The sequence below is a fragment of the Mesorhizobium helmanticense genome (assembly GCF_003034915.1).
Taxonomy (GTDB): Bacteria; Pseudomonadota; Alphaproteobacteria; order Rhizobiales; family Rhizobiaceae; genus Mesorhizobium; species Mesorhizobium helmanticense.
This window is the reverse complement of sequence record NZ_PZJX01000043.1, coordinates 113400-166291: the sequence shown is the minus strand read 5'-3', so window position 1 is coordinate 166291 and position 52892 is coordinate 113400. Positions and strand designations below refer to the sequence as shown.

Genomic DNA, 52892 nt, shown 5'->3' with positions numbered 1-52892 from the left:
CCCCTCGAGGGGGGAGATTTGGCGGCGCGCATCACAAGGGCGTCATCGCCCGGAAACAGCCTTCAGATTTTCACGATCATTGTGTAAAGCTTCCCAAGTCGGCTTACAAACTTTGACGTTTACGTAATTCCCATTGTTTCTAACCGATTGAAATAATTCACTCGAAAATAATCGATTGAATATTTTCCGAGCCGGAGCTATTGGGTGCGGCTAATTCTCGCGGGTTCTCCGCTGCATACCGGCCTCTTCCTCACGCCGTCATCAAGTCGTTAAGATTTGGGCGCAGTCACAGACAAAGGGAAAACATCCTGACATGGCACGCAACAAGATAGCCCTCATCGGCTCGGGCATGATCGGCGGCACGCTCGCTCACATGATCGGCCTCAAGGATCTCGGCGACGTGGTGCTGTTCGATATCGCCGAGGGCATTCCGCAGGGCAAGGGCCTCGATATAGCACAGTCGTCGCCGGTCGACGGGTTCGACTCCAGGCTGACCGGCGTCAACGACTATGCCGGCATCGAGGGCGCAGACGTGTGCATCGTCACCGCCGGCGTGCCGCGCAAGCCCGGCATGAGCCGCGACGATCTCCTGGGCATCAATCTGAAGGTGATGGAACAGGTCGGCGCCGGTCTCAAGAAATACGCGCCGAAGGCCTTCGTCATCTGCATCACCAATCCGCTCGACGCCATGGTCTGGGCGCTGCAGAAATTCTCAGGCCTGCCGAAGACCCATGTGGTCGGCATGGCCGGCGTGCTCGACAGTTCGCGTTTCCGCTACTTCCTGGCCGAGGAATTCAAGGTCTCGGTCGAGGACGTCACCGCCTTTGTGCTCGGCGGCCATGGCGATTCCATGGTGCCGATGATCCGCTATTCGACCGTTGCCGGCATTCCGCTGCCCGATCTCGTCAAGATGGGCTGGACCTCGAAGGAAAAGCTCGACCAGATCGTGCAGCGCACACGTGACGGCGGCGCCGAGATCGTCGGCCTGCTCAAGACGGGCTCGGCCTATTACGCGCCGGCCGCCTCGGCGATCTCGATGGCCGAAGCCTATCTCAAGGACAAGAAGCGTGTGCTGCCGTGCGCGGCGCATCTCTCCGGCCAGTATGGCGTGAAAAACACCTATGTCGGCGTTCCCGTGGTGATCGGCGCCGGCGGTGTCGAGCGCATCATCGAAATCGAGCTCTCGAAGAGCGAGCAGAAGATGTTCGACAGTTCGGTAGCGGCGGTGCAGGGCCTGACCGAGGCCTGCGTCAACATCGCCCCACATCTTTCCACCAAGTGACATCTCGCCTCGAAGTAACCCGGAGATAGTAAGCCATGAACATCCATGAGTATCAGGGCAAGGCGCTGCTGAAGGGTTTTGGCGCACCGGTGGCCGAGGGCGTGCCGGTGTTCGAGGCGAGCGAGGCGGAAGCCGCCGCCAAGGCGCTGCCCGGCCCGCTCTATGTGGTGAAGAGCCAGATCCATGCCGGCGGCCGCGGCAAGGGCAAGTTCAAGGAGCTGCCCGCCGACGCCAAGGGCGGGGTGCGGCTGGCGAAGTCGGTGGCCGAAGTCGTCGCCAACGCCAAGGAGATGCTTGGGCATACGCTCGTCACCAAGCAGACCGGCCCGGCCGGCAAGCAGGTCAACCGCCTCTATATCGAGGACGGCGCCGACATCGAGCGCGAGCTTTATCTGTCGCTGCTGGTCGACCGTTCGGTCGGCCGCATCGCTTTCGTCGTCTCGACCGAGGGCGGCATGGACATCGAAGGCGTCGCCCATGACACGCCGGAAAAGATCATCACGCTGGCAATAGATCCCGAAAAAGGCGTCACCGCCGGCGACGTCAAAAAAATCAACGCAGCCTATCATCTGGATGGCGACGCGGCCAAGGACGGCGAGACGCTGTTTCCGCTGCTCTACAAGGCCTTCGTCGAGAAGGACATGAGCCTGCTCGAGGTCAATCCGCTGATCGTCATGAAGAACGGGCACCTGCGCGTGCTCGACGCGAAGGTGTCGTTCGACAACAACGCACTCTTCCGCCACCCCGACGTGCTGGAATTGCGCGACACCACCGAAGAGGACGAGAAGGAGATCGAGGCGTCGAAATACGACCTCGCCTATGTCGCGCTCGACGGCAATATCGGCTGCATGGTCAACGGCGCCGGCCTTGCCATGGCGACGATGGACATCATCAAGCTCTATGGCGCCGAGCCCGCTAACTTCCTCGATGTCGGCGGCGGCGCGTCGAAGGAGAAGGTGACGGCGGCGTTCAAGATCATCACCAGGGATCCGGCGGTCGAAGGCATATTGATCAACATCTTCGGCGGCATCATGAAGTGCGACGTCATCGCCGAAGGCGTGATCGCAGCGGTCAGGGAAGTCGGGCTGAAAGTGCCGCTGGTGGTGCGGCTCGAAGGCACCAATGCCGAGCTCGGCAAGAAGATCATCAACGACAGCGGGCTGAACGTTGTTTCGGCCGACGATCTCGACGACGCGGCCAAGAAGATCGTGGCGGCGGTGAAGGGCTGAGCCTGTGCCTCCGCGCAAGATAAACCTCGTCGAAGCGGCGGATCAGAAGATCAAGCGAGTCTTCGATCCGCATGTTGCCGGCGACGTGAATGACAGTCAGGCGAAGGTTGCCAAGTTCGGCGATGTCTTCGACTGGCATGCGCATGACAATGAGGACGAAGCCTTCCTCGTGCTGCGTGGCCGCATCGCCATCGATTTCCGCGACGGTCCGGTCGAGCTGGGCGAGGGCGATTTCATCGTCGTGCCACGCGGCGTCGAGCATCGGCCGCGCTCGCTCACCGCGGAGCCGGTGGTGCTGATGTTCGAGCCGGCGACGACGCTCAATACCGGCAACGCCAAGAGTGATCTCACCGTCGCCGACCTGAAGCGGCTCTGACCCATGAACGCTGCAACCTTCTCTTCGCTCTCGGCCGATCACCAGCGCCTGCAGGCGCTGGTCGGCGCGTGGCGGGGCGAGGAAGATGTGGCGGAAACACAGTGGGCCGATGGTGGCCCGGCGACGTCGGAAGTGACGGCAGAGGCACAGTTCGGCGGCCTGTTCGTGGTGCAGCGCTATCGCCAGCGCCGCGACGGCACGGTCTCGTTCGGTGCGCATAGCGTCTTCGGCTTCGACCAGCAAAACAGCGTCGTCACCATGCACCAGTTCGATTCGATGGGTTTTGTGCCGGCCTCGCCGGCAACCGGCGCGTGGGAAGGCAACACCCTGACGCTGCTGCGCTCATCGCCGCGAGGAGCCGCACGTGTCACCTACGACTTCGACGGCAGGGACAGCTATCGCATGCGGTTGCAATTCCAGCCCGTGGGCAGCGACGCTTGGCAAGAGATGGTGAGCGGGCTTTATCGGCGCGTTCCGCCTTCCGAGTCGGGGGAAGGCTGAGCGATGGAGATCGCGCACAGGACAGTTGATGGTTTACACATAATCACACATATTAAGACTGTGGATTTATGTGGAGACGAGCGATGAAGAATGTCACCCTAGCCATGGACGAGACCCTGCTTGAACAGGCGCGAGGCCTTGCCGAACGTCGCAAGACGACGCTTAACGCCCTCATTCGTTCCCTGCTTGCGCATGAAGTGGAGCAGGAAGACCGGATTGCCTGGGCGCGGGAAGGTATGCGCAAGCTCATGGCCGAAACTCCGCTCGACCTGGGCCCCGCATACAAATGGAGTCGGGACGAGATCTATGCTGAACGAGAAGATAGAATGCTTTCTCGACTCGAACGTCCTCCTGTACGCGGCTTCGGAGAGGACAAGTGATCCCCGCCGACACGATATCGCAGAAAGGCTTGTGCTCGAGACCGCTTTTGGCGTCTCTGGGCAGACGCTGGTTGAGTTCGCGAATGTCGCACGGCGAAAATCCGTCACTGCCGATGCCGTTGTCGACCAGTGGCTGGTGTTTCTCGGCACGTTCCCGTTTGTCCCGGTCGATCAGGACTATGTCATCGCCGGCTTGCGCGTCGCGCGACGCTATCAACTCAAATATTACGACGCAGCGCTCCTCGCTGCCGCTGAGCGCCTCGGCGCACCGATTTTCTACACCGAAGATCTCAACCACAACCAGGTTTATGGCTCGGTGCGGGCCGTCAATCCTTTCTTGTAATCGCTGAATTCAGAGGCGTAATCACCCATGTCCATTCTCGTCGACAAGAACACCAAGGTGCTCGTGCAGGGCCTGACCGGCAAGACCGGCACGTTCCACACGGAACAGGCGCTGGCCTATCACGGCACGAAAATGGTCGGCGGCATCCACCCCAAGAAGGGCGGCGAGACCTGGACCGGCGCCAAGGGCGAGAACCTGCCGATCTTCGCAACCGTCGCCGAAGGCAAGGCCAGGACCGGCGCCAACGCTTCGGTCGTGTATGTGCCGCCGGCGGGTGCGGCCGAGGCGATCCTGGAAGCGATCGAAGCCGAGATCCCGCTGATCGTGTGCATCACCGAAGGCATTCCGGTTATGGACATGGTCAAGGTCAAGGCAAGGCTCGACCGCTCCAAGTCGCGGCTGATCGGGCCCAACTGTCCGGGCGTGCTGACGCCCGACGAATGCAAGATCGGCATCATGCCGGGCAACATCTTCCGCAAGGGCTCGGTGGGCGTTGTTTCGCGCTCGGGAACGCTTACCTATGAAGCTGTGTTCCAGACCACCAATGTCGGCCTCGGCCAGACCACCGCCGTCGGCATCGGCGGCGATCCGGTCAAAGGCACGGAGTTCATCGACGTGCTGGAGATGTTCCTCGCCGACGACGAGACCAAGTCGATCATCATGATCGGTGAGATCGGCGGGTCGGCAGAGGAAGACGCCGCGCAGTTCCTCAAGGACGAGGCTAAACGTGGCCGAAGCAAGCCGATGGCCGGCTTCATCGCCGGCCGCACGGCGCCGGCCGGCCGAACCATGGGCCATGCGGGCGCGGTCATCTCCGGCGGCAAGGGCGGCGCCGAGGACAAGATCGCGGCGATGGAATCGGCCGGGATCAAGGTTTCGCCGTCGCCGGCAAGGCTTGGCACGACGTTGGTCGAGGCGATCAAAGGTTAAGGCAGTAAGGGAGTAGGGCAGTATGGCAGTAGGGGAATAGGAAGAACGGGACCGAGCGCGGCAACCGCCAGCTTTCCCTACTGCCTTGCTCCCCTACTGCCCTACTCCCCTCCAAAAAAAGGAGACGGAGCCAGGCTCCGCAGACAAAATGGCAAGACAAGATCAGGCCAACGACCAGTTTTCGCTTACCTCTTTCCTCTATGGCGGCAACGCCGACTATATCGAGGCGCTGCATGCGGCCTATGAGGACGATCCCGAATCGGTAAACCCCGAATGGCAGGATTTCTTCGCGGCGCTGAAGGACGATGCCGGCGATGTCCGCAAGAACGCCGAGGGCGCATCGTGGGCCAGGCCGTCCTGGCCGATGCAGGCCAATGGCGAGCTGGTGTCGGCGCTCGACGGCAATTGGGGCCTCGTCGAAAAGCATCTGGAGAAGAAGGTCAAGGAGAAGGCGGTCGTCAACGGCGCCGTGCTTTCCGATGCCGATGTGCACCAGGCGACGCGCGATTCGGTGCGCGCCATCATGATGATCCGCGCCTATCGCATGCGCGGCCATCTGCACGCCAATCTCGACCCGCTCGGCATCGCCAAGCCGCTCGAGGACTATAACGAGCTGTCGCCGGAGAATTACGGCTTCACCGCAGCCGACTACGACCGGCCGATCTTCCTCGACAATGTGCTCGGGCTCGAATTCGGCACCATCCGGCAGATGCTGGACATCCTGACCCGCACCTATTGCTCGACGCTCGGCGTCGAGTTCATGCATATTTCCGATCCCGAGGAGAAGGCCTGGATCCAGGCGCGCATCGAGGGCGCCGACAAGGAGATCACCTTCACCGCCACCGGCAAGAAGGCGATCCTGCAGAAGCTGGTCGAGGCCGAAGGGTTCGAACAGTTCGCCGACGTCAAGTTCAAGGGCACAAAGCGCTTCGGCCTCGATGGCAGCGAAGGGCTGATCCCGGCGCTGGAACAGATCATCAAGCGCGGCGGCCAGCTCGGCATGAAGGAGATCGTGCTCGGCATGGCGCATCGTGGCCGGCTGAACGTGCTCTCCCAGGTGATGGCCAAGCCGCACCGCGCCATCTTCCACGAATTCAAGGGCGGCTCGGCCGCCCCCGACGAGGTCGAGGGCTCGGGCGACGTGAAGTACCATCTCGGCGCTTCGTCGGACCGCGAGTTCGACGGCAACAAGGTGCATTTGTCGCTGACCGCCAATCCCTCGCATCTGGAAATCGTCGATCCGGTGGTGATGGGCAAGGCGCGGGCCAAGCAGGACTATCTGTTCGGCCGCAGCCGCGAGGAGATCGTGCCGCTGGAAGAGCGCGCCAAGGTGCTGCCGCTGCTGCTGCATGGCGACGCCGCCTTTGCCGGCCAGGGCGTGATCGCCGAAATCCTCGGCCTGTCGGGCCTGCGCGGCCACCGGGTCGCCGGCACCCTGCATTTCATCATCAACAACCAGATCGGCTTCACCACCAATCCGCGCTTCTCGCGCTCCTCGCCCTATCCGTCGGATGTGGCCAAGATGATCGAGGCGCCGATTTTCCACGTCAATGGCGACGACCCGGAAGCCACGGTCCACGCCGCCAAGGTGGCGATCGAGTTCCGCATGAAGTTCCACAAGCCTGTCGTGGTGGACATGTTCTGCTATCGCCGCTTCGGTCACAATGAGGGCGACGAGCCGGCCTTCACCCAGCCGATCATGTACGCCAACATCCGCAAGCATAAGACGACGGTGCAGATCTATGCCGACCGGCTGATCGCCGAAGGCCATATCACCCCGGCCGAGTTCGACAAGATGAAGGCCGACTGGCGGGCGCATCTAGAGTCCGAATGGGAGGTCGGCCAGCACTACAAGCCCAACAAGGCCGACTGGCTGGACGGCGCCTGGTCGGGGCTGCGCTCGGCCGACAACCAGGACGAACAGCGGCGCGGCAAGACCGCCGTGCCGGTCAAGACCTTGAAGGAGATCGGCAAGAAGCTGACCGAGGTGCCCAAGGATTTCGAGGCACACAAGACCATCATCCGCTTCCTCGAGAACCGCCGCCAGGCGATCGAGTCAGGCGAAGGCATCGACTGGTCGACGGCCGAGGCGCTGGCCTTCGGCGCCATTCTGCTCGACGGCAACCCGATCCGGCTGTCCGGGCAGGATTCGGAACGCGGCACCTTCTCGCAACGCCATTCCGTGCTCTACGACCAGCGCGACGAGACCCGCTACATCCCGCTCAACAATCTGTCGGCCGCGCAGGCCGGCTTCGAGGTCATCAACTCGATGCTGTCGGAAGAAGCCGTGCTTGGCTTCGAATATGGCTACAGCCTGGCCGAGCCGAAGGCGCTGACACTGTGGGAGGCGCAGTTCGGCGACTTCGCCAATGGCGCCCAGGTGGTGTTCGACCAGTTCATCTCCAGCGGCGAGCGCAAGTGGCTGAGAATGTCGGGCCTCGTCTGTCTGCTGCCGCATGGCTATGAAGGCCAGGGCCCCGAACATTCCTCGGCCAGGCTCGAGCGGTTCCTGCAGCTTTGCGCCGAAGACAACATGCAAGTGGCCAATTGCACGACGCCGGCCAACTATTTCCATATCCTGCGCCGGCAACTGAAGCGGGATTTCCGCAAGCCGCTGATCCTGATGACGCCGAAGTCGCTGCTGCGCCACAAGCGGGCGGTGTCGACGCTGCCGGAAATATCGGGCGAAAGCGCGTTCCACCGGCTGTTGTGGGACGATGCCCAGCTGCTGTCCGGCCAGGCGATCAAGCTCGTCAAGGATTCGAAGATCCGCCGTGTCGTGCTGTGCTCGGGCAAGGTCTATTACGACCTCTACGAGGAGCGCGAGAAACGCGGCATCAACGACATCTACCTGCTGCGCGTCGAACAGCTCTATCCGTTCCCGGCCAAGGCGCTGATCACCGAACTGTCGCGCTTCCGCAATGCCGAGATGGTGTGGTGCCAGGAGGAGCCCAAGAACATGGGCGCCTGGTCGTTCATCGATCCGTATCTCGAATGGGTGCTGGCGCATATCGACGCCAAGCATCAGCGGGTGCGCTATACCGGCCGGCCGGCCGCGGCGTCGCCGGCGACCGGACTGATGTCGAAGCATCTTGCCCAGCTTGCCGCCTTGCTCGAAGACGCGCTCGGTGAATAGAACAGAATTGGGCGAATAGAACCTCAAACGAGACAGAACGGACAGGCACAATGGCTACCGAAATCCGCGTTCCCACTCTCGGCGAATCCGTCACCGAGGCGACCATCGGCAAATGGTTCAAGAAGGTGGGCGACGCGATCGCCGCCGACGAGCCGCTGGTCGAGCTCGAAACCGACAAGGTGACGGTGGAAGTGCCGGCGTCCGGCGCAGGAACGCTGAGCGAGATCGCCGCCAAGGAAGGCGAAACGGTCGAGGTCGGTGCGCTGCTCGGCATGATTTCGGCGGGCAACGGCGCCAAGGCGGCAGCTCCCGAAGCCAAAGCCGCTCCGGAGAAGCAGCAGGCTGTGTCGCAGGCCTCGTCGCCGAATGCCGCGTCCACCGTCAAGCAGGCAGCGGCCGAGACCGCCAGGATCGCCGGTGACGCCGGCCCGATCGAGGCGCGCACCATGCCGCCGGCGCCGTCGGCCGCCAAGCTGTTGGCCGAGAACAATCTCGCGGTCGATCAGGTCCCGGGTTCCGGCAAGCGCGGCCAGGTGCTGAAAGGCGACGTGCTCGACGCGATCGCCAGGGGCGCGCCGTCGCAACCGGCCGAGATGCCAAAGGCGGCCCCTGTCGCTGCGCGCGCGCCGACCTCGGGTGACGATGCTGCCCGCGAGGAGCGCGTGCGCATGACCAAGCTGCGCCAGACCATCGCGCGGCGGCTCAAGGAAGCGCAATCGACCGCCGCCATGTTGACCACCTTCAACGAGGTCGACATGTCAGCGGTGATGGCGCTGCGGACCAAGTACAAGGATGTGTTCGAGAAGAAGCACGGGGTGAAGCTCGGCTTCATGGGCTTCTTCACCAAGGCCGTCACCCATGCGCTGAAGGAAATCCCCTCCGTCAACGCCGAGATCGACGGCACCGACATCATCTTCAAGAACTATGCCCATATCGGCGTTGCCGTCGGCACTGACAAAGGCCTCGTCGTGCCTGTCGTGCGCGACGCCGACCAGATGTCGATCGCCGAGATCGAGAAGGACATCGGCCGGCTGGGCCTCGCCGCTCGTGACGGCAAGCTCTCGGTTGCGGATATGCAGGGCGGTACGTTTACGATTTCCAACGGTGGCGTTTACGGGTCGCTGATGTCGACGCCGATCCTGAATGCGCCGCAGTCGGGCATTTTGGGCATGCACAAGATCCAGGACCGGCCGGTGGTGGTCGGCGGCCAGATCGTGATCCGGCCGATGATGTATCTGGCGCTCAGCTACGACCACCGCATCGTCGACGGCAAGGAAGCGGTGACCTTCCTCGTGCGCGTCAAGGAAAGCCTGGAGGATCCCGAGCGGCTGGTGCTCGATCTCTAGGGTTTGCTCGGTGACCGACCCCGTCGAACCAATTGATCTGTTCGAACTTCTGGCGACAGGCCGCGCGGGGCCGATAGAACTCGGCAAAAGCAACCGGGAAACGATTCGCGGCTTGATAGATCCCGATGATCTGCGAGCGGACGATCCTTATCGTCACGGAGATACTACGTCAGCGTGGTGTATCTACGGTGCGAATTGCGAATTCTTTTTCGGCCCCGATTTTCGCCTGAGGTCAATCATGGTCGAGCCTGTCTTTGGAAGATTACAGGTCGGCGGGATGATGACGACCTGGCAAGGCGATCTGGACATCGATCTGGGGCGACATCCCGCAATTTTTGCAGGCAGCAAACCGATAGCGATCCACAGCCTGCCCAAGGCATTGCAGTTACTGAATAAGCCCGAATTCAAGTGGACAATCGGTGGGGGCGATGAGCGTGACGTTTATATCGAGCTGGCGGAAGGCTCTCGCAGCCTGACCCTCAAATACGAGGTAAACGCCATACCGGTCGGCGCGCGCGCAAACGTTGCCTTCGAGATAGACTATTTTTTGGCCACGATCTTCATGGTCGATCGGAACGTTCAAGGCGGATAGAACCGACAGATGACGATCCGTTCCTTCCACCAGTATGCGATTGTGTCGGCCGCATCGCTCGCGGCCGGGCCAGTCATGTTCGCATCGGCGGCTTTCGCCGCCTGCCCGCTGGAACTTGCCGTCTATGGCGATGCCGAAAGCGAAGCCGGCATCGATTTCAGGCCGACCGGGGAATCGCCCGTCGTCACCAATACGTTCAAGATGGTACTCGACAATAGCGTCGTGCTCGACGGCATCGTCATGTGGACGGAAGGCGTGGCGCGGCCGCATGGCTCGCTGATGTACAAATGCCCGACCGGCGACGTGACCGGCGACGAGCTCGCCGCCTGCACGGTGTGGGAGGGCGTCATCTACGGTGCCGATGAGCAGGGCAAGATCGCCTTGCTGCCGGCTGAAGGCGTCAACGCGCCGAAGACGCTGATCTTTCCCGACCTCGGGCCGTCGCTGCAAATGTCGGCGGCCTATGGTGAGAACGGGTTTTCGAAAGTGCCGTGGGATGTGTTTGAGCTGAAGGGTTGCCAGGAATGAGCGCTGCGCAAAAGGTGCTACTGGTCACCGGCGGCAGCCGCGGCATTGGCGCCGCCATCTCCCGGCTGGCGGCTGCGGCCGGCTACCGTGTGGCGGTCAATTACGCGTCGAACGAGGCTGCCGCCAAGGCGCTGGTCGCTGAGATCAAGGCTGCTGGCGGCGAGGCGATCGCGGTCAAGGGCGATGTCGGCGTTGAAGCCGATGTCATTGCCATGTTCGACACGGTGGACGGCGCTTGGGGGCGGCTCGACGCCATTGTCAACAATGCCGGCATCGTCGACGTCAAGGCGCGTGTCGACGAGATGAGTGCGGCGCGGCTGGAGCGCATGATGCGCATCAATGTCGTCGGGCCGTTTCTCTGTGCGCGCGAAGCGGTCAGGCGCATGTCGACCCGCCATGGCGGCAAGGGTGGCGCGATCGTCAACATCTCGTCGGCCGCATCGGTACACGGCTCGGCGGGCGAATATGTCGACTATGCCGCGTCGAAGGGCGCGATCGACACGTTCACCGTCGGGCTGGCCCGCGAGGTGGCGACCGAGGGCGTGCGCGTCAATGCGGTGCGACCGGGCATCATCGACACCGAGATCCATGCGTCGGGCGGCCAGCCGGACCGGATCGCGCGGATGAAGGACATGCTGCCGATGAAAAGGGCGGGCACGGCGGATGAAGTGGCGCATGCGGTTCTCTATCTATTGTCGGACGAAGCGTCCTATACGACGGGCGCGATCCTGAATGTGAGCGGCGGCCGCTAGAGCGCTAGCGCGAATCCGAAAGGCGAGAAGGACACCATCATGGCTTATGACGTCGTTATCATCGGCTCCGGACCCGGCGGCTATGTCTGCGCCATCAAAGCGGCGCAGCTCGGCCTGAAGACGGCGGTGGTCGAGAAGGACGCGACCTTCGGCGGCACCTGCCTCAACATTGGCTGCATTCCGTCCAAGGCATTACTTTACGCCTCGGAGATGTTCGCCGAGGCCGGCCATTCCTTCGATACGCTGGGCGTCGAGATATCGGCGCCGAAGCTAAACCTGAAGAAGATGATGGCGCACAAGGACGCGACCGTGACGGCCAACGTCAACGGCGTCGCCTTCCTGTTCAAGAAGAACAAGATCGACAGCTTTCGCGGCACCGGCAAGGTGCTGTCCGCCGGCAAGGTCTCCGTGACCGGCGAGGACGGCAAGGTCGAAGAGATCGAGACCAAGAACATCGTCATCGCCACCGGCTCGGACGTCGCCGGCATTCCGGGCGTCAAGGTCGACATAGACGAGAAGGTGATCATGTCCTCGACCGGCGCCTTGGCGCTGGACAAGGTGCCTGGCCATCTGGTGGTGGTCGGTGGCGGCGTCATCGGGCTCGAGCTCGGCTCGGTGTGGGCGCGGCTCGGCGCCAAGGTAACCGTCGTCGAATTCCTCGACACCATTTTGGGCGGCATGGATGGCGAGGTCTCCAAGCAGTTCCAGCGCATGCTGGCCAAGCAAGGCTTCGAGTTCAAGCTGGGCGCCAAGGTCACCGGTGTGGCCAAGGCCAAGAAGGGCGCGACCGTCACTTTCGAGCCGGTCAAGGGCGGTGCTGCCGAGACGATAGAGACGGATGCGGTGCTGATCGCGACGGGACGCCGGGCCTATGCCGACAGCCTCGGGCTGAAGGAGGCGGGCGTCGACGTCGACGAGCGTGGCCGGGTCAAGACGGACGGCCATCTCCGGACCAACGTCCCCGGCATCTACGCCATCGGCGACGTCATCGCCGGGCCGATGCTTGCCCACAAGGCCGAGGACGAAGGCGTGGCGGTGGCCGAGACCATTGCCGGCCAGGCCGGCCATGTGAATTACGACGTCATCCCGAGCGTCGTCTACACCAGCCCGGAAATCGCTTCCGTCGGCAAGACCGAGGAGGAGCTGAAGAAGGCCGGCGTCGACTACAAGATTGGCAAATTCCCATTCACCGCCAATGGCCGGGCGCGCGCCATGCTGCACACCGACGGTTTCGTCAAGATCCTGGCCGACAAGGCCAGCGATCGCGTGCTCGGTGTCCATATCGTCGGCTTCGGCGCCGGCGAGATGATCCACGAGGCGGCGGTGCTGATGGAGTTCGGCGGCTCGTCGGAAGATCTCGCCCGCACCTGCCATGCACACCCGACGATGTCGGAAGCGGTGAAGGAAGCGGCGCTGGCCACCTTCTTCAAGGCTATTCATATTTAAAGCCGACGGGTTGAACACCCCGATTTCGTCATCCCAGGGCGGAGCAGGAGCGAAGCGACGTCGCGGAGACCCTGGGATCCATGCCATGACATCGGAGCGTCGCTGCGATGCAGGTTTCTGCACCGCTCGAACTCTGTGACGGCAGTCGCGGCATGGATCCTCGGGTCAAGCCCGAGGATGACGAATGCGCGTGGGCGGCATCCCGCTCAAAACGAAACGGCCCGCTTTTCAGCGGGCCGTTCGTCGTTGAAATCAGGAGCCTGATCAGTTGGCCGGTGCGGCAGGAGCCGGTGCGGGCGCCGGGGCTGGCGCGGGTTCGGCCGGTGCAGGCGCCGGGGCCGGCGCGGGTTCGGCCGGTGCAGGCGCTGCGGGAGCCGGTTCGGCGGGCTTCATCGGTTCAGCTGGAGCAGGCGCCGGTGTGCTAGCGGCCGGTGGTTCGGCAGGCGCGGGCGCCTCGGCCTTTCTTCCAAAAACATAGTAGGCGACAATGGCCAGGATAAGAACGACAAGGGCAATCAGCCAGCCACTGCCGCCGCCGCCCGCTTTGGGCGTGGGGCTCGGGGTGGTGAACGGGTCGTTGGGATTCGCCATAAAAGTGTCCTCCGTGGATGAAAGGTATCAATCAACACACATCAACGCGCAATCGTTGAACGGGTTTCACATAGCGCCCGAAAACGCCGAAAGCAGGGCAATTTGCGCCTGAAAGCGTTTATCTGCAAGCATTTAACCGGCAAATCCCCCAGAGATCGTGCAAAAACGAGCCCTTTCGACCTTCCTTGAGCGTTACGGGTCGACCCCTGTGCGCTGGCGATTCGCGCAAGGCTTGCGGAAGGCATCGGTGATTCGGCCTGCAACCCAGCCGTGCAGGTCAGCCGGCGATGGTGATGACAGAGCCCGCCGGAGCGTGCGTCTGCGGGACAGACAGCGTGTTGGCGCCGGTCCGAACCGGGATTTCGGTCTGCATTCTGCCGGCGGCAAGCAGTGCGATGACGAGGAAGGACAGGAAAAACAGGACGTTGAGTGCGACAAGCAGCTTCAGCGACCCGAGAGCCGCGCGATCAGCGATGGCGATGGCATACTTCATGCCTCGTTTTTAGGCGCAAAAGGCAGCGAAACAGTTAACCGGCATTGCAAAATTGAATGCGTTTTCCACCGCGGGCGATGTCGCGGCCTCGCTTACGCCCGTGGATGGGATGCTTCGTAGATTTCGAGCAGCCTTGCGGTGTCGACGCCGGTGTAGACCTGAGTGGTCGACAGGCTGGCATGGCCAAGCAGTTCCTGGATGGTGCGCAGGTCGCCGCCACGGCCAAGCAGATGCGTGGCGAAGGAATGGCGCAAGGCATGCGGTGTCGCGGTGTCTGGCAGGTTGAGGGCCGAGCGCAGTTTCGCCATGTCCCGCTGGACGATGGCCGGGTTGAGCGGGCCGCCTCGGGCGCCGCGAAACAAAAGACCCTTGGGATCGATGTCGAAGGGGCAGAGCCGGCGGTATTCGGCGATGGCGCGCAACGCCACCGGCAGCACCGGCACCAGCCGCGTCTTGCCGCCCTTGCCGGTGATGCGCAGCACCGTGTCGCTGGGCAAGGCCAGCTCGGCACCCGACAGGCCGAGCGCTTCGGAAATGCGCAGGCCCGAACCATAGAGCAGCGTCAGCACGGCGGCGTTGCGGGCGGCGATCCAGGGTTCCTCGGCCAGTTGGCCTTCCACCGAAACGACATTGATGGCATCGCTTGCAGTCAGCGGCTTGGGCAGCGACTTCGGCTGCCGTGGCGCGCGCAATGCCGCCGCGCCGGCCGCATTGACGAGGCCGCGCCGCTCGAGAAAGCGCAGCAGCGAACGGATGCCGGCCAGGCCGCGCCCGAGCGTGCGGGCGCCGGCCCCAGCGTTGCGGCGAGCGGCGAGGAAGCCACGCAGGTCGGCCGGACGCAAATTGGCGATGTCGGAAATGCCTGGCGAACCGCCGCAATGGCCGGTCAGGAAGTGCAGGAACTGGCGCGTGTCGCGCTCATAGGCTTCAACCGTTTCTGGCGACAGCCGGCGCTCGCGCGCCAGCATCTTCAACCAGCTTTCGCGGGCCGCCTGGAGGTCCGGCTTCGCCGGGATGAGGAATTCCTGCATGGCTTTCTTCCAACTCCGGATCATTTTCCGGCAGCCGGGTTAGGAAGCGGTGAAGAGCCATCATTGAAACGACAATCGGCTGGGGTTAGGAGAGTCGTCGGATTGGTGGCAAGCTACAAACCTTGGTGATTGGCTGAAACGCAAGGTCCCTTCGTCATCCACGGGCGGAGCAGGAGCGAAGCTCCGTCGCGGAGACCCGAGGATCCATGCCGTGACCTGCGAGCGCTGCTGCGTTACAAGTCTGATAACTTTGCAGTGGAGACCATGCGGAATGTCCGCAAGTAGAGAGTTGGCAGGGACGAGACGCGTGATCCTTTCTGAACTGCCGTGCTTTTTGGTCGCCGTAACGGAATGGATCCTCGGGTCTGCGCAGCCGCTTCGCGCCTGCTCCGCCCGTGGATGACGAAGGTAAAGGTGCCATGAGCAAGCCGCAAAACCCCGTCCAGATGGCTGTGATCGGCGCCGCCCACGGCATCAAGGGCGAATTGCGCGTCAAGACCTTCACCGGCGAGCCGCTGGCGCTGGCCGATTACGGGCCGCTCTACGCCAGGGACGGGCGCGCCTTCCAGATCGTCGACATCAGGCCCGCCAACACCGTCGTCGTGGTGCGCTTCAAGGGCGTCAATGACCGCAATGCCGCCGAGGCGCTCGCCGGAACGGAACTGTTTGTCGACCGCTCGATGCTGCCCGACGATGGCGAGGAGGACGAGTTCTACCACGCCGACCTTGTCGGGCTCGAGGTCAGGGACGATACCGGTGCTGACATCGGGAAGGTCGTGGCCGTGCATAATTTCGGCGGCGGCGACATTCTCGACGTGACGCTTGGCGAGCGCAAAGGCGTGCTGATCCCGTTCACGCAGGCCGCCGTGCCCGATGTGTCGATCACCGAGGGATTTATCCGCGTCGATCCGGCAGCCGCCGGCCTCTTGGACGATGAGGATGGCGAGGCTCCCGGCCCTGAGGGTTTCGACCCGAAGGGCAGGCCGCGCGGGCCGAGGGACGCCGGGGGCAACCGGTGAGCTTTGCCGCCTCGGTGCTGACGCTCTATCCCGAGATGTTTCCCGGCGCGCTCGGCGTGTCGCTGGCCGGGCGGGCGCTGGAGACCGGCACCTGGTCGCTCGAGACAGTTCAGATCCGCGATTTCGCCAGCGACCGCCACCGCACCGTCGACGATACGCCGGCCGGTGGTGGCGCCGGCATGGTGATGCGCGCCGACGTTTTGGCCAAGGCGATCGACCATGCCTCGCCGCCGGGCGATCCGCGGCCACGGCTGCTGATGAGCCCGCGTGGAAAACCGCTGACGCAGGCCCGCGTGCGCGAACTGGCCGCCGGGCCGGGCGCCGTCATCGTCTGCGGCCGCTTCGAAGGCGTCGACCAGCGGGTGATCGAGGCGCGTGGACTGGAAGAGGTCTCGGTCGGTGACTTCATCCTCTCCGGCGGTGAGCCGGCAGCCCTTGTGCTGCTCGACGCCGTGGTGCGGCTTTTGCCCGGCGTCATGGGCAACGCGGTATCCGGCGAGGAAGAGAGTTTCGAGAACGGCCTGCTAGAACATCCGCACTACACGCGGCCGCAGGAGTTCGAGGGCCGGCAAATCCCGGAGGTTCTCACTTCGGGCAATCACAAGAAGATCGCGGCGTGGCGGCGCGCCGAGGCTGAGAAGCTGACGCAGGAGCGGCGCCCGGACCTGCCGGGCGCTTTGCCTCAGCCCTTGGTGAAATAATAGAAGGCGAGAAAGAGGCCGACCCCAACGACGAAGCCGCGCACGGCAATTTGCGGCACGCGCTTGGCGATCCAGACGCCGGCATAGCCGCCCAGCGCTCCGCCCGGGATCATGACGATCGCCTGCGGCCAGGCGACGACGCCGCCCGAGACGAAGACCAGGATGGCGATCGCCGCGATGACCACGGCCAGCATGTTCTTCAGCGCGTTCAGCCGGTGATAGTCGCCGGGCTGGGTGAGGCCGAGCGTCGCCAGCATCATGACGCCCATGCCGGCGCCGAAGAAGCCGCCATAGACGGCGGTCGCAAATTGAGCGAGCGAGCCGACGAGTGAACCCACCGACGCTTCATGCCCGGGCTTCGGGGCCGGCTTCAGCCACGGCCCGGCGCCGAAAAGCGCGGTCGCCGCCAGCAGCAGCCAGGGCACCAGGGCGCGAAACGACGGATTGTCGAGCGCCAGAAGGATGAGCGCGCCGGCCAGTGCGCCGAAAGCCGAGATCACACTGAGCAGCAACGCGCCGCGCCAGAAATGCTTGATGTCGGCCCAGTATGCGAGCGTCGAGGTGATATAGCCGGGAAATTGTGTCACCGACGAGGTGGCGTTGGCGACGATCGGCGGCAAGCCGACCAGCGTCATGGCGCCAAAGGTGATGAACGTGCCGCCGCCGGCGACCGCATTGACGGCGCCTGAAGTAAAACCCGCGAGAAAAAGCAGGACCGCGTCGAAAACAGACATTGGGATGCCGCCGGAAAAAACTGTGCTTTGCCCGGCTTAGGAAGGTTGAAGGGTGGGCGCAACCCGCAGTGGACGATTGCGATGATGCCATGTGACCAAAAAAGACACGGCCAAGACGTGACAAAGCGCCGAAATAGCTGTATGTGCCCGCCCGTACCGGCAAGAACAAACTGCCGGACCCGTCAACAATGACGGTGTAGTCGCCCCTGCCCGATGTCTCCCGATACAATGTCTTGGGACAAAGGGCATAGCCGAGCGGTCAATGGAACTGCAAGGCGAGTGTCGGACGCTCTGACTGTCGGAAGAACAAGAAGTGGATTATTTGAGATGGATATCCTCCGTCAGCTCGAGGCCGAACAGGCCGCCAAGATCGAAGCCAAGCGCAAGCTTCCCGAATTCCAGCCCGGCGACACCGTGCGCGTCCAGGTCCGCGTGACCGAAGGCACCCGCACCCGCGTGCAGGCCTATGAAGGCGTCGTCATCGCCCGTTCCGGCGCCGGCTTCCAGGAAAATTTCACCGTCCGCAAGATCTCCTACGGCGAAGGCGTGGAACGCGTGTTCCCGGTCTACTCGCCGATGCTGGAGGGCGTCGAGATCGTGCGCCGCGGCAAGGTGCGCCGCGCCAAGCTCTATTATCTGCGCGACCGTCGCGGCAAGTCGGCCCGCATTTCGGAAAACACCGGCGTGCGCGCCCGCAAGCTGAACGACGAGGAGCGCGATGCGCTGAACGCCGAGAAGGCGCGCATCGAGGCCGAGAAGGTGGCCGCCGCACAGGCGCTGGCCGCCGAGAAGGCAGCGCAGGACGCCGCCGAGAAGAAGGCCGCCGAAGAAGCTGCTAAGGCAGCCGACGAGGCAGCCAAGGCCGCGGAAGCGACCCCGGCCGAATAATTTTTCGCCACGCATGGTTTCGGAAAGGCGGCTTCGGCCGCCTTTTTTCGTTTCAGCCCCTTCTGTCGGAAAATTCTCCACGGCTCGGTTGACGCCAATTATATTGTGCACTAAATAATCGTGTACAATCTAAATGGAGACACGAAATGCCTGCACTCTATTCCACGCAAGCCCGCGCCGTCGGCGGCCGCGCCGGCCATGTCCAGACCAGCGATGGTCTGCTCAGCGTCGATCTCGCGCTGCCGAAGGAGCTTGGCGGCAAGGGCGGCGCCACCAATCCCGAGCAGCTGTTTGCCGCCGGCTATGCCGCGTGCTTTGAAAGCGCCATGCGCTTCATCGCCGGCAAGCAGAAACTGCCGCTGAGCGATGCCGCGGTGACGGCCAATGTCAGCCTGCACGACAACGGCCAGGGCGGCTTCGCGCTCGGCGTGGCCCTGGCGGCGGAGACGAAAGGTCTTGATCAGGCCGCCGCGGAAGCGCTTGTATCGGCGGCGCATCAGATCTGCCCCTATTCCAACGCCATCAGGGGCAATGTCGAGGTGGCGCTTTCGGCAGTGGCGCTTCCGCCAAAGGCAGCATGACGATAAAGACCGCAACCGGACCCAGGCAAGCCCCGGCGCTATCAGCCGGGGTGGCAAGGCTCGACCAGCAGCTCTGCTTCGCGCTCTACTCGGCGAGCGGGCAGATGACGAGGCTGTACAGGCCGCTGCTCGAACCGCTCGGCCTGACCTATCCGCAGTACATCGCCATGCTGGTGATCTGGGAAAAGGCGCCACGCACGGTGGGTGAGCTCGGCGAGGCGCTCGGCCTCGATTCGGCGACGCTGACGCCGCTGCTCAAGCGGCTTGAGGCGGGCGGCCTGGTCACACGCCGACGCGATGCCGCCGACGAACGCCGGGTGCTGATCGAGCCGACGGCGAAGGGCCAGGCATTGCGCGAGCAGGCGAAAAGCGTGCCCGCTGCCCTGGCTTGTCAGTTGCCGCTCGAGGCTGGCGAGTTGAAATCCCTGCACGCCACCTTGACCCGGTTTGTCGGCGAACTGCGCAAGGCGGCCGCAACATCGCTGGACGGCGATTGATCGCCGATCACTGCACGAATCGTTCCGGAATTTCGCAGTCGGGAAGCAACGGAATCCGTTTTCCCGGCACGCCGCGCATCGGGCCAGCTTGCAAGGCGCTTGCGGAAAGCTAAAGTCGGCGCTTCCTGCAAGCCCCGGCTATGCCGGGGCGGTTCATCCCCTGGGAGCGCGTCATGACCAAATCGAAACTGCTGCTGGCCGGCCTGCTGGCCCTCATTCTGGCGCCTGTCGCCGCCTTCGCGCAGACGCTGCCCGACCTCGGCGGCAGACAAGTGGTGGTGGTGACGGAAAACGCCTATCCGCCGCTGCAATTCATCGACGCCAAGACCGGCAAGCAGATCGGCTGGGAATATGACGCGATGGACGAGATCGCCAAGCGGCTGAATTTCAAGGTCGAATACCAGAACACCTCCTGGGATGCGATGATCCAGGCGGTTTCCGACAACCAGTACAACATCGGCATGACCGGCATCACCATCAAGGACGACCGCAAGCAGAAGGTCGACTTCTCCGACCCCTATATGCGCTCGGAACAGTTCATGCTGGTGCGCGGCGACGAGAAGCGCTTCACCGACGCCAAGACGTTCGGCGCCTTCAAGGAGGGGCTGATCGGCGCGCAGGCCGGCACGACACCCTTCTACACCGCCGTCTACAGCGTGCTCGATGGCAATGAGCAGAACCCGCGCATCAAACTGTTCGAGACGTTCGGCGCGACGGTGCAGGCGCTGAAGTCGGGCGACGTCGATGTGGTGCTGACCGACGGCACCGCTGGCAAAGGCTATGTCGACGCCTCCAATGGTGGACTGAAGCTGATCGGTGGGCCGCTCGGCACCGAGGATTTCGGCTTCATCTTCCCCAAGGGCTCCGATCTGGTGAAGCCGGTCAACGCCGCGATCGCGGCAGTCAAGGCCGATGGCACGCTCGAGGCGCTCAACAAGAAATGGTTCCTTGATTACAAGATGGGGCAGTAGTTCGTCTTGGTGCAGGTGTGGGGTGATGCACAGAAACTCGCGCTGACTCTGCGCTTGAACACCCCCCTCTGTCCTGCCGGACATCTCCCCCTCAAGGGGGGAGATCGGATGTCGCCTTGGCTTTCGCCAATTTTCAGCGCCGAAAAATGGGCGGCGAGGCCGAAGCTGCCAATCTCCCCCCTTGAGGGGGAGATGTCCGGCAGGACAGAGGGGGGCCGCCTGGCGCGACGCAATTTCGTCGGCACGCCCTGATGCCTCCCGCATCTTCCACCTCCAAAACCGACTTCCCCTGGTGGCTTGCCGCGGCGATCGCACTCGCGCTGGCCGCAGCCGTCTTCATCGCCGCCAGCGATCTCTACGCCCAGGTCTTCGCCACCGTCGCCAAGGGCATCGGCATCACCGTCTTCGTCACCGTGGTCGCCTTTGCGCTGGCCTCGGCTATCGGGCTCGGCGTTGCGCTGATGGGGCTGTCCCATTCGCGGTGGTTGCGCCAGATCGCCCGCTTCTATGTCGAGATCATTCGAGGCGTGCCGATCCTGGTGCTGTTGTTCTGGATCGCCTTTGCCGGTGCGCCGGCCTTCGTCGCGGCCTGGAACGCGCTGACCGCGCCGTTGCAAAGCGCCGGCCTCCTCGGTGAACTACTGGTGCGCGACGTGTCGCTATTGTGGCGCGCTATCATGGCGCTGACCATCGGCTATTCCGCCTTCATCTCGGAAGTGTTCCGCGCCGGCATCCAGGCGGTCGAGAAGGGCCAGATCGAAGCGGCGAAGGCGCTTGGATTGACGCGCGCGCAACGCTTTCGTCTGATCGTGTTTCCGCAGGCGATCCGCACCATCCTGCCACCGCTCGGCAACGACTTCGTCGCCATGGTCAAGGATTCCTCGCTGGTCTCGGTGCTGGGTGTCGCCGACATCACCCAGATGGGCAAGATCTACGCCGCCGGCTCGTTCCGCTTCTTCGAGACCTATTCCATCGTCGCCTATATCTACCTCATACTGACCGTCGGCCTGTCACTGGCCTTGCGCGCGCTGGAGAAACGGCTACGCCGCCAGCATGAGGAATAGAAGGCAAGCGAAGACGGCACTACATCAGGGGAAAGCCAATGCCGGAGAATCCCATGATCGTCGACAAGGCCAATGCCGCGCTGGATTCGGTCTACACCGCCGAGACGCCGGAAGCCTTGGCTGGCGCCTATGCCGCATGGGCCGCGACTTATGACAGCGAGACCGCCGCGCTCGGCTATCTCCTGCCGTTCCTGATCGCCGCCTGGGTGACGCGCCATGTGCCGGCGGGCGAAGGGCCGCTGCTCGACGCCGGCTGCGGCACGGGCCTGTCGGGGCCATCGCTCAAGGCGCTCGGCTATGACGACATTGCCGGGCTCGATCTCTCCGACGACATGCTCAAGATCGCCGGCAGCCGGCAGGCCTACAGCGAGCTGAAACAGGCGATGCTCGGCGGGCCGCTGCCCTGGCCGGACGGCCATTTCCGCGCCTTCTTCTCGACCGGCGTGTTCACCATCAGCCACGCGCCGGCTTCCGGCCTGCATGAACTGGTGCGCATCACGAAAAAGGGCGGCCACGCCATCTTCACCGTGCGCGACCAGGTTTTTGCGAGCGGCGGGTTTCAGGCTGTGTTCGGCGAACTGGAGCGGGCGAAGAAATGGCGGCCGGTCGAGGAAAGTCCCTGGTTCCGCTGCTATGCGATCGCCGAACCCGAAGCGTTGGTCAAGACGTTCGTGTTTGAAGTGGTTGAGTAAGCCTGGCGATTGTTCCTCTCCCCCGCTTTGCGGGGCGAGGAACCCAGGTTCTGCGAAGGCGGCCGCCAATTGCCGAAAACCCAAAACATTGATATGAGCAGCGCCATGGAAGAGCTTTTTGGCGATCCGGCCTACAAGGGTTTCGTGCTGCAGGACAGAAAACGCCTGCCGTCGCGTTTCTCCGCGCGCGTTTCTGGCGCTCTGACCAGCCGACTTCGCTGAACCGTTTTTCGCCGGGCCGACCCGGTGCCTCCCCTTCCCATTTTCATATCGACGGATTTACGCAAATGAGCGCACCGCGCACCCTCTACGACAAGATATTCGACGACCATGTCGTCGACCGCCAGGACGACGGCACCTGCCTGCTCTATATCGACCGCCATCTCGTCCATGAAGTGACCAGCCCGCAAGCCTTTGAAGGCCTGCGCATGAGCGGCCGGAAAGTCCGGCATCCGGAAAAGACGCTGGCCGTCGTCGACCACAATGTGTCGACCTCGCCGGAGCGCAAGTTCGGCATCAAGAACGAGGAAAGCCGCATCCAGGTCGAGGCGCTGGCCAGGAACGCCAAGGATTTCGGTGTCGAGTATTATTCGGAGAACGATATCCGCCAGGGCATCGTCCACATCATCGGGCCGGAGCAGGGCTTCACGCTGCCGGGCATGACCATCGTCTGCGGCGACAGCCACACCTCGACGCATGGCGCTTTCGGCGCGCTGGCGCATGGTATCGGCACTTCGGAAGTCGAGCATGTGCTGGCCACGCAGACGCTGATCCAGCGCAAGGCCAAGAACATGCTGGTGCGCGTCGACGGCGTACTGCCAGAAGGCGTTACCGCCAAGGACATCATCCTGGCGATCATCGGCGAGATCGGCACCGCCGGCGGCACCGGCTATGTCATCGAATATGCCGGCGAGGCGATCCGTTCGCTGTCGATGGAAGGCCGCATGACGATCTGCAACATGTCGATCGAGGGCGGCGCGCGCGCCGGCCTGATCGCAGCGGACGAGACGACCTTCGCCTATGTCAAGGACAAGCCGCGCGCGCCCAAGGGCGAGGCGTGGGATGCAGCACTTGCCTACTGGAAGACACTGCAGTCCGACGAGGGCGCGCATTTCGACAAGGTCATCGTGCTCGACGCGGCCAAGTTGCCGCCGATCGTCTCCTGGGGCTCCTCGCCCGAGGATGTCGTGTCGGTGCAAGGCATCGTGCCGAACCCGGACGATATCACTGATGAGAACAAGCGCACCTCCAAGCAGCGCGCGCTCGACTATATGGGGCTGACGCCGGGAACCAAGATCACCGACATCTCGCTCGACCGCGTCTTCATCGGCTCCTGCACCAACGGCCGCATCGAGGATCTGCGCGCCGTCGCCAAGGTGGTCGAAGGCAAAAAAGTCAGCCCGCATGTCGATGCCATGATCGTGCCGGGCTCCGGACTGGTCAAGGAACAGGCGGAGGCCGAGGGTCTCGACAAGATCTTTGTCGCCGCCGGGTTCGACTGGCGCGAGCCGGGCTGCTCGATGTGCCTTGCCATGAACGACGACCGGCTGAAGCCGCATGAGCGCTGCGCCTCGACCTCGAACCGCAATTTCGAGGGCCGGCAAGGTTTCAAGGGCCGCACCCATCTGGTGTCGCCGGCGATGGCGGCGGCGGCGGCGATCGCCGGCCACTTCGTCGACATTCGGGAGTGGAAATAGACCGGGCCGCGGCAGTCCGGATTCTCGTATACCGAACCCCGGGCCGCGATGCGGTTCGGGGTTTTGTTTGGGCCGATCCCTTCCAAGGCTTCTTCGCGACGGCCTGACGATTTTCGGCTACGACTTTCCGGCATATTCGAATTTGCTTAACCGCTTGTTTGGTCTTCCGCCTTAAGGTCTTCCCGTAAGCGAGGGGAAGTCATAGTCCTTTGGACACCGGTCTGCTGATAGCGTTGCTCAACCCGACGATCGCGCTGGCGCTCGGCGCGTCGTTCCTCGTTCTATGGCTTTATCAACGCCATCGCCCCTATCTGGTCGCACTTGCCGCGGCCTACTCGCTCTCGGCGGCCGGCTTCCTGTTTCAGGCCTTCACACTGCCCATCGGCCTGATGCCATCCAAGTTGCTCTCCATTACATGCTTCAGCCTTGCCTCCTGCTGTTTGTGCAGCGCGGTGGTGGCGCGCTATGGGCGGCGCGTGCCCTATGTGGGGATCGGCGTCCTGTCGGGCGGCGGGCTAGCCGCTCTCTGCTGGTTCATGTTCGCCCAGCCCGATCTCACCTGGCGGATCCTGGTGATCAATTTCGCCTTCGGCGGCCTCAGCCTGCTCGTTGCCGCCGAATTGCGCGTGGTGCGCAACGAGGGTCCGACGGAAATGATCCTGTTCGTGCTGTCGCTGCTTTCCGGGCTCAACTTCTTCGTGCGCACCTTGATCGTCATCATCGCGCATGGACGGTTCGACAACTATGCCGACCTCTACACCTCGTCCTACTGGACGACTGCGCTTCTGTCGCATGCGCTGCTGTCGCTGCTGATTGCGCTTTGCCTGATCTGCGCGGCCGGGCTCGACGTGATGAAGGCGCTGAAGACCGAGACCCACACCGATTCGCTGTCGGGCCTGCTCAACCGCCGCGGCTTCGAGGAGCGCGCGACGCTGGTCCTTCAGCACTGCATCACGGCCAGATTGCCGGTTGCGCTGGTGCTCGCCGACCTCGATCATTTCAAGGCGCTCAACGACCTGCATGGGCATGCGGCGGGCGATCGCGTGATCGCCGACTTCGCCGCCAAGTTTCGGTCGGCCGCCGGCGCGCGCGGCGTTGCCGGCCGTATCGGCGGCGAGGAGTTCGCGGTGCTGCTGCCGCTGAGCGACCTTGCCGCGGCAAGACTGTTCGCCGAAGCCGTGCGCACGCTGCACTCGGCGGGCAGCGTTGACGGCCTGCCTCCGGGCACCAGGGTGACCGCGAGCTTCGGCGTCGCGGCCCGCACCAGCCACGAAGGGCTGGAGTTGTTGATGCACCGTGCCGACGAGGCGCTCTACGAGGCCAAAAGAAGTGGCCGCGACAGCGTGCGCCTGTTCCAGGAGCGACCAGAAATGGTCGTCGTTCCGGCGGCGGCGCTCAAGGCCGGCCTATCCTCGGCCTAGAGCCGGATGGTTTCAGGAAATCTGAATCCGGCTCTAAATCAAAGAGATGGAGCATGATGTCGTCCGAAAGCCGCTTCACACTTTTCGGCATCATGCTCTAGCAGGCTGCCGTTAACGTCTTTTTCGGCCATCGGTGATTTGCTGTCGCGCTGGGGGCGTGGAAAACCATATGGGCGGCGCGAACTTCATCCTTGCAATCAACCTGTTCGTCGCAGGCTTGCTGGCAGCGGCTTTCATGGCGATCACGCTCTACGATGTGGGGCGGGCGTCGGCGCGCTGGCTGGCCTTCGGCTATCTGCTCGGGATGGCCTACTATGCCATCGAATTCGCCATTCCGGTCTTCGACAATGCGCGGCCCGCGGTCGTCGCGGGCTTCTCGGTTTTCCTGGGCGCCACCATCGCCTTCAATGGAGGGCTTGCCCATAAATACCAGGTGGCGCCGCCCTGGACGCCGATGCTGGTCTTCTTGGCTGCGGCCTCCATCGCCGTCTATGCGGTGCAGGATCTGCCGCGTCAGTCGCTGGTCCGCATGATGGCCTACCAGCTTCCCTATGCCGCCATGCAATTCGTCGGCCTCGGCATCGTCCGGTCGTCCAGGCAAAGACGTGACCGGCTCGACCATGTGCTGATGGCCGTTCTGGGCGCCAGCGCCCTGCAATTCGTCTCAAAGCCGTTCATTGCCGCCGCGCTGGGCGGCTGGGGCGCCAATCCGCAGGCCTATCTGCAGAGCAATTACGCCCTGGTGTCGCAGTCGCTCGGCACCATGTTCGCCCTGGCGATCGCGCTTCTCATCCTGGTCATCATGGTGCGTGACGTGCTGGTCGAGGTCAGGTCGCGATCGGAGATCGACACGCTGTCAAGGTTGCTCAACCGGGGCGGGTTCGAGCGCCATGCCGAGCGCGCCATGCGTGAGGCCGCGCGCAAGGGTATTACGGTCACGCTGGTCATCGCCGATCTCGATCATTTCAAGAATATCAACGACAATTTCGGCCATGCATCCGGCGACCGGGTCATCGAGGCCTTTGCCGGTTTGCTGCGCGAGGCGGCAGCCGACCATCACGTCACCGGCCGCCTCGGCGGCGAGGAATTCGCCATTATCCTGCCGGGAACCAACCTCGCCGCCGCCCGGCTCTTCGCCGAAGGCACGCGCAATGCGTTCGGCACGCTGCCGGTCGAAGGGCTGCCGAAGGATCATCGCTGCACGGCGAGCTTCGGTGTTGCCGAACTTCAGCCAGGCGAAGGCTTCGCCGGCCTGACGCAGCGCGCCGACGAAGCGCTCTATCAGGCCAAGCGCGGCGGGCGCGATCGCGTGCGCATCTCGCTCGGCCCGGTCCAGCCGGTCGCCAATACGGGGTAGGGGCGTAGAGGTTAACGGCAGGGGCTGAGTTCGGGCATCTCGCCGTCGGAAAGGCCGTACATATAGCTGCGGCCCTTCACGAAAACCGGTGGCCTGTAGCAGTCGCGGGCGGAGACATCGTCGGATTCGTTTTCATAGACGACGCTCGGCTGGCCGGCGCCGGTGTAGTCCGACAATTCCTTGGCCAGCTTGCCCTCACCGACGAGGATGCGCTTGTAGCCGGCGGAGCTCTCGATGACGAGATTGCCGAAGGAATCGGCATAGACGCGGTCGCGATGGCCTTCCGCGAGCGCCGGCACGGCGAAACCGGTGGCCAACGCCACTAGGACAAGCGCCGGAAGGCGTGATCTGCCTGAATTCGAACGCATGGCATCCCTCCTTGGTTAGGGGCAAAGCCTCCTCGAATCAGAAATTAACCTTTTATTAACCTTTGTTAAGAGGGCAACCTCGTTTGACCCAAGGTCTCGGCAAACATGGTTAATATCCGGTGGCCATCATTCGGCCATGCTTGCCCGCACCATCGCGGCCGGTGTCGAGGTGGCTAAGAATGTCGCCGAACGACCTTGATCTAGCATGGCGGCTGGTTTGCTGCGCGGAGGACAGCTCATGGCGTTATACCGGACGGTTCGGATGACGCTGGTTCTGGGCCCATTGCTGGTTGCCGCGGCATGCGTCTCGCAGACCAATGCGCCGAAATCCGGAAATGCGGGCGCGGCCGACGCTGCCGCCGATCTGACGCCGCAGCCGCGCACAGCGACCTACAATTGCGCCGATGGCGGCAAGATGACAATTGAAAACCTCGGCACGTCGGTCCACGTGCTTGGCCCGGACGGCACCAGCGAGGATCTGCCGGCCTCGCCAGCCAATCAAAGCAGCCGTTTCGGCCAGGCGCATGACGCAATCGTGATCGACGGTCGTGAAGCGCTGGTGATGAAGGGCGGGAAGACGCCGCTGGCCTGCAAACGCTAGGGCATGCCGATATTCAGGTGAGGCCGGCCTGCAAACAGTGGTTCCCTGCGCTTCCGGTGCTCACGCACCCAAAAGTACGCTCCGTTCCGGCCTTCGCCGACCGAAGCCCTCGTAGGCACCTCCGCCCGAAGGCTACGGCCGGCGTAGGCCGGTTCTCGGTAATCACTGTTTTCGACTCGGCCTGACCTGCATCTCGACACATCCGGGCCTTGAGCTCCATAGACCTACCGCACTGCAGCGAACATTGCGCCGGCTCCCGGTCGCGCCCTAATCGATTGAAGCAAAGACCGCCGCTTTTGTCAGACTAAATTACGTTTTCGAAACGGTTTTCTGGCTTTGACGCGGTGCAAAAAGAGCATTAGAAACCGGCTGTCCGAAGTCGCAACCGGAAGCGGCAATGCCGCATTTCCACCTGGGGCTCCAGAGATGTCGAACTGGGGGAGCCATGAGCAAATCACCAGCCACCCGCGCAACTGCCAGACGTGAACGGCCGCTTTCGCCGCATCTGAGCGTCTACCGGCCGCCGGTCACCATGACGATGTCGATCATCCATCGCATCACCGGCGGCGCGCTGTATTTCGGCACGTTGCTGGTCGCTGTTTGGCTGATGGCGGCGGCGAGCTCGCAAGCCACCTTCGACTGGGTCAACTGGGCGTTCGGTTCCTGGCTGGGGCGGCTGGTGCTGTTCGGCTACACCTGGGCGCTGATGCACCACATGCTGGGCGGCGTGCGCCATCTGGTCTGGGACACCGGCGCCGGCCTGGAAAAGCACACCGCGTCGAAGATCGCCTGGGCCACGCTAGCCGGCTCGATCGTGCTGACGCTGCTGATCTGGATCGCCGGCTACATGGCGCGGGGAGCCTGACATGAGAGGCACCAACACCGACATGCGCACGCCGCTGGCCAAGGTCCGCGGCCTTGGCTCGGCCCGCGAGGGCACCGGGCATTTCTGGCGGCAGCGGCTGACGGCGATCGCCAACATCCCGCTGATCCTGTTCTTTGTCGGATTCCTGATCGCACTCAACGGCCATGGCTATATCGAAGTGCGCGCGGCGCTCGCCAATCCGTTCGTGGCGCTGGTCCTGGCGCTGGTGCTCATCTCCGGCCTCTACCATATGCGGCTCGGCATGCAGGTGATCATCGAGGACTATATTCATGGCGAGGGCATGAAGCTGGCGCTGATCGCGCTCAACACATTTTTTACCATAGCGGTCGGCGTCGCTTCGCTCTTCGCCCTGCTCAAACTGGCATTCGGAGGCTGATTTTGGCCAAGGACGCGAAAACAGCCAACCCGGCAGGCTATACCTATGTCGACCACAAATTCGACGTCGTGATCGTCGGCGCCGGCGGCGCCGGCCTGCGCGCCACGCTCGGCATGGCCGAGCAGGGCCTGCGCACCGCCTGCATCACCAAGGTGTTCCCGACGCGCTCTCATACGGTTGCGGCGCAGGGCGGCATCGCCGCCTCGCTCGCCAATATGGGGCCCGACAACTGGCAGTGGCATCTCTTCGACACGGTCAAGGGCTCGGATTGGCTGGGCGACATCGACGCGCAGGAATACATGGTCCAGCAGGCGCCTGCCGCCGTCTATGAGCTCGAGCATTACGGCGTGCCGTTCTCGCGCACCGAGGAGGGCAAGATCTACCAGCGGCCGTTCGGCGGCATGATGATGAATTTCGGCGAGGGGCCGCCGGTGCAGCGCACCTGCGCCGCCGCTGACCGCACCGGCCACGCCATGCTGCACACGCTCTACGGCCAGTCGCTGAAGAACAACGCCCAGTTCTTCATCGAGTATTTCGCGCTCGACCTGATCATGGAGCCGGACGGCACCTGCACCGGCGTCGTCGCCTGGAACCTCGACGACGGCACCATCCATCGCTTTTCGGCCAAGATGGTGGTGCTGGCGACCGGTGGCTATGGCCGCGCCTATTTCTCGGCAACCTCGGCGCATACCTGCACCGGCGATGGCGGCGGCATGGCCGCACGTGCCGGCCTCCCCCTTCAGGATATGGAATTCGTTCAGTTCCACCCGACCGGCATCTACGGCGCCGGCTGTCTGATCACCGAGGGCGCGCGCGGCGAGGGGGGCTATCTCGTCAATTCCGAGGGCGAGCGTTTCATGGAGCGCTACGCGCCGTCGGCCAAGGACCTAGCGTCACGCGACGTGGTCTCGCGCTGCATGACGCTGGAGATCCGCGAAGGCCGCGGCGTCGGGCCGAAGAAGGACCATATTTTTCTCCATCTCGACCATCTCGATCCGGCGGTTCTGCATGAAAGGCTGCCCGGCATTTCGGAATCGGCAAAGATCTTTGCCGGCGTCGACCTGACCAAGGAGCCGATCCCGGTGCTGCCGACGGTGCACTACAATATGGGCGGCGTGCCGACCAATTATTGGGGCGAGGTGCTCAACCCCACTGCCTTGAACCCCGACCAGGTGTCGCCCGGGCTGATGGCGGTCGGCGAAGCCGGCTGCGCCTCCGTCCACGGCGCCAACCGGCTGGGCTCGAACTCGCTGATCGATCTGGTGGTGTTCGGCCGCGCGGCGGCGATCCGCGCCGGCCAGGTGATCGACCGCACATCGGCGATCCCATCGCCCAACGAAGCTTCGGTCGAAAAGATCATGGATCGCTTCGACAAGTTGCGCCACGCCAACGGCTCGACGCCGACGGCGGTGTTGCGCGAGAAGATGCAGAAGGCGATGCAGGAAGACGCGGCGGTGTTCCGCACGCAGGACTCGCTGGACAGTGGCTGCAAGCGCATTTCGCAGATCTGGGGCGAGCTTGGGGATATCAAGGTGTTCGACCGCTCGATGATCTGGAACTCCGATCTGGTCGAGACGCTGGAGCTGGAAAACCTGATGGCCAATGCCATCACCACGGTCCATGGCGCGGCGGCGCGCAAGGAGAGCCGTGGCGCGCATGCGCGGGAAGATTTCTCGGCTCGCGACGACGCGGTCTGGCGCAAGCATACGCTCGCGCGGCTCAGCGAAGACGGCAAGGTGACGCTCAGCTACCGGCCGGTGCATACCGACCTGCTGCTCAAGGAAGCGGACGGCGGCATCAACCCGGCCAAGATCGCGCCCAAGGCCAGGGTGTATTGACCATGGCGTTGGCGGCCACGGGATATTCCGGCACGCCCCTGCCGGCCAAGCTCGGCCTGAAGGACGGGATGACCGCGGCTTTCATCGCTCTGCCGGCGGAACTCGGCGATCTGCCCGATGCTGTGGACTTCGCCCATGTCGACAGGCTGGCGGACTGGTCGAAGATTTCCGGCGCTGTCCTGAAATACGATGCCGTCCACGCCTTCACCCGGCAGCGTGCCGAGATCGAGGATCGCCTCGCCGATGTCGAGGCGGCGATCAAGCGTGACGGCATGGTCTGGGTGTCCTGGCCGAAGAAGGCGTCGAAGGTGCCGACCGACGTCACCGAAGACGTGATCCGCACGCAAGCGCTCAAGCTCGACCTTGTCGACGTCAAGGTCGCCTCCGTGAACGAAATCTGGTCCGGGCTGAAGCTCGTCATCCGAAAGGACCTGAGGTAATGGTCGAACTGACGCTCCCCAAGAATTCGCAGATCAAGCAGGGCAAGACCTGGCCGAAGCCGGAAGGTGCGACCAATCTGCGCGAGTACCGGATCTATCGCTGGTCGCCGGACGATGACGAGAACCCGCGCATCGACACCTATTTCGTCGACATGGACGATTGCGGGCCGATGGTGCTCGACGCGCTGCTCTGGATCAAGAACAAGATAGACCCGACGCTGACCTTGCGCCGCTCCTGCCGGGAAGGCATTTGCGGCTCCTGCGCCATGAACATCGACGGTTCCAACACTCTGGCCTGCACCAAGGGCTGCGACGACATTTCCGGCGCGGTCAAGGTCTATCCGCTGCCGCATATGCAAGTGGTCAAGGACCTGGTGCCCGACCTCACCAATTTCTATGCCCAGCACGCCTCGATCGAGCCATGGCTGAAGACGGTGTCGCCGCAGCCGGCGAAGGAATGGCTGCAGAGCCATGAGGACCGCGAAAAGCTCGACGGGCTTTACGAGTGCATCCTGTGTGCCTGCTGCTCGACCTCCTGCCCGAGCTATTGGTGGAACGGCGACCGCTATCTCGGCCCGGCGACGCTGTTGCAGGCCTATCGCTGGCTGATCGATTCCCGGGACGAGGCCAAGGGCGAACGGCTCGACAATCTCGAAGACCCGTTCCGCCTCTATCGCTGCCACACCATCATGAACTGCGCCCAGACCTGCCCCAAGGGGCTCAACCCGGCCAAGGCGATCGCCGAGATCAAGAAGATGATGGTGGAGCGAAGGGTGTAGCCGGACGGGAAAGATCATCCAAAAGGAAGCCATTCAATGAGCGATGACCTTCCCATCCTCTCCCCCGCCGAAGCGCGCGTGCTCGGTTGCCTGATCGAGAAGAAGGAACTGACGCCCGATATCTATCCGCTGACGCTCAATGCCGCGCATCAAGCCGCCAACCAGAAGACGGCGCGCGAACCGGTGATGGCACTGGAGCTCGGCGAGATCGCCAGGGCATTCGGCCAGCTCGAGCAGAAAGGTCTGGTCAGGCGCGCCTTCGCATCGCGCGTCGAGCGCTATGAGCACACTGTCGCGCAGCACTTTTCGCTGACCTCGTCGCAGATCGCGGTGATCGGCCTGTTGCTGTTGCGCGGCGCGCAGACGGCGCATGAATTGCTGGCGCGAGCCGAGCGCATGGCGCGGTTCTCTTCCATCGAGGCGCTTCGCGGCGACCTCGACCTTCTGATCGGCCGCAGGCCGCCGCTGGTTCAGTTGCTCGACCGGGCGCCGGGCCAGCGCGAGGAGCGCTATGTGCATCTTCTGAGCGGGCCAGTGGAGGTGCCGGCAGTAGCGACGCCATGGCAAGCGCCTCGGCCGGTGTCCGATCTCGAAGGCCGGGTGCGTGCACTGGAGGATGAGGTCGCCGCACTGCGCGCGAAGCTGGAAGCGCTGAGCGGCGGAGGCCGCTAACAAATCATTCGAGATGTCGGAGGGACAGCGCCCCCCTCTGTCCTGCCGGACATCTCCCCCACGAGGGGGGAGATTGAACGTCACCTCGGCTTTCGCCAATCTACAATGCTGCAAGAGGGCGGGACGGCGAAGCTGCCGATCTCCCCCCTCTGCCCGGTAGGGCAGAGGGGGGCGCGAAGGATCGCCCGCTCGCCGAAGGCTAGGCTTCAACCCAACCTGGCGTCGAGCGAGACATTTATGGCGCCGAGCGCCTTCGACACCGGGCAGCCGGCCTTGGCCATTTCGGCCAATTCCTTGAATTTCGCCGCATCGATGCCCGGCACCTTGCCGACCACCGTGAGCGCGCTGCCGGTGATCCCGGTGCCGGGAACCAGCGTGACGACCGCCTTGGCGTCGAGTTCGTCGGCGGGTGTGCCGTTCTCGGCGAGGAAGTGGGAGAATTGCATGGCAAAGCAGCCGGCATGGGCGGCGGCGATCAGCTCTTCCGGATTGGTGCCGGATTTGCCGCTCTCGTCCTCGAAGCGTGCCTTGAACGAATAGGGCGTGCCCTTCAGGGTGCCGCTCTGGCTGTCGAGCGTGCCCTTGCCCTCCTTGAGGTTGCCTTTCCAGACGGCGTTTGCGGTGCGGTCCATGAAATTCTCCTTGGTTGACTGCCCGGCCCGGCGCCGGCGTTCTCTACGACTATAGCGCGGGCGCGGTCGAAGACCACCGCGCTCTTTGCGCAGCTGCGCCAAGTTGGCGGCTGGGTTGAATTTTTTCTTGAAAAAAATGGGCGTGCAAAAATGTCGATTTCCATCGGCCTCAACCGTCCTGCGGGCGGTCGCGGATTTCGCGGCCGGATGGAGGTTCACATGGACAATCTGTTTTTCGCACTGTGGAAGATGCCAGGTCGCAAGGTCGTGCGGCAGGAAGATTACTGGTTGCATCCGCCGCCTTCCGGTTTCGGCCGGCTGCTGGCGGCGGTCGCCATCATCGGGGTCGCCGTATGTTCTCTTGATCACGCGGCAGGCAAAGGTGCGGCTGACACCGTGGTGGCGGCATCCTATGGTTCCTCACAACAAGGGAGATAGACATGAAATATGTTTGCCTGGTCTACGGCGAAGAAAAAGATCTTCACGCCATGACCCCGGACAGGTTGGCAAAGCTCGACGCCGATTCGCTGGCTTATGACAGGTCGTTGGACCAGCGGGGCAAGCTGATCATCGCGCAGGCGTTGCAGTCGGTGAAGACGTCGAAGTCGGTGCGGCGGCGCAAAGGCAAGCGTCTGGTCACCGATGGTCCGTTCACGGAGACCAAGGAGCAATTGCTCGGCTTCGTCATGATCGAGGCCGGGGATCTCGACGAGGCGCTGGAGATCGCCGGCGCGATTCCGCTGGCCGAGATCGGCACCATCGAGGTTAGGGCGATCTACAACGTGCCTGGTTCCTAGACAGAAGCCGCTGTGAAGGAACGCCCCGGATTCTTCGATGGGCGCAACTTTTGCGTGTTGAAGCCAAACGCCACTTCTCTTATCCTCACCGAGGCTTGGGGGAATTTGGCATGCCTTTTCTGATTGCAGTACTTGGCCTGCTGGGCGCGGCGGCGTTCTGGTGGTATCGGATGAAGGCCATGAACGACGCCGCGCGTGAAGTTGCCGACGTCGTTGGGCGTGTGCAAGGCAATATAAGGCGCAAGAAGCTGCGCAAGCAGGCGGCGCTTTCGCCGCTGACGGCGATCGATGATCCGGTCGTGGCAGCCGCCACGCTGATCACTGCCATCGTGTCCGAGAACGGCCCCGTGCTGCCGGAGCGAGAAGCTATCATTCGTTCGGTGATTTCGGAGATCGCAGACACCAAGAAAAAGATGGACGAGGCGGTGGTCTACGCCAAATGGGCGGCATCACAGATCGACGACACCACGATCGTCATCGACAAGCTGGCGCCGTTCCTGCGCGAACGTCTCGACGTGACGGAGCGAAACGATCTGCTGCAGATGGTGAACCGTGTAGCGCAGACCGGCGAGCAGCGCCTGCAGATATCCGACCAACGCATGCTGCGGCTGCGGCAGAAACTCGGCTTCGAGGTCAACTAGGGTGTGCCGATATTCAGGTGATGCCGGCCTGCGAATGGCGGCTTCCTGCGCCTCCGGTGCTCACGTACCCAAAAGTACGCTCCGCTCCGGTTCTCGGAATCCGCCATTCTCGACTCGGCCTGACCTGAATCTCAACACACCCTGGCCTGTCGCGAGTCGGTCAGATCGCCTCGCCCTTGAGCAGCCTTGGCGTGTCGCCGGACAGGCCGGATGCCTGGCGGATGAAGAAGTCCTTCAGGCGCGGCATGCGCTCGACCAGGCCGAGGCCGATGTCGCGTACGGCGCGCAGCGGGCCGATGTCGTTGGAAAACAGCCGGTTGAGCACGTCCGTGGTGACGCCCATCTGCACCGTGTCGAAGCGCCGCCACTGCTGGTAGCGCTCGAGCACGTCCAGCGCGCCGATGTCCTGGCCAAGCCGGTCGGCCTCGACCACCACTTCGGCCAATGCCGCGACATCCTTGAAGCCGAGATTAAGGCCCTGGCCGGCGATCGGATGGATGCCATGGGCGGCATCGCCGACCAGCGCGATGCGGGGTGCTGCGAAGGCACGGGCAAGCGTCAGGCCGAGCGGCCAGGCGCGCGGCTTGTCGGCGACGCGGATTTCGCCGAGCTTCAGGCCAAAACGCAGTTCAAGCTCATGCTCGAAGACGAGATCGTCGCCATCGACGAGCTTTTGCGCATCCTCCGTTCGCTCGGCCCAGACGATCGACGAGCGGTTGCCGTCCTTGCCAGGCTTCAGCGGCAATGTGGCGAAAGGGCCGGCCGGCAAGAAATGCTCTTCGGCGCGGCCATTGTGCGGGCGCTCGTGGGCGACGGTGCAGACGATGCCGGACTGGCCATATTCCCATTTCACCGTCTTGATGCCGGCCATGTCGCGCAGCTTCGAATTGACGCCGTCGGCAGCGATCAGCAGCCGCGCCTTCAGCATCGCGCCATCGGCAAGATGCACGGTGACGCCGGCGCCGCTCGGATCGAAGGCGCTGACGGCAACGCCCTCGATAATGTCGATGCCGAGTTTTTCCGCACTGCCACGCAAGGCGCCGTTCAGGTCTCTGTTGGCAACCATATGGGCGAATGGTTCGCCAGGCGCGACCTCGCCGTCGAAAGTGAGAAACACCGGGCGCACCGGATCTGCCGTGCGCGAATCGGTGACGATCATCTCGGTGATCGCCTGCGCCTCCGGCGCGATCTTCGCCCAGACGCCGAGCTGGTCGAGCATGCGGCAGGCGGCGGCGGCGATGGCCGAGGCGCGGCGGTCCTTTTGCCAAGCGCCGGCTGGTGCGGCGTCGACGACGGCGATGGCGAGGCTCGGACGCGCCTGTTTCAGCGATACCGCAGCGGCAAGCCCGACATAGCCGGCGCCGGCGACCAGAACGTCTAGCGAGTTTTTTGCGTTCGCCTTGCGGTCCACCATGGCAAATTCCCTTCCGGCCAAATTCCTTCCGGCCTTGACTGCCCGCCATTCCTGTCGGAAACCGCCATAACACTTTTGCTGTAAGGGCGCGAAACATGACGGCGGCCATGGACGAGCTACTCGACATTCTCGACCTCGAGAAGCTCGAACACAACCTGTACCGTGGTCGCAGCCCCAAACTCGACTGGCAGCGGATTTTCGGCGGCCAGACCATCGCCCAGGCGCTGGTCGCGGCGCAGCGAACGGTCGAGCCCGAACGCCACGTACATTCGCTGCACGGCTATTTCATGCGGCCCGGCGACACCAAGGTGCCGATCATCTACGAAGTCGACCGCATCCGCGACGGCGGCTCCTTCACCACGCGCCGCGTCGTGGCGATCCAGCACGGCCAGGCGATCTTTTCGCTGGAGGCCTCGTTCCAGCAGGACGAAGTCGGCCTCGAACATCAGGTGCCGATGCCGCTGGACGTGCCGGCGCCCGACACATTGCTGTCGCAGCGCGAATTGCTGGGCAAGTTCGGCGAGGCCGTGCCCGACGGCATCAGGCGCTACTGGGAGCGCGACCGGCCGATCGAGATGAAGCCGGTGATGCTGAAGCACTATACCAGTCGCGAGAAACTGGAGCCGAAGCAGAACATCTGGATACGCACCACCGGCCCGGTGCCTGCCGACCGCGCTATCCAGGCAGCCGTGCTCGCCTATCTCTCCGACATGACGCTGCTCGACACCTCGACCTTCGCGCATGGCCGCGCCATCTTCGACCGCGACATCCAGGCGGCAAGCCTCGACCATGCCATGTGGTTCCACCGCAGCCATCCGCTCGACGACTGGATCCTGTACACGCAGGACAGCCCCTCGACGCAAGGGTCGCGAGGCTTCACGCGTGGTTCGCTGTTTGCCCGCGACGGCACGCTGATCGCCTCGGTTGCGCAGGAAGGCCTTATCCGGCTGAGGCGTCCGCCCGCGGAATAGGCATTTTCCAAAAATTGCCTATTTTTTAATCAGGCGCAGTGCCGCAACTCTGAACAGTCGGCTGCTGATGGCCGGCTAATCTCTTTGTTTACAACAGGTTAATGGGCTGCTTCGGCAATTGGCACGGAGCTTGAATCCTCGTGGGTACTCTCCGGCTCTCATGGGATCGGCGAAGTCGTGCAAACGCGGGGGACCCGCAACAGCAAAGGGTGAAACCTTATGAAAATCGTGATGGCAATCATCAAGCCGTTCAAGCTCGACGAGGTGCGCGAAGCGCTCACCGCAGTCGGCATCCAGGGCCTGACCGTCACCGAAGTCAAAGGCTACGGGCGTCAGAAGGGACACACTGAAATCTATCGCGGGGCGGAATACGCAGTCAGCTTCCTGCCGAAGATCAAGATCGAGGTCGCGGTGGGCGGCGACATGGTCGACAAGGCCGTCGAAGCCATCACCGCCGCGGCCAAGACCGGACAGATCGGCGACGGCAAGATCTTCGTCTTCGGCATCGACCAGGCCGTGCGCATTCGCACGGGCGAAACAGACACCGACGCGCTTTGAGCCGCGCACGTATTCCAATGGAGAGTTCAATGAATATTTCTTCCACCTTGAAATCAGCGGCGCGCACCGCGCTGCTGGGCGCGGCCACGCTCGCGGCGCTGGGCACGGTTGCCGCCTTCGCGCAGGAAGCAACTGCTCCCGCAGCCGCCGCGCCAGCGGCGGCGCCGGCTTTCACTGTCGACAAGGGCGACACGACGTGGATGTTGGTTTCCACAGTGCTGGTGCTGTTGATGACCGTTCCCGGCCTTGCGCTGTTCTATGGCGGCCTGGTTCGCACCAAGAACATGCTGTCGGTGCTGATGCAGGTCTTCACCATCACCTGCGTGGTCATGATCATCTGGGTGTTCTACGGCTATAGCCTTGCCTTCACGCCCGGCAATGCCTTCGTCGGCGGCCTCTCCAAGATGTTTCTTTCCGGCGTCGACGTGACGACGCTGTCGGAAACCTTCACCAAGGGCGTCGCCATTCCGGAACTGGTGTTCGTCCTTTTCCAGATGACCTTCGCCTGTATCACGCCTGCCCTGATCGTCGGCGCCTTCGCCGAACGCATCAAGTTCTCCGCCGTGATCCTTTTCACCATCCTGTGGGTCACCTTCGTCTATTTCCCGATCGCGCACATGGTCTGGTTCTGGGGCGGCCCGAGCGCTTATAGCGACCCGACCGGGCTCATCTTCAGCTTCGGCGCCATCGACTTCGCCGGCGGCACCGTGGTTCACATCAATGCGGGCATCGCCGGCCTTGTCGGCGCGCTGATGATCGGCAAGCGCATCGGCTACCAGAAGGACGTCATGGCGCCGCACTCGATGACGCTGACCATGGTCGGCGCCTCGCTGCTGTGGGTCGGTTGGTTCGGCTTCAACGCCGGTTCGAACCTCGAGGCGAACGCCTATGCGGTGCTGGCCATGGCCAACACCTTCGTCGCCACGGCGGCGGCGGCATTGACCTGGATCGTGCTTGAAACAGTGCTGCGCGGCAAGGCGTCCATGCTTGGCGCCGTTTCGGGCGCCGTCACCGGCCTCGTCGCCGTCACGCCCGCCGCCGGCTTTGCCGGACCGATGGGCGCCATCGTGCTCGGTATCGTCGCCACCTGCGTCTGCTACTTCTTCGTCTCGGTGGTGAAGAACAAGTTCGGCTATGACGACAGCCTCGATGTCTTCGGCATCCACTGCGTCGGCGGCATCATCGGCGCGCTCGGCACCGGCATCCTGGTCAATCCCGCTCTCGGCGGCGCCGGCATCGTCGATTATTCGACGGCCGACTTCGCCGCCGGCTATGCCGGCACCGCCACCCAGTTGTGGGCGCAGTTCAAGGGTGTGCTGGTAACCGTGCTCTGGTCGGGCATCGGCAGCGCCATCCTCTACAAGATCGTCGACATGATCGTCGGCCTGCGCCCGACGGCCGATGCCGAGCGCGAAGGTCTCGACCTCACCTCGCACGGCGAAGCGGCCTACCATCCGTAAGCCCTGTTAGGGGCGGCCTCGGTCGCCCCCGCATCCTCCCATCCCGTCGTGACGCTCCCGTAAGGGGCTCACGCCTTGAGGCCCGGAGATTTTCCGGGCCTCTTTTTTTTGTGCGCCGATGGCGGGCCAGTGCCCGCCATGTGGGTCTGCCGGTGTCGCCGGTTCACAGACGACTCAAGCGATCGTGATTCCGCGCTCGCTGCGCTTGCTGGTAGAACCCATCGCGATCCACCCCCCGGATCGATCTGCGGGCGAAATCCCACTTTCGCCCGGTCAAGATAAGGCCTCGCTGGCTCTGGCTCGCGAGGCTTTCTTGTTTCACCGGGCACCTCGTGCAATGTGCCGCTCAACCGCCGGTGACAAGCGATAGCGCTCTCAACCTCTTATAGTTAATGCGGCTTTAACCTTCCCGCCGATACTCTGGTGTCCGAATCTGCCGGAGTGCGTCATGCGCTCGGGCCGGGCAATGACAGACGGGGAAGAGCATGCGTTCAGGGGCTTCAGCACCGCTCGCGCTGGCCGATACAGGGCAGGGCATCCGGGCGTTCGCGCGGCGCCAGGTCGGCCGGCTGGTCGGCGCCGGCCTGTTTGCGCTGGTCGCCTTCGGCGTCGCCAGCCTCGCCACCTGGAACGTCGCCGATCCGAGCTTCTCCCACGCCACCGGCAACATCGTCACCAACGCCATGGGCTATGCCGGCGCTGTCTTTTCCGACATTGCCATGCAGTTCTTCGGGCTCGCCGCCGTGGCGGCCCTGGTGCCGGCGGTGATCTGGGGATTTCTGCTGTTTTCGGCGCGCGGCGTCGACCGGCTGCCGAAGCGCGGGCTTGCCTGGTTCGGCTTCGCGCTCACTGCCGCCGCGATCGCCGGCTGCGTGGTGCCGCCCAAGACCTGGCCGCTGCCAACCGGCCTCGGCGGCGTGTTCGGCGACATGGTGCTCCATATCCCCGGCCTGCTCATCGGCGGTTATCCGACCGGCCTCATCGCCAGTGTGATCGCCGTGATTCTGGCCGCGCCGGCGCTATGGCTGTTTGCCTATGGTTCGGCGCTGATTGCCCGCAAGAACGGCTTTGCCGTGATGGAAGATGAGCCGGCCGCGCCCGATGCGCGCGAGGACGAGCTGCTCTTCGACGATGACGAGGACGAGGACGACGAAGGCATACTGGCGCTTGGCGCCATCACCCATTGGTGGCTGTCGTTTCGTGGCTATCTTCGCCGCCGCGCCGCACGGCGCCGCGAGCATGACGATTTCGAACCCGAGATGGAACCGCGTCCCAGCGCCTGGCGGCGTGCCGCCGAGCGGGTCGAGTCGGCCGAGTTCGCCGAGGCGCGAATGAGCCCGGATGGCCGCGCCCGCGTCGAACCGGAATTCTTCGCCGCCATGGTCAACGACCGCAGCGCCTCGCTCGACCCCGATGATGCCGATGTCTTCGACGATGACGACGATATGGACTTTGCGCCGGAACCGACGGGCCAGCGCCGCGCCGCGCCCAATGCGAAGGTGCAGAACTTCCGCTCCGACGCGGCGACGCGAGTCGAAGCGCCGGCGCCGCGCCCGGCTCCGGGCGCCCGCGTCCAGCGCGAGGCGCAGACCTCGCTGATCGGCTCGGACACGTTCGAGATGCCGTCGCTGCATTTCCTGTCCGAGCCCAAGAATGTGGTGCGCGACGCCAGCCTGTCCAAGGATGCGTTGGAGCAGAATGCGCGCCTGCTCGAAGGCGTGCTGGAGGATTTCGGCGTCAAGGGCGAGATCATTGCCGTGCGCCCGGGTCCGGTGGTCACGCTCTACGAGCTCGAGCCGGCGCCAGGCATCAAATCGTCGCGGGTCATAGGCCTGTCCGACGACATCGCCCGCTCGATGAGCGCGATCGCCTGCCGCGTCGCCGTGGTGCCCGGCCGCAACGCCATCGGTATCGAACTGCCGAACGCCAAGCGCGAGACCGTCTATCTCAGGGAGATCATGGCCAGCCGCGATTTCGAGACGACCAAGGCCAAGCTGGCGCTGGCGCTCGGCAAGACCATCAATGGCGAGGCGGTCATCGTCGACATTGCCAAGATGCCGCATGTGCTGGTCGCCGGCACCACCGGCTCGGGCAAGTCGGTCGCCATCAACACCATGATTCTCTCGCTGCTCTACCGGCTGACGCCGCAGGACTGCCGGCTGATCATGATCGATCCGAAAATGCTGGAACTCTCGGTCTATGACGGCATCCCGCATCTTTTGACGCCCGTCGTCACCGACCCGAAGAAGGCGGTGGTGGCGCTGAAATGGACGGTGCGCGAGATGGAGGATCGCTACCGCAAGATGTCGAAGGTCGGCGTGCGCAACATCGACGGCTTCAACGCCCGCGTCAGCCAAGCCGACAAGAAAGGCGAGAAGATCTCGCGCACGGTGCAGACCGGCTTCGACCGGCAGACCGGCGAGGCGATCTACGAAACGGAAAACCTCGATCTCGAGCCGATGCCCTATATCGTGGTCATCATCGACGAGATGGCCGACCTGATGATGGTCGCCGGCAAGGACATCGAAGGCGCCGTGCAACGCCTGGCGCAGATGGCGCGCGCCGCCGGCATCCATGTCATCATGGCGACGCAGCGCCCTTCCGTCGACGTCATCACCGGCACGATCAAGGCCAATTTCCCGACCCGCATCTCCTTCCAGGTGACGTCGAAGATCGACAGCCGCACCATCCTCGGCGAGCAGGGCGCAGAGCAACTGCTCGGCATGGGCGACATGCTCTACATGGCCGGCGGCGGCCGCATCCAGCGCGTGCACGGCCCCTTCGTGTCCGACGACGAGGTCGAGAAGATCGTCGCGCATCTGAAGCTGCAGGGCGTGCCGGAATATCTCGACGCCATCACCGAGGACGACGACGAGGACGACGACGAACCGTCGGGCAAGGGCGGATCTGGCGGCGGTGGCGGCGGCAATTTCGAGGATTCCGACGATCCCTACGACCAGGCGGTCGCGGTGGTGCTGCGCGACGGCAAGGCCTCGACCAGCTACATCCAGCGCCGGCTCGGCATCGGCTACAACCGCGCCGCCTCGATCATCGAGAAGATGGAGAAGGAAGGCATTGTCGGCCCGGCCAACCACGCCGGAAAGCGCGAGATCCTGGTGCCAACGGAGGACGACAAGTTCTGATTGGCCGGGGCGGTGCAATAGACCGCCGGCCGGCAACCTTCGGACCTTGCGGTGCGTTGATAGGCTGAGCCTGATCGATCCGCCAAACTTAAGCCCAACTGGGGGCCCAGAGACTACGATAATAGACGAACCACAAGAGAGTGACCGGCATGAACAACTCATCTTTCGCCCCAAACCGCCGCCAGCTGCTTGGTTTCGGCCTGGTGCTCGCCGGCGCCGCGGCCGTCAATGTCGTGCCCGGATTCCAGTTGCTGGCCTCGGCGCAAGCGGCGGTGCCACAGACGGCGCAGAAGATCGCCGACCACTTCTCCTCCGTCAAATCGATGAGCGGCGAGTTCGTCCAGTTCGGGCCCAAGGGCGAACAGACCGGCGGCAAGTTCTTCCTGGAACGGCCGGGCAAGATTCGTTTCAACTATGACGGAGCGTCGAATTTCAGGGTGATTTCCGACGGCCAATCGGTGGTCATCCTCAACAAGAGGCTGAAGACGTCCGACCTCTACCCGCTGTCGAAGACGCCGCTCAAGCTGCTGCTCGACAACAGGATCGATCTCTCCGGCGGCCGCGTCAAAAGCGTCAAGGAAGAGAACGACCTGACGACCATTCAGCTCGCCGACAAATCGGTGTTCGGCAATTCGAAGATCACCATGATGTTCGATCCGAAATCCTACGAATTGCGCCAGTGGACCATCACCGACGCGCAAGGCAAGGACACGACGGTGATGATCTTCAACGTCAAGGAAGGCGTCAACTTCGCTCCCGACACCTTCGCCATCGACTACACCGCCAATCGCGAGCTCAACACCAAGTCGCGCTAAACCATCTCGATAGCTGTGGATAGAAGCGAGCCGCGCCCCGCAGGGCGCGGCTCAGCTTGTTTTTGAGGCCTGCGGCTGGCAGGTTCCGGCGTCGCCCGCTGGATCCTGCGCATGCCCTTTTCCGTCGCCACATGGAACATCAATTCCGTCCGCCTGCGCATGCCGATCGTCGAGCGCCTGGTTCAGGAGCAGGCACCGGATGTGCTTTGCCTGCAGGAAACGAAGGTTCCCGACGAGCTGTTTCCCGAAAAGGCCTTCCGCAAGCTCGGCTACGAGCACATCGCCTTCCACGGCCAGAAGGGCTATCACGGCGTGGCGACCGTGGCGCGCCGGCCGATCGAGGTGGTCGAAAAGCGGCGCTTCTGCGAGATCGACGACAGCCGGCATCTGTCGGTCACGGTGCGGGCGGGCGGCAAGGCGATCCTGCTGCACAATTTCTATGTCCCGGCCGGCGGCGACGAGCCCGATCCGGAGATCAACCGCAAGTTCAGGCACAAGCTGGATTTCGTCGCCGAAATGAACGCCATCCGCGCCGAGCACGACGAGGTGTCAGGGTCGATCCTGGTCGGGGATCTCAATATCGCGCCGCTCGAGCACGATGTCTGGTCGCACAAGCAGCTCCTGAAGGTGGTCAGCCACACGCCGGTCGAGACGGAAAGTTTCGAGGCGATGCGGCTGGCCGGCGACTGGATCGACCTGATGCGGCTCAACGTGCCGCATGAGCAGAAGCTCTACACTTGGTGGAGCTACCGCGCGCAGGATTGGGAAGCATCGGATCGCGGCCGGCGGCTGGACCATGTCTGGTCGTCGCCAAACCTGGTGCCGAACTTTACCGGCTACGAGATCCTGCGGCTGGCGCGCGGCTGGGACCGGCCCTCGGACCATGTGCCGGTGATAGCGCGGTTCGATTTAGAGTAGTGCCGATTGCCGCCGCGGCTCAGCCGTCGAAACGCGTTGCCAGTTTCTCGATGCGGCGGATCATCGCCTGGAAATCCTCGGAGATGCGCTGGTGCAGATGCACCGCGATATCGGGATATTCCTCCAGGATACGGCGGAACATCTTGCGGCTGAGCCGCAGCACTTCCGAATCGATTTCGGCGAAGGCGCTGGTCAGCCGGTTGGTGTCGGCGATCAGCGCCAGTTCGCTTAGAATCGTGCCGGGGCCGGCCGTGCCGATCGGCACGCGATCGCCATTCTGCTCGCGATAGAGCACGATACGCCCGCTGACCACGATATAGGCGGAATCGGCCACATCGTCCTCGCGGTAGAGCTTGTGGTCGGCCTGCAGCATGGTGGTTTCTGCGCCGAAGGCGAGCAGACGCAATTGTTCCTCCGTAAAGTCCTCGAAGAGCCTCACGGTGGACAGGATGCGGATATCGTCATCCAGCGCCATCTAGCTATGTCCCCGAACCGACAGTCCGACGCCTCCCTCTAGAGCGGTTCATCGTTTCACGGAAACGCCGAACCGCTCTATCTCTTTGTTTCGGAGCAATTCCGGACGGAAAACCGTTTCACACTTTTCCTGGAGTTGCCCTAGCTCGACCCGGAACCTCCTCCAGTTTCAGGATCGTACCGGAACGCAGTCCTCGTCCCGACCGCTTAATAGATGATGAAATGTTTAAGGAACCAGCTTGTAGCCGCCGCTTTCTGTCACAAGAATTTCCGCATTGGAAGGATCGCGCTCGATCTTCTGGCGCAACCGGTAGACATGGGTTTCCAACGTGTGCGTGGTGACGCCGGAATTATAGCCCCAGACTTCCTCGAGCAGCACGTCACGCGTCACCACCTTCTGGTCGGCGCGGTAGAGATATTTGATGATCGAGGCTTCCTTCTCGGTCAGCCGCACCTTGGTGCCGCGCTGGTCGATCAGAAGCTTCTGGCTTGGCTTGAAAGTGTAGGGACCAACCGAAAAGGTGGCGTCCTCGCTCTGCTCGTGCTGGCGAAGCTGGGCGCGGATGCGGGCCAGAAGCACGGCGAAGCGGAACGGCTTGGTCACATAGTCGTTGGCGCCGGCTTCGAGACCGAGAATCGTGTCGGAATCGGTGTCGTGCCCGGTCAGCATGATGATCGGCGCCTTGTAGCCGCCCTTGCGCAGTATCTTCACCGCCTCCCGGCCATCCATGTCGGGCAGGCCGACATCCATGATGAGCAGATCGATGAGGCCGCCGCGGGCCGCGGCGACGCCTTTGGCGGCGTTTGCTTCCTGCAGGACATCGAATTCCTCGTAGAGGGACAATTGTTCGACGAGTGTGCCGCGCAGGTCGTCATCATCGTCAACGATCAGAATGGTGCGTGAGGTCATGGATCAATCCGTTGTTTTGAAAAGAAAATTCAGTTGACCGCCCCCCGTTTATGCTGAAGTTGACCGACACAACAGCCGATCACAGTGATTTGTTCCGTGACACGATCATACAAGAAAAAACGGCAGCGCAATGCAGCCGGCGCATTTTTGCCAAAAGGGGTTCGCGTGCTCACCGTGCGGGCCAGGCCCGGCAATGCTGCCCAAGGGCTCCTGCAGGCCGGCGGACTGGTGTTTCCATGCGCGCTGGGACGCGGCGGCATCTCGGCCGGCAAGCGCGAAGGCGACGGCGCCACGCCGCTCGCCTCGATGCGGATCCTATCAGGATATTTTCGCGGAGACCATTTTTCCGAGGGCCGCAAAACCCGACTGGCGATGGCGCCGATCGGGCCAGACCTCGGCTGGTGCGAAGTGCCCGACGACCGCAACTACAACCGCCCGGTGAAGATCCCCTATGGCGCCAGCCATGAGCGGATGCGGCGCGCCGACCGGCTCTATGACGCCTGCCTGGTGCTCGACTGGAACATCGCGCCGCGCCGACGCGGGCGCGGCAGCGCCATCTTCTTCCATTTGGCACGAGCCGATTTCACGCCGACGCAAGGTTGCGTGGCGGTGACGGCACGCACGATGGCGCGGTTGTTGCCGCTACTGTCGGACAGGACGGTGGTGAAGGTGGTGAGGTAGGGGAAGGCAGTAGGCAGTAGGCAGTAGGCAGTAGGGAATAGCAGTATTCTCTCTTTCCACTGCCTATTCCCTACTGCCTACTGCCCTCTATTTCCGCGGCAATTGCCAGCCAATGTCGAGCAATCCCAGCCGGCCCAGCTCCCGGTCCATGGCGCGGGCGACATCCTTCCGCTCGGCGCCGATGTCGCGCAGTTGGCGGTCCGAGAGGTCCTCGATATTTTCACGCGGGAGGCTGTGCTCAGGCCGGAGGTTGATCGCGATTTTCGCGTGGTGGAGCCATTCAATTGCCGCGCGCAGCCAGACTGGCCCGGCAGAAGGAGACTTCAAAACGATGTGTGACATGACGTGATCCGTTCCATCCGGATATCAAACCCGGTTTGATAGTTTCTCGATGGTCACATCATGCCGGATTGAAATTTAAGAGGGAAACGAGTAGTTCTTTCTAGATCATCAAGTTTTATTTGTGGATCCGAGGCGATGATCCTGCCAAAAATCATCCCGCGCTGATGGCCCGCCTGCTGCCGGGAACGCGTGCCCTGAGGACGCTGGAGGCGGCGGCCCGGCACCTCAATTTCACCCGCGCCGCCGATGAGCTCGGCCTGACGCCGGCGGCGGTCAGCCACCAGATCAAGGAGATCGAGGATCAGCTAGGCCTCGTGCTGTTCACGCGCACCAGCCGCACCATCAGGCTGACCGAGGCGGGTACGGTGCTGTTCGAGGCCTCGGCCGACGCGCTCGACCTGCTTGGCCGGGCGGTTTCGCGAGCGCACAAGATGACGCGCGGCACGGCTTTGCTGAAGATTACGCTCGACGCGCAGTTCGCGACAAAATGGCTGATGCGGCGCGTCGACGATTTTCGCAGGCACCAGCCTGAGATCGACCTGCGCTTCGACATCTCCTATGAAGTGCGCGACTTCGATCGTGACGACGTCGATGTCGGTATCCGCTTCGGCACCGGGAAATATCAGGGGCTTTGCAGCCATCGCCTGTTCGACAACATGATCATTCCCGTGTGCAGTCCGGCGCTGCTCAGGGCGGGACCGCCGCTGAAGGAGCCGCGCGATCTCTTCCATCACACGCTCGCCCATATCGCGTGGTCGCGGCAAGGCGTGACCTGGCCGAACTGGCGCATGTGGATGGCGGCCGCGGGTGTCGACGATTTCGATGACAGCCGGACCATTGTCTTCGGCAGCTCATCGGATGCGGTGCAGGCCGCGCTCGACGGCAATGCAGTGGCGCTCGCCGAATTCGCCATGGTGGCAAACGATCTTTCCGAAGGCCGGTTGGTGCGGCCGTTCGCCCTGGGCATCAAGGTTGCACCCGACTTCGCCTATCACCTGGTCTACCCGCAGGCAGCCGCAGATGATGCCAGGATCGTGGCGTTCAGGGATTGGCTCCTGAACGAAGTCCACAACCCGCAGCCAGATCCGACACGTCGAAGCTGGGACGAGCTTTAGCGTCGCCCCATTCTCGGCGGCAACGCTCAGCCCGCGACTTCAGCCACGCCGAACCAGCCGATTACAGCGCCGATGAGCAGCAGCACGCCAAGCCAATGGCCGGCGTCGATCAGGGTCAGATCCCAGCCGAAGCCTTCATAGCGATGGTTGACGGAGAGCGTCGTGGCGACGAAGCCCAGCCAGAGAACGAAGCCGAAGACCAGTCCGGCGACGAGGCTCGGCTCGCCGCCGGTCATCGCGCCGACGATCAGGGCGGTGACAAGCGCCATCAACAGTTCGGCGATGAAGGAGATGACGAAGGGCAGCGGCGATTTCTTCATCGTTGCCGGATCAAGCTTGGCGGCCTTCAGCCACGGCTTGCTCAAACCCATGTACCAGACCGCGCCGAACAGCCACGCCACCACGGCGGCGACGATCACCGCCAGCCAGTTCACTGCTGAAAAATCCATGAGTTTCCCTCCCCGCAAGCATGTCGCCCAAAAGCATGCCCTCGGTCTTGAACCGAGGGTGCCAGCGGTTTTGGGACAACGACATTCTCATAATCGATGCGCGATGGAACGCCTGTTCGGCGTTGCCGTCAAGAAAGGCGCCAGACGGTGGTGCGCTTGACCTCGGCGTCCTCGAGGGCCCGCGTCACCGCCACCTCGTAGACGGCAAGCGGTTCCAGCCCAGTCTTCGGCAGATAGGCGCGGCCGGGGTCGCCGACGAGGATTTCGGCGCCGCGCGCTCTCAGCACTGCGAGCCACGGCATCAGACGATCGGCTAAAGGCTTGTCGTAAAAGACGTCGCCAGCCAGAACCACATCCCAGCTGGCATCGGTGCCGATGCAATCCGTGCCGAGGAAATTTATCCCGGCGCCATTGGCTTCGGCATTGAGGCGGATTGCGGTCGCGCAGAACGGGTCGATGTCGGCGGCGATCACCTCCGCCGCGCCGGCCTGCACGGCTGCGATGGCGACAAGGCCGGAGCCGGAAGCGAAGTCGAGCACGCACTTGCCGCTCACCGTCGCAGGATTGTCGATGATATATCGGGCAAGGCCCTGGCCGCCGGCCCAAGCAAAGGCCCAGAAGGGCGGCGGCAGGCCGATTTCGGTCAGCTCGTCCTCGGTGCGCTGCCAAAGATCATGTGCCTCGTCGGCCAGATGCAGGACAATCTCCGGCACATGCGGCGGCGCCATCAACGCCGTGTTGTCGAGGATGAACTTTTTTGCGCTGTTCGGCGTCAGCGCCGTCACGGGGCGGGTGACAGGCCGCCCATGCGGCAGACCTCTTTCCATTCGGCCGGCGTCACCGGCTGGACGGAAAGCCGCCCGAGCCGGACCAGCGCCATTTCGGCCAGCTTGGGATTGGCCTTGACCTGTTCCAGAGTCGGCGGGTTAGGCACGTCCTTGAAGGCGCGGATGTCGACGCATTCCCATCGGGGATCGTCAGTGGTGGTGTCGGGATGGGCAAGCGCGCAAACCTCGGCGATGCCGACGACGTTAAGCCCTTCGTTGGAATGGTAGAAGAAGCCGAGATCGCCGATCTGCATCGCCTTCATGTTGTTGCGCGCCGCATAGTTGCGCACGCCGTCCCATTGCGTGCCGGCCTTGCCCTTCGCCTTCAGCGCCTCGAACGAGAAGACCGAGGGCTCGGATTTGAACAGCCAGTAATTCATTTGCTCCTCCTTGCGTTCGCTCGTCCGCGATCAGGATTAGTTAGCCGCCGGCTTGTTGAAAACCCAATTCCACTGCCGGATTTCGACACTTTCGAACAGTCCGGCCCTAGCATAGGGATCGGCGGCCGACAGCGCTTTCGCCGCAGCCAGATCGGGCGCCTCGACCACCACGAGGCTGCCATTCGGCTTGCCGTCGGCATCGAGGAACGGACCGGCGAAGGCCAGTTTCTTCTCGCTGTTCAGCCCTTCCAGGAAGGCAACATGTTCTGGCCGTGTATCGAGCCGCACCTGCAGCTTTCCAGGCTTGTCCTTGCAAATCCACGCAAACAGCATCTTTTTCAGCTCCGGGTCGTTCGAATTTATAGGTCGGTTTCGGTCTTCAACGGTCTGGTCATCAGCGCCGTCACAGCCTGGCTTATGGTGACCGTGCCGTCCAGTATCGCCGCGACGGCTGTGATGATCGGCGCGTCGATTCCGCGCTCGACGGCGATGCGGGCGGCGATCGCCGCCGTCGGCACGCCTTCGGCCAGCGGCAGGCCGGCAAGCGGCTTGCCCTGGCCCAGCGCCAGCCCGTAGGCGAAATTGCGCGACTGGGCGGATGAGCAGGTGAGCAAAAGGTCACCGAGGCCGGAAAGCCCCATCAGTGTTTCCGGTTTCGCGCCGAAGGCCGCACCGATGCGGCGCAATTCGACGAAGCCGCGCGTCACCATGGCGGCCTGGGCGCTGGCGCCGAGCCCGGCGCCGGTGACCGCACCCGCGGCAATCGCAAAGACGTTCTTCAGCGCGCCGCCGATCTCGACGCCGATCAGGTCGTCGCTTGAGTAGCAGCGCAGGTTCTCGGCCGAAAAGCGGGCGGCAAGGTCTGCCGCCAGACCCGCGTCGCGAGCGGCGACCACTACGGCGGTCGGCAGGCCCCTGGCTACGTCGGTGGCAAAACTCGGGCCGGACAGAGCGGCGACCGGATTTTTCGGCAGAATTTCCTCGACTATCGCCGACAGCAGCGCGCCGGTGTCGCGCTCGATGCCCTTGGCGCAGAGAACCAGCGGGACGCCTTGCGGCATATGGTCTTTCGCTGTTGCCAGCATGGTGCGCAGCGACTGCGCCGGCGTCACCGCCAGCACGCAATCGGCGCCGTCGAGCGCGGCCTTGATGTCGCTGGTCGCCACGATGCCGGGTTCGATCGCGATACCCGGCAGATAGCGCGGATTTTCGCCGTGGTCGATCGCGGCGACGGTCTGCGGGTCGCGCGCATAGAGGCGGACGAAATGGCCAGCGCGCAGCATTGCCAGCGCCAGCGCCGTGCCCCAGGCGCCGCCGCCAAGCACGGCGACGCGCCAGCCGCTTGGTGTCCTATCCTCGCCGCCGGTCATGCCCTCGTTGGTCATGCTTTGGCTCCGCGCCGGCCCGAACCGATCATCGGGGCGGAGACGCTGTCCAGCGGCCAGCGCGAGCGCGGCACGAAATCGGCGGCGTTTTCTTGCACGATGCCGGCGCGCAGCCGTTCAATGCCGGCCCAGGCGATCATCGCGGCGTTGTCGGTGCAGAGCTTCAGCGGCGGCGCGACAAATTGAAAGCCGGCCTCGGCGCACAGGGCTTGCAGTGTCGCCTTGATCGTGCGGTTGGCGGCGACGCCGCCGGCGACGACCAGCGCCGGCTCCGCCTTGCCCGGAAACTCCTGACGGAACCGGCTAAGCGCTCGCGAAACGCGGTCGCCCAGTGCATCGGCGACTGCCGCCTGGAACGAGGCGCAGATGTCGGCGACGTCCTGGTCGCTCAGCGGGGCAATCGCCGTTGCCGCCTGGCGCACGGCGGTCTTGAGGCCGGAAAAGGAGAAGTCGGGTTGTGCCGAGCCCTTCATCGGGCGCGGAAAGGCGAAACGCGTGGCATCGCCGGTCGCTGCCGCCTTCTCGACATTCGGTCCGCCGGGATAGGGTAGGCCGAGCATCTTGGCCGTCTTGTCGAAGGCTTCGCCCAGCGCATCGTCAATGGTCGTCGCCCAGCGCTGATAGTCGCCGACGCCGCGCACCGCGACGATCTGCGTGTGGCCGCCCGACACCAGCAGCAAGAGATAGGGGAAATCGAGGCCATCGGTCAGCCTGGCGGTCAGCGCGTGGCCCTCGAGGTGGTTGATGGCGAGCAGCGGCTTGTGTGCCGCCGCGGCAATCGCCTTGGCCGTCATCAGCCCGACGATCAGCCCGCCGACGAGGCCCGGACCGGCGGTCGCGGCGATGGCATCGATGTCGGCGAGCTTTGCACCCGAATCGGCAAGGGCTGCTTCAATAATGCCGTCCAGCGCCTCGACATGGGCGCGCGCGGCGATCTCCGGCACGACGCCGCCAAAGGCGGCGTGCTCCTCGATCTGGCTGAGCACGATATTGGACAGGATTTTTGGCGCGGCATCGCCTTCCAGCGTGACCACGCTGGCGGCAGTCTCGTCGCAACTCGTCTCAATGCCCAGAACGCGGATCAATTCGTCGCTGTCCCTAGTGATTGTGCAACCAGCCTTTCCCCGTTAGGAGAAAGCCCGGAAAAACGGCCTCAATCTGCCGGGGGTTATCACGGACCGCGCGCCATGCAAACAACCTTGAAAATCGGAACACGCGGCAGCCCGCTGGCGCTGGCGCAGGCGCATGAAACGCAGGCGCGGCTGATGGCGGCGCACGACATGCCGGCTGAGGCGTTCGAGATTGTCGTCATCTCGACCAGCGGCGACCGTATCCAGGACCGGCCGCTGTCGGAAGCCGGCGGCAAGGGCCTGTTCACCAAGGAGATCGAGGAGGCGCTGCTCGAGCGGCGCATCGACATCGCCGTGCATTCGTCCAAGGACATGCCGACGCTGTTGCCCGATGGGCTGGAACTCAGCGCCTTCCTGCCGCGCGAGGATGCGCGCGACGCTTTCATCGGCAAGGCGGTGAAGGCGATCGCCGACCTGCCGCAAGGCGCCAAGGTCGGCTCGTCGTCGCTCAGGCGCCAGGCGCTGATCCGGCGCATGCGGCCGGACCTCGACGTGGTGATGTTCCGCGGCAATGTGCAGACGCGGCTGCGCAAGCTGGACGAAGGCATCGCCGACGGCACCATTTTGGCCTATGCCGGGCTGAAGCGGCTCGGGCTCGAACATGTCGTCACCGACCTGATGCCGCTCGATCTCTTTCCACCGGCGCCCGGGCAAGGCGCGATCGGCATTGAAACCCGTATCGGCGACCGCGATGTGGAGAAAGTGCTGACGGCAATCCATGACGTACCGACCGGCCAGGCGCTGGCCTGCGAGCGCGCCTTCCTCGCGGCGCTCGACGGATCCTGCCGCACGCCGATCGCCGGCCATGCGACGATATCAGGCGGGATACTGTCCTTCGCCGGATTGATCATCTCGCCGGATGGCACGGACTGGCATGAGGTCAAGGCGCAAGGTCCGGCCGGGGATGCAGCGCTGATCGGTGCGGACGCAGCCAGGACGGTGCGGACCAAGGCCGGCGAGAAATTCTTCGACGGCTGGGCCTGACATGGTCCGCGTCCTGGTAACGAGACCGGAACCGGGCGCGTCGCGCACCGCACGGCGGTTACGGGACATGGGTTTTCAGCCGATCCTGCTGCCGCTGACCGAAACGGTTCCGGTCGATGCCGGCGCCGTTCCGGACGATGCCGTGGCCGTTGCGGTCACCAGCGCCAATGCGCTGCGCCATGCGCCGAAGGCGTTGATTGCGGCGCTCGCCGCCTTGCCTTGCCATGCCGTCGGCAAACGGACGGCGCAGGCCGCGCGAGAGGCCGGGTTTGTATCCGTCAGCGAAGGTTCCGGAGATGCCGAAGCGCTGGCCGATGCACTTGCGGCG

At 63.6% G+C, this 52892-nt stretch carries 61 protein-coding genes (1 of these 61 only partly in view); 46 read left to right on the top strand and 15 right to left on the bottom strand.

Features of this window, described 5'->3' with window-relative positions; all coding sequences use genetic code 11:
• The first annotated feature begins 313 nt into the window (after nucleotides 1–313).
• The 14 genes from mdh to C9427_RS34445 all read left to right on the top strand — a co-directional run bounded on the left by mdh (nucleotide 314) and on the right by C9427_RS34445 (nucleotide 13266).
• A complete protein-coding gene (gene mdh, locus C9427_RS24005; protein WP_097575642.1) occupies nucleotides 314–1282 on the top strand; it encodes a malate dehydrogenase in 969 nt (322 codons plus the stop codon).
• A 35-nt stretch (nucleotides 1283–1317) separates the two neighbouring features.
• The gene (sucC, locus tag C9427_RS24000; protein ID WP_107651551.1) at nucleotides 1318–2511 is read left to right on the top strand and encodes an ADP-forming succinate--CoA ligase subunit beta; all 1194 of its coding nucleotides are present in this window, start codon (nucleotides 1318–1320) and stop codon (nucleotides 2509–2511) included.
• Between the two features lie 4 nt (nucleotides 2512–2515).
• Nucleotides 2516–2887: a cupin domain-containing protein gene (locus tag C9427_RS23995; RefSeq protein ID WP_107651550.1), complete on the top strand. Its 372-nt coding sequence runs from the start codon at nucleotides 2516–2518 to the stop codon at nucleotides 2885–2887.
• A gap of 3 nt (nucleotides 2888–2890) precedes the next feature.
• Nucleotides 2891–3388, top strand: a complete 498-nt coding sequence (locus C9427_RS23990; protein ID WP_107651549.1) for a DUF1579 family protein — start codon at nucleotides 2891–2893, stop codon at nucleotides 3386–3388.
• A gap of 83 nt (nucleotides 3389–3471) precedes the next feature.
• Nucleotides 3472–3768 (top strand): hypothetical protein, encoded by a 297-nt coding sequence (locus tag C9427_RS34175; RefSeq protein WP_167434462.1) that lies wholly within the window; start codon nucleotides 3472–3474, stop codon nucleotides 3766–3768.
• Nucleotides 3695–4111 carry a PIN domain-containing protein gene (locus C9427_RS23985; protein WP_167434461.1) on the top strand — a complete coding sequence of 139 codons (417 nt, stop codon included), beginning with the start codon at nucleotides 3695–3697 and terminating at the stop codon, nucleotides 4109–4111. Before C9427_RS34175 ends, C9427_RS23985 begins: the two co-directional genes overlap by 74 nt.
• Before the next feature lie 27 nt (nucleotides 4112–4138).
• Entirely contained in the window at nucleotides 4139–5041 is a 903-nt protein-coding gene (gene sucD, locus C9427_RS23980) for a succinate--CoA ligase subunit alpha (protein ID WP_097575636.1), read from the top strand.
• 148 nt (nucleotides 5042–5189) lie between these two features.
• Complete coding sequence (locus C9427_RS23975; RefSeq protein ID WP_107651547.1) at nucleotides 5190–8177, top strand: 2-oxoglutarate dehydrogenase E1 component; 2988 nt, start codon at nucleotides 5190–5192, stop codon at nucleotides 8175–8177.
• Nucleotides 8178–8227: 50 nt separating this feature from the next.
• A complete protein-coding gene (gene odhB / locus C9427_RS23970) occupies nucleotides 8228–9523 on the top strand; it encodes a 2-oxoglutarate dehydrogenase complex dihydrolipoyllysine-residue succinyltransferase (protein WP_107651546.1) in 1296 nt (431 codons plus the stop codon).
• 10 nt (nucleotides 9524–9533) lie between these two features.
• On the top strand, nucleotides 9534–10115 hold the full coding sequence (locus C9427_RS23965; RefSeq protein WP_107651545.1) for a hypothetical protein: 582 nt from the start codon (nucleotides 9534–9536) through the stop codon (nucleotides 10113–10115).
• A gap of 9 nt (nucleotides 10116–10124) precedes the next feature.
• Entirely contained in the window at nucleotides 10125–10643 is a 519-nt protein-coding gene (locus C9427_RS23960) for a hypothetical protein (protein ID WP_245437158.1), read from the top strand.
• The gene (locus tag C9427_RS23955) at nucleotides 10640–11395 is read left to right on the top strand and encodes an SDR family oxidoreductase (RefSeq protein WP_107651544.1); all 756 of its coding nucleotides are present in this window, start codon (nucleotides 10640–10642) and stop codon (nucleotides 11393–11395) included. Before C9427_RS23960 ends, C9427_RS23955 begins: the two co-directional genes overlap by 4 nt.
• Before the next feature lie 39 nt (nucleotides 11396–11434).
• Nucleotides 11435–12841 (top strand): dihydrolipoyl dehydrogenase, encoded by a 1407-nt coding sequence (gene lpdA / locus C9427_RS23950; protein WP_107651543.1) that lies wholly within the window; start codon nucleotides 11435–11437, stop codon nucleotides 12839–12841.
• A gap of 107 nt (nucleotides 12842–12948) precedes the next feature.
• Nucleotides 12949–13266, top strand: coding sequence for a hypothetical protein (locus tag C9427_RS34445; protein WP_208636408.1), 318 nt, complete (start codon nucleotides 12949–12951; stop codon nucleotides 13264–13266).
• Nucleotides 13267–13709: 443 nt separating this feature from the next.
• Here the strand turns inward: C9427_RS34445 and C9427_RS23940 are convergent, their stop codons facing one another.
• The gene (locus tag C9427_RS23940) at nucleotides 13710–13925 is read right to left on the bottom strand and encodes a hypothetical protein (protein WP_107651542.1); all 216 of its coding nucleotides are present in this window, start codon (nucleotides 13923–13925) and stop codon (nucleotides 13710–13712) included.
• Nucleotides 13926–14017: 92 nt separating this feature from the next.
• Complete coding sequence (locus tag C9427_RS23935) at nucleotides 14018–14956, bottom strand: tyrosine recombinase XerC (protein WP_107651565.1); 939 nt, start codon at nucleotides 14954–14956, stop codon at nucleotides 14018–14020.
• A 419-nt stretch (nucleotides 14957–15375) separates the two neighbouring features.
• Here C9427_RS23935 and rimM point away from each other — a divergent pair, with 419 nt between their 5' ends.
• The gene (rimM, locus tag C9427_RS23930) at nucleotides 15376–15975 is read left to right on the top strand and encodes a ribosome maturation factor RimM (protein WP_107651541.1); all 600 of its coding nucleotides are present in this window, start codon (nucleotides 15376–15378) and stop codon (nucleotides 15973–15975) included.
• Nucleotides 15972–16676, top strand: coding sequence for a tRNA (guanosine(37)-N1)-methyltransferase TrmD (trmD, locus tag C9427_RS23925; RefSeq protein WP_107651540.1), 705 nt, complete (start codon nucleotides 15972–15974; stop codon nucleotides 16674–16676). Before rimM ends, trmD begins: the two co-directional genes overlap by 4 nt.
• On the opposite strand, the gene C9427_RS23920 is transcribed toward trmD, so the two are convergent.
• Nucleotides 16658–17410: a sulfite exporter TauE/SafE family protein gene (locus tag C9427_RS23920; RefSeq protein ID WP_107651539.1), complete on the bottom strand. Its 753-nt coding sequence runs from the start codon at nucleotides 17408–17410 to the stop codon at nucleotides 16658–16660. The two genes, trmD and C9427_RS23920, sit on opposite strands and share 19 nt — an antisense overlap.
• A gap of 327 nt (nucleotides 17411–17737) precedes the next feature.
• Here C9427_RS23920 and rplS point away from each other — a divergent pair, with 327 nt between their 5' ends.
• The 10 genes from rplS to C9427_RS23865 all read left to right on the top strand — a co-directional run bounded on the left by rplS (nucleotide 17738) and on the right by C9427_RS23865 (nucleotide 26578).
• Entirely contained in the window at nucleotides 17738–18298 is a 561-nt protein-coding gene (rplS, locus tag C9427_RS23915) for a 50S ribosomal protein L19 (RefSeq protein WP_107651538.1), read from the top strand.
• 146 nt (nucleotides 18299–18444) lie between these two features.
• The gene (locus tag C9427_RS23910; protein WP_107651537.1) at nucleotides 18445–18879 is read left to right on the top strand and encodes an organic hydroperoxide resistance protein; all 435 of its coding nucleotides are present in this window, start codon (nucleotides 18445–18447) and stop codon (nucleotides 18877–18879) included.
• Complete coding sequence (locus tag C9427_RS23905) at nucleotides 18876–19376, top strand: MarR family winged helix-turn-helix transcriptional regulator (protein WP_107651536.1); 501 nt, start codon at nucleotides 18876–18878, stop codon at nucleotides 19374–19376. The genes C9427_RS23910 and C9427_RS23905 overlap by 4 nt, the downstream gene beginning before the upstream one ends.
• 173 nt (nucleotides 19377–19549) lie before the next feature.
• Complete coding sequence (locus C9427_RS23900; protein ID WP_107651564.1) at nucleotides 19550–20347, top strand: transporter substrate-binding domain-containing protein; 798 nt, start codon at nucleotides 19550–19552, stop codon at nucleotides 20345–20347.
• 251 nt (nucleotides 20348–20598) lie between these two features.
• Nucleotides 20599–21411, top strand: a complete 813-nt coding sequence (locus tag C9427_RS23890) for an amino acid ABC transporter permease (RefSeq protein ID WP_107651535.1) — start codon at nucleotides 20599–20601, stop codon at nucleotides 21409–21411.
• A gap of 53 nt (nucleotides 21412–21464) precedes the next feature.
• On the top strand, nucleotides 21465–22103 hold the full coding sequence (locus C9427_RS23885) for a class I SAM-dependent DNA methyltransferase (RefSeq protein WP_107651534.1): 639 nt from the start codon (nucleotides 21465–21467) through the stop codon (nucleotides 22101–22103).
• 9 nt (nucleotides 22104–22112) lie between these two features.
• Nucleotides 22113–22325, top strand: a complete 213-nt coding sequence (locus C9427_RS34170) for a hypothetical protein (RefSeq protein ID WP_167434453.1) — start codon at nucleotides 22113–22115, stop codon at nucleotides 22323–22325.
• Between the two features lie 65 nt (nucleotides 22326–22390).
• Nucleotides 22391–23800 (top strand): 3-isopropylmalate dehydratase large subunit, encoded by a 1410-nt coding sequence (leuC, locus tag C9427_RS23875; protein ID WP_097575620.1) that lies wholly within the window; start codon nucleotides 22391–22393, stop codon nucleotides 23798–23800.
• A gap of 209 nt (nucleotides 23801–24009) precedes the next feature.
• Nucleotides 24010–25221: a GGDEF domain-containing protein gene (locus C9427_RS23870; protein WP_107651533.1), complete on the top strand. Its 1212-nt coding sequence runs from the start codon at nucleotides 24010–24012 to the stop codon at nucleotides 25219–25221.
• Between the two features lie 169 nt (nucleotides 25222–25390).
• Entirely contained in the window at nucleotides 25391–26578 is a 1188-nt protein-coding gene (locus C9427_RS23865; protein WP_107651532.1) for a GGDEF domain-containing protein, read from the top strand.
• 11 nt (nucleotides 26579–26589) lie between these two features.
• Here the strand turns inward: C9427_RS23865 and C9427_RS23860 are convergent, their stop codons facing one another.
• Entirely contained in the window at nucleotides 26590–26946 is a 357-nt protein-coding gene (locus C9427_RS23860; protein WP_107651531.1) for a hypothetical protein, read from the bottom strand.
• Nucleotides 26947–27208: 262 nt separating this feature from the next.
• Between C9427_RS23860 and C9427_RS23855 the strand changes: the two genes are divergently transcribed.
• From C9427_RS23855 to C9427_RS23825, 7 genes are all read left to right on the top strand, one after another.
• Entirely contained in the window at nucleotides 27209–27547 is a 339-nt protein-coding gene (locus C9427_RS23855; RefSeq protein ID WP_342587260.1) for a hypothetical protein, read from the top strand.
• A gap of 445 nt (nucleotides 27548–27992) precedes the next feature.
• Nucleotides 27993–28412, top strand: a complete 420-nt coding sequence (gene sdhC / locus C9427_RS23850) for a succinate dehydrogenase, cytochrome b556 subunit (RefSeq protein WP_107651530.1) — start codon at nucleotides 27993–27995, stop codon at nucleotides 28410–28412.
• Between the two features lies 1 nt (nucleotide 28413).
• On the top strand, nucleotides 28414–28809 hold the full coding sequence (gene sdhD / locus C9427_RS23845) for a succinate dehydrogenase, hydrophobic membrane anchor protein (protein WP_107651529.1): 396 nt from the start codon (nucleotides 28414–28416) through the stop codon (nucleotides 28807–28809).
• A gap of 2 nt (nucleotides 28810–28811) precedes the next feature.
• Nucleotides 28812–30647 carry a succinate dehydrogenase flavoprotein subunit gene (sdhA, locus tag C9427_RS23840; RefSeq protein WP_107651528.1) on the top strand — a complete coding sequence of 612 codons (1836 nt, stop codon included), beginning with the start codon at nucleotides 28812–28814 and terminating at the stop codon, nucleotides 30645–30647.
• Nucleotides 30648–30649: 2 nt separating this feature from the next.
• Nucleotides 30650–31087: a DUF3052 family protein gene (locus C9427_RS23835; protein WP_107651527.1), complete on the top strand. Its 438-nt coding sequence runs from the start codon at nucleotides 30650–30652 to the stop codon at nucleotides 31085–31087.
• A complete protein-coding gene (locus tag C9427_RS23830) occupies nucleotides 31087–31866 on the top strand; it encodes a succinate dehydrogenase iron-sulfur subunit (protein WP_097575611.1) in 780 nt (259 codons plus the stop codon). The genes C9427_RS23835 and C9427_RS23830 overlap by 1 nt, the downstream gene beginning before the upstream one ends.
• A gap of 36 nt (nucleotides 31867–31902) precedes the next feature.
• Nucleotides 31903–32538 (top strand): YceH family protein, encoded by a 636-nt coding sequence (locus tag C9427_RS23825; RefSeq protein ID WP_107651526.1) that lies wholly within the window; start codon nucleotides 31903–31905, stop codon nucleotides 32536–32538.
• Between the two features lie 206 nt (nucleotides 32539–32744).
• On the opposite strand, the gene C9427_RS23815 is transcribed toward C9427_RS23825, so the two are convergent.
• Nucleotides 32745–33170 (bottom strand): OsmC family protein, encoded by a 426-nt coding sequence (locus tag C9427_RS23815; RefSeq protein WP_107651562.1) that lies wholly within the window; start codon nucleotides 33168–33170, stop codon nucleotides 32745–32747.
• Between the two features lie 150 nt (nucleotides 33171–33320).
• On the opposite strand from C9427_RS23815, the gene C9427_RS23810 reads away from it, so the two are divergent.
• The 3 genes from C9427_RS23810 (at nucleotide 33321) to C9427_RS23800 (ending at nucleotide 34608) form a co-directional block, all read left to right on the top strand.
• Nucleotides 33321–33608 carry a hypothetical protein gene (locus tag C9427_RS23810; protein ID WP_245437157.1) on the top strand — a complete coding sequence of 96 codons (288 nt, stop codon included), beginning with the start codon at nucleotides 33321–33323 and terminating at the stop codon, nucleotides 33606–33608.
• Nucleotides 33609–33610: 2 nt separating this feature from the next.
• Nucleotides 33611–33967: a YciI family protein gene (locus C9427_RS23805; protein WP_107651524.1), complete on the top strand. Its 357-nt coding sequence runs from the start codon at nucleotides 33611–33613 to the stop codon at nucleotides 33965–33967.
• Nucleotides 33968–34077: 110 nt separating this feature from the next.
• Nucleotides 34078–34608 (top strand): hypothetical protein, encoded by a 531-nt coding sequence (locus C9427_RS23800; RefSeq protein WP_107651523.1) that lies wholly within the window; start codon nucleotides 34078–34080, stop codon nucleotides 34606–34608.
• Between the two features lie 160 nt (nucleotides 34609–34768).
• On the opposite strand, the gene C9427_RS23795 is transcribed toward C9427_RS23800, so the two are convergent.
• Nucleotides 34769–36022 carry a ubiquinone biosynthesis hydroxylase gene (locus C9427_RS23795; protein ID WP_107651522.1) on the bottom strand — a complete coding sequence of 418 codons (1254 nt, stop codon included), beginning with the start codon at nucleotides 36020–36022 and terminating at the stop codon, nucleotides 34769–34771.
• Nucleotides 36023–36117: 95 nt separating this feature from the next.
• On the opposite strand from C9427_RS23795, the gene tesB reads away from it, so the two are divergent.
• The 6 genes from tesB (at nucleotide 36118) to C9427_RS23765 (ending at nucleotide 43887) form a co-directional block, all read left to right on the top strand.
• Nucleotides 36118–36993, top strand: a complete 876-nt coding sequence (gene tesB, locus C9427_RS23790) for an acyl-CoA thioesterase II (protein WP_107651521.1) — start codon at nucleotides 36118–36120, stop codon at nucleotides 36991–36993.
• Nucleotides 36994–37212: 219 nt separating this feature from the next.
• A complete protein-coding gene (locus C9427_RS23785; protein ID WP_097575604.1) occupies nucleotides 37213–37551 on the top strand; it encodes a P-II family nitrogen regulator in 339 nt (112 codons plus the stop codon).
• A gap of 29 nt (nucleotides 37552–37580) precedes the next feature.
• Nucleotides 37581–39011: an ammonium transporter gene (locus C9427_RS23780; protein ID WP_107651520.1), complete on the top strand. Its 1431-nt coding sequence runs from the start codon at nucleotides 37581–37583 to the stop codon at nucleotides 39009–39011.
• Nucleotides 39012–39496: 485 nt separating this feature from the next.
• Complete coding sequence (locus tag C9427_RS23775; protein ID WP_107651519.1) at nucleotides 39497–42154, top strand: FtsK/SpoIIIE family DNA translocase; 2658 nt, start codon at nucleotides 39497–39499, stop codon at nucleotides 42152–42154.
• A 149-nt stretch (nucleotides 42155–42303) separates the two neighbouring features.
• Entirely contained in the window at nucleotides 42304–42969 is a 666-nt protein-coding gene (locus tag C9427_RS23770; RefSeq protein ID WP_107651518.1) for an outer membrane lipoprotein carrier protein LolA, read from the top strand.
• A gap of 111 nt (nucleotides 42970–43080) precedes the next feature.
• Nucleotides 43081–43887, top strand: coding sequence for an exodeoxyribonuclease III (locus tag C9427_RS23765; protein ID WP_107651517.1), 807 nt, complete (start codon nucleotides 43081–43083; stop codon nucleotides 43885–43887).
• 19 nt (nucleotides 43888–43906) lie between these two features.
• Here C9427_RS23765 and C9427_RS23760 read toward each other — a convergent pair whose 3' ends face one another.
• Together C9427_RS23760 and C9427_RS23755 are read right to left on the bottom strand one after the other, a co-directional pair.
• Nucleotides 43907–44362, bottom strand: a complete 456-nt coding sequence (locus C9427_RS23760) for a Crp/Fnr family transcriptional regulator (protein ID WP_107651516.1) — start codon at nucleotides 44360–44362, stop codon at nucleotides 43907–43909.
• 225 nt (nucleotides 44363–44587) lie between these two features.
• Nucleotides 44588–45271 carry a response regulator transcription factor gene (locus C9427_RS23755; protein ID WP_097577199.1) on the bottom strand — a complete coding sequence of 228 codons (684 nt, stop codon included), beginning with the start codon at nucleotides 45269–45271 and terminating at the stop codon, nucleotides 44588–44590.
• A gap of 165 nt (nucleotides 45272–45436) precedes the next feature.
• Here C9427_RS23755 and C9427_RS23750 point away from each other — a divergent pair, with 165 nt between their 5' ends.
• Nucleotides 45437–45952 (top strand): L,D-transpeptidase family protein, encoded by a 516-nt coding sequence (locus C9427_RS23750; protein ID WP_167434460.1) that lies wholly within the window; start codon nucleotides 45437–45439, stop codon nucleotides 45950–45952.
• 87 nt (nucleotides 45953–46039) lie between these two features.
• Here C9427_RS23750 and C9427_RS23745 read toward each other — a convergent pair whose 3' ends face one another.
• Nucleotides 46040–46294, bottom strand: a complete 255-nt coding sequence (locus tag C9427_RS23745; protein WP_107651514.1) for a hypothetical protein — start codon at nucleotides 46292–46294, stop codon at nucleotides 46040–46042.
• 164 nt (nucleotides 46295–46458) lie between these two features.
• Here C9427_RS23745 and gcvA point away from each other — a divergent pair, with 164 nt between their 5' ends.
• The gene (gene gcvA, locus C9427_RS23740) at nucleotides 46459–47409 is read left to right on the top strand and encodes a transcriptional regulator GcvA (protein WP_107651561.1); all 951 of its coding nucleotides are present in this window, start codon (nucleotides 46459–46461) and stop codon (nucleotides 47407–47409) included.
• A 26-nt stretch (nucleotides 47410–47435) separates the two neighbouring features.
• On the opposite strand, the gene C9427_RS23735 is transcribed toward gcvA, so the two are convergent.
• The 6 genes from C9427_RS23735 to tsaD all read right to left on the bottom strand — a co-directional run bounded on the left by C9427_RS23735 (nucleotide 47436) and on the right by tsaD (nucleotide 51532).
• Nucleotides 47436–47858, bottom strand: coding sequence for a DUF1761 domain-containing protein (locus C9427_RS23735; RefSeq protein ID WP_107651513.1), 423 nt, complete (start codon nucleotides 47856–47858; stop codon nucleotides 47436–47438).
• A 128-nt stretch (nucleotides 47859–47986) separates the two neighbouring features.
• Complete coding sequence (locus C9427_RS23730; RefSeq protein ID WP_208636407.1) at nucleotides 47987–48685, bottom strand: class I SAM-dependent methyltransferase; 699 nt, start codon at nucleotides 48683–48685, stop codon at nucleotides 47987–47989.
• Nucleotides 48640–49065 (bottom strand): EVE domain-containing protein, encoded by a 426-nt coding sequence (locus tag C9427_RS23725; protein WP_097577195.1) that lies wholly within the window; start codon nucleotides 49063–49065, stop codon nucleotides 48640–48642. Before C9427_RS23725 ends, C9427_RS23730 begins: the two co-directional genes overlap by 46 nt.
• A 36-nt stretch (nucleotides 49066–49101) precedes the next feature.
• Complete coding sequence (locus C9427_RS23720) at nucleotides 49102–49398, bottom strand: YciI-like protein (RefSeq protein ID WP_107651511.1); 297 nt, start codon at nucleotides 49396–49398, stop codon at nucleotides 49102–49104.
• A 26-nt stretch (nucleotides 49399–49424) separates the two neighbouring features.
• Nucleotides 49425–50450, bottom strand: coding sequence for an NAD(P)H-dependent glycerol-3-phosphate dehydrogenase (locus tag C9427_RS23715; protein ID WP_245437155.1), 1026 nt, complete (start codon nucleotides 50448–50450; stop codon nucleotides 49425–49427).
• Nucleotides 50447–51532, bottom strand: a complete 1086-nt coding sequence (gene tsaD / locus C9427_RS23710; protein WP_208636412.1) for a tRNA (adenosine(37)-N6)-threonylcarbamoyltransferase complex transferase subunit TsaD — start codon at nucleotides 51530–51532, stop codon at nucleotides 50447–50449. The genes C9427_RS23715 and tsaD overlap by 4 nt, the downstream gene beginning before the upstream one ends.
• A gap of 105 nt (nucleotides 51533–51637) precedes the next feature.
• Here tsaD and hemC point away from each other — a divergent pair, with 105 nt between their 5' ends.
• Nucleotides 51638–52564: a hydroxymethylbilane synthase gene (gene hemC / locus C9427_RS23705; RefSeq protein ID WP_107651509.1), complete on the top strand. Its 927-nt coding sequence runs from the start codon at nucleotides 51638–51640 to the stop codon at nucleotides 52562–52564.
• A gap of 1 nt (nucleotide 52565) precedes the next feature.
• Nucleotides 52566–52892, top strand: partial view of a uroporphyrinogen-III synthase gene (locus tag C9427_RS23700; protein WP_107651508.1) — the beginning only. 384 nt of this gene lie beyond the right edge of the window; 327 of the gene's 711 nt are visible here — the first part of the coding sequence; the start codon lies at nucleotides 52566–52568; its stop codon lies beyond the right edge, outside the window.

Excerpts from the sequence above, each read along its gene's own strand:
- mdh (WP_097575642.1), top strand. The coding sequence starts at position 314 with ATGGCACGCAACAAGATAGCCCTCATCGGCTCGGGCATGATCGGCGGC.
- sucC (WP_107651551.1), top strand. The coding sequence starts at position 1,318 with ATGAACATCCATGAGTATCAGGGCAAGGCGCTGCTGAAGGGTTTTGGC.
- C9427_RS23990 (WP_107651549.1), top strand. The coding sequence starts at position 2,891 with ATGAACGCTGCAACCTTCTCTTCGCTCTCGGCCGATCACCAGCGCCTG.
- C9427_RS34175 (WP_167434462.1), top strand. The coding sequence starts at position 3,472 with ATGAAGAATGTCACCCTAGCCATGGACGAGACCCTGCTTGAACAGGCG.
- C9427_RS23985 (WP_167434461.1), top strand. The coding sequence starts at position 3,695 with ATGCTGAACGAGAAGATAGAATGCTTTCTCGACTCGAACGTCCTCCTG.
- sucD (WP_097575636.1), top strand. The coding sequence starts at position 4,139 with ATGTCCATTCTCGTCGACAAGAACACCAAGGTGCTCGTGCAGGGCCTG.
- C9427_RS23975 (WP_107651547.1), top strand. The coding sequence starts at position 5,190 with ATGGCAAGACAAGATCAGGCCAACGACCAGTTTTCGCTTACCTCTTTC.
- odhB (WP_107651546.1), top strand. The coding sequence starts at position 8,228 with ATGGCTACCGAAATCCGCGTTCCCACTCTCGGCGAATCCGTCACCGAG.
- C9427_RS23960 (WP_245437158.1), top strand. The coding sequence starts at position 10,125 with ATGACGATCCGTTCCTTCCACCAGTATGCGATTGTGTCGGCCGCATCG.
- C9427_RS23955 (WP_107651544.1), top strand. The coding sequence starts at position 10,640 with ATGAGCGCTGCGCAAAAGGTGCTACTGGTCACCGGCGGCAGCCGCGGC.
- lpdA (WP_107651543.1), top strand. The coding sequence starts at position 11,435 with ATGGCTTATGACGTCGTTATCATCGGCTCCGGACCCGGCGGCTATGTC.
- C9427_RS34445 (WP_208636408.1), top strand. The coding sequence starts at position 12,949 with ATGCAGGTTTCTGCACCGCTCGAACTCTGTGACGGCAGTCGCGGCATG.
- C9427_RS23940 (WP_107651542.1), bottom strand. The coding sequence starts at position 13,925 with ATGAAGTATGCCATCGCCATCGCTGATCGCGCGGCTCTCGGGTCGCTG.
- C9427_RS23935 (WP_107651565.1), bottom strand. The coding sequence starts at position 14,956 with ATGCAGGAATTCCTCATCCCGGCGAAGCCGGACCTCCAGGCGGCCCGC.
- rimM (WP_107651541.1), top strand. The coding sequence starts at position 15,376 with ATGAGCAAGCCGCAAAACCCCGTCCAGATGGCTGTGATCGGCGCCGCC.
- C9427_RS23920 (WP_107651539.1), bottom strand. The coding sequence starts at position 17,410 with ATGTCTGTTTTCGACGCGGTCCTGCTTTTTCTCGCGGGTTTTACTTCA.
- rplS (WP_107651538.1), top strand. The coding sequence starts at position 17,738 with ATGGATATCCTCCGTCAGCTCGAGGCCGAACAGGCCGCCAAGATCGAA.
- C9427_RS23910 (WP_107651537.1), top strand. The coding sequence starts at position 18,445 with ATGCCTGCACTCTATTCCACGCAAGCCCGCGCCGTCGGCGGCCGCGCC.
- C9427_RS23905 (WP_107651536.1), top strand. The coding sequence starts at position 18,876 with ATGACGATAAAGACCGCAACCGGACCCAGGCAAGCCCCGGCGCTATCA.
- C9427_RS23900 (WP_107651564.1), top strand. The coding sequence starts at position 19,550 with ATGACCAAATCGAAACTGCTGCTGGCCGGCCTGCTGGCCCTCATTCTG.
- C9427_RS23890 (WP_107651535.1), top strand. The coding sequence starts at position 20,599 with ATGCCTCCCGCATCTTCCACCTCCAAAACCGACTTCCCCTGGTGGCTT.
- C9427_RS23885 (WP_107651534.1), top strand. The coding sequence starts at position 21,465 with ATGATCGTCGACAAGGCCAATGCCGCGCTGGATTCGGTCTACACCGCC.
- leuC (WP_097575620.1), top strand. The coding sequence starts at position 22,391 with ATGAGCGCACCGCGCACCCTCTACGACAAGATATTCGACGACCATGTC.
- C9427_RS23865 (WP_107651532.1), top strand. The coding sequence starts at position 25,391 with ATGGGCGGCGCGAACTTCATCCTTGCAATCAACCTGTTCGTCGCAGGC.
- C9427_RS23860 (WP_107651531.1), bottom strand. The coding sequence starts at position 26,946 with ATGCGTTCGAATTCAGGCAGATCACGCCTTCCGGCGCTTGTCCTAGTG.
- C9427_RS23855 (WP_342587260.1), top strand. The coding sequence starts at position 27,209 with ATGACGCTGGTTCTGGGCCCATTGCTGGTTGCCGCGGCATGCGTCTCG.
- sdhC (WP_107651530.1), top strand. The coding sequence starts at position 27,993 with ATGAGCAAATCACCAGCCACCCGCGCAACTGCCAGACGTGAACGGCCG.
- sdhD (WP_107651529.1), top strand. The coding sequence starts at position 28,414 with ATGAGAGGCACCAACACCGACATGCGCACGCCGCTGGCCAAGGTCCGC.
- C9427_RS23835 (WP_107651527.1), top strand. The coding sequence starts at position 30,650 with ATGGCGTTGGCGGCCACGGGATATTCCGGCACGCCCCTGCCGGCCAAG.
- C9427_RS23830 (WP_097575611.1), top strand. The coding sequence starts at position 31,087 with ATGGTCGAACTGACGCTCCCCAAGAATTCGCAGATCAAGCAGGGCAAG.
- C9427_RS23825 (WP_107651526.1), top strand. The coding sequence starts at position 31,903 with ATGAGCGATGACCTTCCCATCCTCTCCCCCGCCGAAGCGCGCGTGCTC.
- C9427_RS23815 (WP_107651562.1), bottom strand. The coding sequence starts at position 33,170 with ATGGACCGCACCGCAAACGCCGTCTGGAAAGGCAACCTCAAGGAGGGC.
- C9427_RS23810 (WP_245437157.1), top strand. The coding sequence starts at position 33,321 with ATGTCGATTTCCATCGGCCTCAACCGTCCTGCGGGCGGTCGCGGATTT.
- C9427_RS23805 (WP_107651524.1), top strand. The coding sequence starts at position 33,611 with ATGAAATATGTTTGCCTGGTCTACGGCGAAGAAAAAGATCTTCACGCC.
- C9427_RS23800 (WP_107651523.1), top strand. The coding sequence starts at position 34,078 with ATGCCTTTTCTGATTGCAGTACTTGGCCTGCTGGGCGCGGCGGCGTTC.
- C9427_RS23795 (WP_107651522.1), bottom strand. The coding sequence starts at position 36,022 with ATGGTGGACCGCAAGGCGAACGCAAAAAACTCGCTAGACGTTCTGGTC.
- tesB (WP_107651521.1), top strand. The coding sequence starts at position 36,118 with ATGACGGCGGCCATGGACGAGCTACTCGACATTCTCGACCTCGAGAAG.
- C9427_RS23785 (WP_097575604.1), top strand. The coding sequence starts at position 37,213 with ATGAAAATCGTGATGGCAATCATCAAGCCGTTCAAGCTCGACGAGGTG.
- C9427_RS23780 (WP_107651520.1), top strand. The coding sequence starts at position 37,581 with ATGAATATTTCTTCCACCTTGAAATCAGCGGCGCGCACCGCGCTGCTG.
- C9427_RS23775 (WP_107651519.1), top strand. The coding sequence starts at position 39,497 with ATGCGTTCAGGGGCTTCAGCACCGCTCGCGCTGGCCGATACAGGGCAG.
- C9427_RS23770 (WP_107651518.1), top strand. The coding sequence starts at position 42,304 with ATGAACAACTCATCTTTCGCCCCAAACCGCCGCCAGCTGCTTGGTTTC.
- C9427_RS23765 (WP_107651517.1), top strand. The coding sequence starts at position 43,081 with ATGCCCTTTTCCGTCGCCACATGGAACATCAATTCCGTCCGCCTGCGC.
- C9427_RS23760 (WP_107651516.1), bottom strand. The coding sequence starts at position 44,362 with ATGGCGCTGGATGACGATATCCGCATCCTGTCCACCGTGAGGCTCTTC.
- C9427_RS23755 (WP_097577199.1), bottom strand. The coding sequence starts at position 45,271 with ATGACCTCACGCACCATTCTGATCGTTGACGATGATGACGACCTGCGC.
- C9427_RS23745 (WP_107651514.1), bottom strand. The coding sequence starts at position 46,294 with ATGTCACACATCGTTTTGAAGTCTCCTTCTGCCGGGCCAGTCTGGCTG.
- gcvA (WP_107651561.1), top strand. The coding sequence starts at position 46,459 with ATGGCCCGCCTGCTGCCGGGAACGCGTGCCCTGAGGACGCTGGAGGCG.
- C9427_RS23735 (WP_107651513.1), bottom strand. The coding sequence starts at position 47,858 with ATGGATTTTTCAGCAGTGAACTGGCTGGCGGTGATCGTCGCCGCCGTG.
- C9427_RS23730 (WP_208636407.1), bottom strand. The coding sequence starts at position 48,685 with ATGGAAAGAGGTCTGCCGCATGGGCGGCCTGTCACCCGCCCCGTGACG.
- C9427_RS23725 (WP_097577195.1), bottom strand. The coding sequence starts at position 49,065 with ATGAATTACTGGCTGTTCAAATCCGAGCCCTCGGTCTTCTCGTTCGAG.
- C9427_RS23720 (WP_107651511.1), bottom strand. The coding sequence starts at position 49,398 with ATGCTGTTTGCGTGGATTTGCAAGGACAAGCCTGGAAAGCTGCAGGTG.
- C9427_RS23715 (WP_245437155.1), bottom strand. The coding sequence starts at position 50,450 with ATGACCAACGAGGGCATGACCGGCGGCGAGGATAGGACACCAAGCGGC.
- hemC (WP_107651509.1), top strand. The coding sequence starts at position 51,638 with ATGCAAACAACCTTGAAAATCGGAACACGCGGCAGCCCGCTGGCGCTG.